Source organism: Maribacter sp. MS6, from assembly GCF_056839185.1.
Genome location: NZ_CM166389.1, coordinates 2306693 through 2364363 on the forward strand (window position 1 = coordinate 2306693; position 57671 = coordinate 2364363).

At 39.5% G+C, this 57671-nt stretch carries 40 protein-coding genes (2 of these 40 running past the window's edge); 22 read left to right on the plus strand and 18 right to left on the minus strand.

Going from position 1 to position 57671, the window contains the following annotated elements:
• From MS6x_RS10160 to MS6x_RS10170, 3 genes are all read right to left on the minus strand, one after another.
• Window positions 1–8693 carry the 5' portion of a T9SS type B sorting domain-containing protein gene (locus tag MS6x_RS10160; RefSeq protein ID WP_482607159.1) on the minus strand. It extends 5998 nt beyond the left edge of the window, so the window shows 8693 of its 14691 coding nt (coding positions 1–8693); its start codon is at window positions 8691–8693; its stop codon lies beyond the left edge, outside the window.
• Between the two features lie 1055 nt (window positions 8694–9748).
• Window positions 9749–11872 (minus strand): PorP/SprF family type IX secretion system membrane protein, encoded by a 2124-nt coding sequence (locus MS6x_RS10165; RefSeq protein WP_482601633.1) that lies wholly within the window; start codon window positions 11870–11872, stop codon window positions 9749–9751.
• A 7-nt stretch (window positions 11873–11879) separates the two neighbouring features.
• Complete coding sequence (locus MS6x_RS10170; protein WP_482601635.1) at window positions 11880–14126, minus strand: T9SS type B sorting domain-containing protein; 2247 nt, start codon at window positions 14124–14126, stop codon at window positions 11880–11882.
• Between the two features lie 223 nt (window positions 14127–14349).
• Between MS6x_RS10170 and MS6x_RS10175 the strand changes: the two genes are divergently transcribed.
• Entirely contained in the window at window positions 14350–16035 is a 1686-nt protein-coding gene (locus MS6x_RS10175; RefSeq protein WP_482601636.1) for a glutamine--tRNA ligase/YqeY domain fusion protein, read from the plus strand.
• An 85-nt stretch (window positions 16036–16120) separates the two neighbouring features.
• Here the strand turns inward: MS6x_RS10175 and MS6x_RS10180 are convergent, their stop codons facing one another.
• Entirely contained in the window at window positions 16121–17056 is a 936-nt protein-coding gene (locus tag MS6x_RS10180; RefSeq protein ID WP_482601638.1) for an SPFH domain-containing protein, read from the minus strand.
• A gap of 400 nt (window positions 17057–17456) precedes the next feature.
• Between MS6x_RS10180 and MS6x_RS10185 the strand changes: the two genes are divergently transcribed.
• The 7 genes from MS6x_RS10185 to MS6x_RS10215 all read left to right on the plus strand — a co-directional run bounded on the left by MS6x_RS10185 (window position 17457) and on the right by MS6x_RS10215 (window position 25526).
• Window positions 17457–17957 carry a hypothetical protein gene (locus MS6x_RS10185; protein WP_482601640.1) on the plus strand — a complete coding sequence of 167 codons (501 nt, stop codon included), beginning with the start codon at window positions 17457–17459 and terminating at the stop codon, window positions 17955–17957.
• A gap of 80 nt (window positions 17958–18037) precedes the next feature.
• Window positions 18038–18991 carry a tRNA dihydrouridine synthase gene (locus tag MS6x_RS10190; protein ID WP_482601642.1) on the plus strand — a complete coding sequence of 318 codons (954 nt, stop codon included), beginning with the start codon at window positions 18038–18040 and terminating at the stop codon, window positions 18989–18991.
• 279 nt (window positions 18992–19270) lie between these two features.
• Window positions 19271–20572 (plus strand): DUF6090 family protein, encoded by a 1302-nt coding sequence (locus MS6x_RS10195; protein ID WP_482601644.1) that lies wholly within the window; start codon window positions 19271–19273, stop codon window positions 20570–20572.
• 52 nt (window positions 20573–20624) lie between these two features.
• Window positions 20625–21587 (plus strand): 23S rRNA (adenine(1618)-N(6))-methyltransferase RlmF, encoded by a 963-nt coding sequence (gene rlmF, locus MS6x_RS10200; RefSeq protein WP_482601646.1) that lies wholly within the window; start codon window positions 20625–20627, stop codon window positions 21585–21587.
• A 43-nt stretch (window positions 21588–21630) separates the two neighbouring features.
• The gene (locus MS6x_RS10205; RefSeq protein ID WP_482601648.1) at window positions 21631–22821 is read left to right on the plus strand and encodes a DUF418 domain-containing protein; all 1191 of its coding nucleotides are present in this window, start codon (window positions 21631–21633) and stop codon (window positions 22819–22821) included.
• A gap of 6 nt (window positions 22822–22827) precedes the next feature.
• On the plus strand, window positions 22828–23892 hold the full coding sequence (locus MS6x_RS10210) for a family 20 glycosylhydrolase (protein ID WP_482601650.1): 1065 nt from the start codon (window positions 22828–22830) through the stop codon (window positions 23890–23892).
• 173 nt (window positions 23893–24065) lie between these two features.
• On the plus strand, window positions 24066–25526 hold the full coding sequence (locus MS6x_RS10215) for a vanadium-dependent haloperoxidase (RefSeq protein ID WP_482601652.1): 1461 nt from the start codon (window positions 24066–24068) through the stop codon (window positions 25524–25526).
• Window positions 25527–25538: 12 nt separating this feature from the next.
• Here MS6x_RS10215 and gltX read toward each other — a convergent pair whose 3' ends face one another.
• Entirely contained in the window at window positions 25539–27056 is a 1518-nt protein-coding gene (gltX, locus tag MS6x_RS10220) for a glutamate--tRNA ligase (protein ID WP_482601654.1), read from the minus strand.
• 91 nt (window positions 27057–27147) lie between these two features.
• Window positions 27148–28194, minus strand: a complete 1047-nt coding sequence (locus tag MS6x_RS10225) for an alkane 1-monooxygenase (RefSeq protein WP_482601656.1) — start codon at window positions 28192–28194, stop codon at window positions 27148–27150.
• A 74-nt stretch (window positions 28195–28268) separates the two neighbouring features.
• Here MS6x_RS10225 and MS6x_RS10230 point away from each other — a divergent pair, with 74 nt between their 5' ends.
• The 5 genes from MS6x_RS10230 to MS6x_RS10250 all read left to right on the plus strand — a co-directional run bounded on the left by MS6x_RS10230 (window position 28269) and on the right by MS6x_RS10250 (window position 35848).
• A complete protein-coding gene (locus tag MS6x_RS10230) occupies window positions 28269–31745 on the plus strand; it encodes a hypothetical protein (protein WP_482601657.1) in 3477 nt (1158 codons plus the stop codon).
• On the plus strand, window positions 31738–32157 hold the full coding sequence (gene ybeY, locus MS6x_RS10235) for an rRNA maturation RNase YbeY (RefSeq protein ID WP_482601659.1): 420 nt from the start codon (window positions 31738–31740) through the stop codon (window positions 32155–32157). The genes MS6x_RS10230 and ybeY overlap by 8 nt, the downstream gene beginning before the upstream one ends.
• Window positions 32158–32162: 5 nt before the next feature.
• Window positions 32163–34031 (plus strand): tRNA uridine-5-carboxymethylaminomethyl(34) synthesis enzyme MnmG, encoded by a 1869-nt coding sequence (gene mnmG / locus MS6x_RS10240; protein ID WP_482601661.1) that lies wholly within the window; start codon window positions 32163–32165, stop codon window positions 34029–34031.
• A gap of 228 nt (window positions 34032–34259) precedes the next feature.
• Window positions 34260–35087, plus strand: a complete 828-nt coding sequence (locus MS6x_RS10245) for a class I SAM-dependent methyltransferase (protein WP_482601662.1) — start codon at window positions 34260–34262, stop codon at window positions 35085–35087.
• Window positions 35088–35341: 254 nt separating this feature from the next.
• Window positions 35342–35848, plus strand: a complete 507-nt coding sequence (locus tag MS6x_RS10250; RefSeq protein ID WP_482601663.1) for an OmpH/Skp family outer membrane protein — start codon at window positions 35342–35344, stop codon at window positions 35846–35848.
• A gap of 46 nt (window positions 35849–35894) precedes the next feature.
• Here the strand turns inward: MS6x_RS10250 and MS6x_RS10255 are convergent, their stop codons facing one another.
• From MS6x_RS10255 to rnr, 3 genes are all read right to left on the minus strand, one after another.
• Window positions 35895–36572, minus strand: a complete 678-nt coding sequence (locus MS6x_RS10255; protein ID WP_482601665.1) for a LysE family translocator — start codon at window positions 36570–36572, stop codon at window positions 35895–35897.
• Between the two features lie 6 nt (window positions 36573–36578).
• Window positions 36579–37256: a head GIN domain-containing protein gene (locus MS6x_RS10260; RefSeq protein WP_482601667.1), complete on the minus strand. Its 678-nt coding sequence runs from the start codon at window positions 37254–37256 to the stop codon at window positions 36579–36581.
• Window positions 37257–37359: 103 nt separating this feature from the next.
• On the minus strand, window positions 37360–39543 hold the full coding sequence (rnr, locus tag MS6x_RS10265; protein WP_482601669.1) for a ribonuclease R: 2184 nt from the start codon (window positions 39541–39543) through the stop codon (window positions 37360–37362).
• 622 nt (window positions 39544–40165) lie between these two features.
• Between rnr and MS6x_RS10270 the strand changes: the two genes are divergently transcribed.
• From MS6x_RS10270 to MS6x_RS10285, 4 genes are read left to right on the plus strand one after another with little or no spacing between them, the layout of a single operon-like run.
• Entirely contained in the window at window positions 40166–40597 is a 432-nt protein-coding gene (locus tag MS6x_RS10270; protein ID WP_482601671.1) for an RpiB/LacA/LacB family sugar-phosphate isomerase, read from the plus strand.
• Between the two features lie 5 nt (window positions 40598–40602).
• Window positions 40603–41031 carry a Fur family transcriptional regulator gene (locus MS6x_RS10275; protein WP_482601673.1) on the plus strand — a complete coding sequence of 143 codons (429 nt, stop codon included), beginning with the start codon at window positions 40603–40605 and terminating at the stop codon, window positions 41029–41031.
• Between the two features lie 23 nt (window positions 41032–41054).
• Window positions 41055–41975, plus strand: coding sequence for a cation diffusion facilitator family transporter (locus tag MS6x_RS10280; protein ID WP_482601675.1), 921 nt, complete (start codon window positions 41055–41057; stop codon window positions 41973–41975).
• A gap of 2 nt (window positions 41976–41977) precedes the next feature.
• On the plus strand, window positions 41978–42424 hold the full coding sequence (locus MS6x_RS10285) for a GNAT family N-acetyltransferase (RefSeq protein ID WP_482601677.1): 447 nt from the start codon (window positions 41978–41980) through the stop codon (window positions 42422–42424).
• Window positions 42425–42486: 62 nt separating this feature from the next.
• Here MS6x_RS10285 and MS6x_RS10290 read toward each other — a convergent pair whose 3' ends face one another.
• The 3 genes from MS6x_RS10290 to dcm all read right to left on the minus strand — a co-directional run bounded on the left by MS6x_RS10290 (window position 42487) and on the right by dcm (window position 45033).
• A complete protein-coding gene (locus tag MS6x_RS10290) occupies window positions 42487–42861 on the minus strand; it encodes a hypothetical protein (protein WP_482601679.1) in 375 nt (124 codons plus the stop codon).
• Window positions 42862–43187: 326 nt separating this feature from the next.
• The gene (locus MS6x_RS10295) at window positions 43188–43835 is read right to left on the minus strand and encodes a hypothetical protein (RefSeq protein ID WP_482601681.1); all 648 of its coding nucleotides are present in this window, start codon (window positions 43833–43835) and stop codon (window positions 43188–43190) included.
• Window positions 43807–45033 carry a DNA (cytosine-5-)-methyltransferase gene (gene dcm / locus MS6x_RS10300; RefSeq protein WP_482601683.1) on the minus strand — a complete coding sequence of 409 codons (1227 nt, stop codon included), beginning with the start codon at window positions 45031–45033 and terminating at the stop codon, window positions 43807–43809. The genes MS6x_RS10295 and dcm overlap by 29 nt, the downstream gene beginning before the upstream one ends.
• Window positions 45034–45130: 97 nt before the next feature.
• On the opposite strand from dcm, the gene MS6x_RS10305 reads away from it, so the two are divergent.
• Window positions 45131–46315 (plus strand): NlpC/P60 family protein, encoded by a 1185-nt coding sequence (locus MS6x_RS10305; RefSeq protein WP_482601685.1) that lies wholly within the window; start codon window positions 45131–45133, stop codon window positions 46313–46315.
• An 80-nt stretch (window positions 46316–46395) separates the two neighbouring features.
• Here the strand turns inward: MS6x_RS10305 and MS6x_RS10310 are convergent, their stop codons facing one another.
• From MS6x_RS10310 to MS6x_RS10325, 4 genes are all read right to left on the minus strand, one after another.
• Window positions 46396–48552, minus strand: coding sequence for an outer membrane protein assembly factor BamB family protein (locus MS6x_RS10310; RefSeq protein ID WP_482601687.1), 2157 nt, complete (start codon window positions 48550–48552; stop codon window positions 46396–46398).
• Between the two features lie 124 nt (window positions 48553–48676).
• Window positions 48677–49543, minus strand: coding sequence for a fructosamine kinase family protein (locus MS6x_RS10315; RefSeq protein ID WP_482601689.1), 867 nt, complete (start codon window positions 49541–49543; stop codon window positions 48677–48679).
• A gap of 5 nt (window positions 49544–49548) precedes the next feature.
• Window positions 49549–50526: an MBL fold metallo-hydrolase gene (locus MS6x_RS10320; RefSeq protein WP_482601691.1), complete on the minus strand. Its 978-nt coding sequence runs from the start codon at window positions 50524–50526 to the stop codon at window positions 49549–49551.
• Window positions 50526–52031, minus strand: a complete 1506-nt coding sequence (locus MS6x_RS10325) for a S10 family peptidase (protein ID WP_482601693.1) — start codon at window positions 52029–52031, stop codon at window positions 50526–50528. The genes MS6x_RS10320 and MS6x_RS10325 overlap by 1 nt, the downstream gene beginning before the upstream one ends.
• A gap of 417 nt (window positions 52032–52448) precedes the next feature.
• Here MS6x_RS10325 and MS6x_RS10330 point away from each other — a divergent pair, with 417 nt between their 5' ends.
• Genes MS6x_RS10330 through MS6x_RS10340 form a run of 3 tightly spaced genes read left to right on the plus strand, consistent with a single transcriptional unit; the run spans window position 52449 to window position 55008 of the window.
• Window positions 52449–53783 carry a sugar porter family MFS transporter gene (locus MS6x_RS10330; RefSeq protein WP_482601695.1) on the plus strand — a complete coding sequence of 445 codons (1335 nt, stop codon included), beginning with the start codon at window positions 52449–52451 and terminating at the stop codon, window positions 53781–53783.
• Window positions 53784–53802: 19 nt separating this feature from the next.
• Complete coding sequence (locus MS6x_RS10335; RefSeq protein WP_482601696.1) at window positions 53803–54561, plus strand: glucose 1-dehydrogenase; 759 nt, start codon at window positions 53803–53805, stop codon at window positions 54559–54561.
• A gap of 3 nt (window positions 54562–54564) precedes the next feature.
• The gene (locus MS6x_RS10340) at window positions 54565–55008 is read left to right on the plus strand and encodes a hypothetical protein (protein WP_482601698.1); all 444 of its coding nucleotides are present in this window, start codon (window positions 54565–54567) and stop codon (window positions 55006–55008) included.
• 13 nt (window positions 55009–55021) lie between these two features.
• On the opposite strand, the gene MS6x_RS10345 is transcribed toward MS6x_RS10340, so the two are convergent.
• On the minus strand, window positions 55022–56650 hold the full coding sequence (locus MS6x_RS10345; protein ID WP_482601700.1) for a S41 family peptidase: 1629 nt from the start codon (window positions 56648–56650) through the stop codon (window positions 55022–55024).
• A gap of 107 nt (window positions 56651–56757) precedes the next feature.
• Window positions 56758–57144, minus strand: coding sequence for a ribonuclease P protein component (gene rnpA, locus MS6x_RS10350; RefSeq protein WP_482601702.1), 387 nt, complete (start codon window positions 57142–57144; stop codon window positions 56758–56760).
• 111 nt (window positions 57145–57255) lie between these two features.
• Between rnpA and MS6x_RS10355 the strand changes: the two genes are divergently transcribed.
• Window positions 57256–57671 carry the 5' end (the start) of a glutamate-cysteine ligase family protein gene (locus MS6x_RS10355; RefSeq protein ID WP_482601704.1) on the plus strand. The gene runs 1435 nt beyond the window's last position, so the window shows 416 of its 1851 coding nt (coding positions 1–416); it begins with the start codon at window positions 57256–57258; its stop codon lies off the right edge, out of view.

The window sequence follows — 57671 nt, forward strand, 5'->3', positions numbered from 1 at the left end:
GCGCCACCACCACCGGTGATGTTATTAACACTAATTAGACCGGGCAGATTACAGGAAATATTCCTCGTAGCAACTGCTGTAGCAGAAATTGGAGGTAATTCGGGAACATACACATTTTCGCTCGCACCCCTACAGGCATCGACATTTGAAGCATCCACTTGGATAACATCTATAAAATAATCACCTTCGGTAAGCGGAACTATTGTTGTAACCGCATTGTTGAACGGAACAATACCACCACTAGTTTCCACAGGTGTACCATTTCCTAGTTCATAGATTTCCCAACGCATTTGCGGCTGTGGTGCATCTGGAGTAATATTAAAGGTTAATACGCCCGTTGTAGCTCCGTTACATGTAGGTGTTACATCAACATTGATATCTATCGGTAAATTAGGGACTACATTATTAACATTAACACTACTTTCACGAATACATCCGGAGCCATCCCTTACATAAAACACATACGTTCTACCGGGAACCAATAATGGAAGTAAGGCGTTCTGTGGTGTGGTAGGATTTACATTAGCAAATGTATGTGACGTTCCAGCCGCAATGGCGGCTGTCCATATTCCAGGGTTTGCCGAAAATGTACTAAAGTTTGCCGGATCGTCTGTATACGTATATTCATAACCGGGCACAGGATTACCTTGGCTACCTTGTACGGTAACCTGTAAATCATTACAATTTAAGATGATAGGGTTGATGGTAATGTCAAGATCATCAAGAGGGAATGGTATGATATACCTATCAAAATCTATTTGACAAATAGTTCCGCTTGCCAAAGTAACTCTAATTGAAGGGAATACCTCGGTTCCAGACAAACTACCTCTAAGTTCGTTGGATGCTTGCCATGTGGCACCCCAATCATCACTATATTCTACCGTTCCTGTTGGTGTAACAACATTGTCAAACTCAAAACCATAATCTGCGGCCGTATTGCTTGGGTCATCGCAATTAGCAGGTAAAATAGGAACGATATCTGCTGTGATTTCCGTTGCATTAGCAATAGTTACCATAGCAGAAGTTATTGTACAACCGTTCTCATCGCTTATTACAACTTCGTAATCGCCTACACCTATACCATTAAAGGCCAGGGGCGTGGTTGAAATATTGTTGCTGGTGCTTCCATAATCTATTCCGTCCGCTGGGGAAAGGTCTACCAAGGTATAATCATAGGGAATGGTACCTCCGCCAACGTTAACATCAATAGAGCCAAGACCATTGAAACATTCTGGATCTGTTGGGACTGCGTTAACTGTCAGCGCTGGAACGGGCGTCAATATAATATCTTCCTGAAGGAAAGAACAGGTTGGTGCCGCGCCATTGTTATCTTGCACATATACATCATAACCGGCAGGGTTGGCGGTTGCCATGGCCTCGGTTATGGTCAACGTACTTGTTGTGGTATATAATCCGGTAGGACTGGTATTTGCAGGAACAATAGCATATAACAACGTTCCGTTTCCTCCAGATGCATTTACGGTTATAGAACCATCGCCACAAGCACTTAATGCAGTAACATCTACAGCTGCAATCAATTGTGGGTGTATGATTACTGTTTGTGTGTTGGACGCCAATGGACAACCGAATTGATCTCTTACCTCAACATCATAAGCGCCATTGGACAAACCTTGGAAGGTGTATGTGGTAGCGTTGGCCGGTACTGGAGCTCTCCAAGGCCCTCCGTCCAACCTAAACTGATATCCCCCATTTCCTCCTGTAACATTTACAACTATAGAACCATCGTTATTTCCTGAGTAACAAGCGGTTGGCGTTGCGTCAAATACAATAAGCTCTGGTCCTGTTACGGTAATGGCCGTATCGATAACATCTTCACAAGAATTGGTGTCCCTTACGCGAACCACATAGCTCTCTCCTACACTACTTGCAGGGACATTAGTGAAAATTGGAGAATTCTGAAAAGCTCTTTCGACTGAAATAATATTGACATAAGGCACTGTTAAATCCGTGTCATCGCTAATTTCCAACTGATATTGATAGGTGGGTGTGCCACCGGTTCCTGTGGCCGTAATGGTTGCGCCCGTATTATCACATGTGAATTGTGCAGTTATGGCAGCATTGACTGCAACTACAGCAGGTTCTGTTAAAACCTGACTCAGCGGAATGCTACATGATGTAGGATCGTTTACATCTTGAACTATAATATTGTGCGTTTGTGCATTAAGTCCCGTAATAGTCTGGGCAGCTGTAAACGGTCCAACAAAAGCCCCTCCGTTTATATTGTATTGAAATCCTCCTGCACCATAATTGGCCGCATCTATAGTAATACTGCCGGTACTATCACCGTTACAATCAAGGTTGTCAAATGCAGTGATTGATGCTTCAAAGGCGTTTCCGTCTTGTATGATAACCGTAGAATCTACAAAACAGTCTGGGCTATATTCTACCCGCAATGATTGTGTTCCAATAGCTATATTGTTAAAAGTATTTGCTCCTGCACCTGGGCCCTGGACAGTTCCATCTAGTGTATAGATAAATGAAGCGTCGAAAGGAGTAACGGTTACATTTCCGGTACCATCACAATTATAGACTACCGAGTAATCTACTATTGGTGCAATAGGTAACGGTGCAATGATTACATCGCTTACTACGATTTCACAACCTAATGCATTGGCATCCCTAACACGTATCGAATACGTTCCATCCGACAAATCCGTGAATGTATGGCCACCGGTAGTTGATGCGGTCCATGAACCACCATTAATGCTGTACTGGTAATCTCCTGAACCACCTGTTGTTGGAGTCACACTACCTACCGTAATCTGGCCTAACTGGGCACAGGTGTAGTCTTGGGTCTGTATGGCTTCCGCTACTAATTGGTCCGGTTGATCAACAACTACATCTATCGCAGGAGATACGCACAAGTTGGCATCCCTAACGACCACTGGATAAGTACCAGCAGTTAAATTTGGAAAATTTGTTCCGTTACTAAAACTTACACCATTATCAATACTATAGGTGAAAGGAGCTTGTCCGCCAGAATTTATTGCTATTGAAATAGCGCCGTTCGCACCTCCAAAACATGTGACATCTGTCGGTGTTGGAGTAAAGTTGATCGGTGCGTCTTGTGTTATGGTCAACGGAAAACTATCAGAACAATATCCGGTATTACCATCATTGTCCCGCACATACACATCATAATTTCCGGCTACAAAACCAAGAACTGGGTTTGTAGTATTGAAATCACCATCAACAGGCGTAGCTCCGCTAGCTACTACTGCGAACGTATAGTTACCATCACCGCCACTAGCCGTAACCGTAATATCCGAATCCGTATCACAGGCCGAAATATTAGGTGCCGTTGCGCTTACAGATAAAGCAGGGTCAATCACTACCGTTTGGGTAGCCAAAGTCAATGGGCAACCGTTTTGATCCCGCACATCAATATCATAAGATCCGCTAGATAGATTTTGAAAGGTATATGTTGTAGCATTTGCCGATGTAGGTGTCAACCATGGACCTGCATTGATTCTAAATTGATAGCCTTCATTTCCATCGGTAACATTTACTTGAATAGTGGCATTGTTGGTGCCGTCGTAACAAGTGGTTGGAATCGTTGTAAATACGACTGGATTTAATGGGGCTATTGTCACTGTAACGTCCGCTTCGCAATTATTGAGGTCTCTTGTTCTTATTACATAATTTCCTGCTGTAAGTCCAGAAAATGTCCTGTTATTACCGTTGTTTAGAAAGTCAAAGCCTCCTGTAACATTTCCTAAATCATCTTCTAACTGATACACATAGCTTGGTGAGCCTCCGCTGGAGGTGGCTCTAATGGTTGCGCCGGAAGTACAGGTAAGTGCGCTACTGATGTTCGCGGAAATGCCCAAAGTAGTGGGTTGCGTTATTACTCTTGATATTGAAGTGCCACAGGTAATTTCATCTGCTTTACGAATTAAAATCGTTTGGTTTCCTGCTCCAAAAACAGGAGCTGTGGTTACGGGAGAAGTAATTGATGTAATCCAAGAAGTCCCGCCATCTACCGAGTACTGAAATCCTGCAACAGTGTCAAAATTTTCAACCTCAAAAGTTATTGTGCCATCGCTTAACCCGTTACAGGAAACATTAGTGGAATTTTGAATAGAAGAAGTAAATACTTGTCCTGCAGCCACCGTTACCGGTGTTTCTACAAATAGTTCACATACTTCTGGAATCTGATAAATCTCAATATCATCCAATGCAAGGTCGTTGCCATTATTTCCTGAGATTTCCGAACGTATGACAAAGTCCAAGTTTGTATTCATTCCTGGATCAAAGTCGGTTGTAAACAATACCCAATCATCCGGTCCTGTATTCTTTGGAATTTCTCCGGTTCTAATGGACTGTATAACCGTACCTCCCGCATCAACTATTTCTATGGTCAAATCCGGATTTAAAATGGTTGCGGTAGATCGCACCACATTAAAGATGTTCAAAGAAATCCGTAAGGGTCTATTTGGAATAATATCCTGAATTGGTTTTGTATAAATAATCTGGCCTGGACTCGGAGTGCCCACATTAATGACCAAAAAACGCCCATTGGGATCGGAGGGGTCGGTGTGGTCGTTTGGACTTAACCAAGTTCCAAAAGGAGCCACAATCCTATTGGTTACGCTATATTGAAAGTCGTTAATATTGCTGTTGGCATCTCCGCCCGCTACTGTACTTGTAGTTTGGTCTTCATAGGCATAACCTCTAGTATCGGGACTAGGGATAGTTCCATTTCCTATACCAAAATCCTCAGAAAGAAGTAGGCTTGGACTTGGTGGGGTTTGTGACGTGTAATACGTGGTAACCGTATATGTTCCAGGAGCAACATTATTAAATACATTGCTTGTGGGGTCTGGTGCGTTAGGTACGCCGTCTAATTCATATCTATAATCGTATCCTGTAATACTTGGTGATGCCGTAATAGTACCCGTACCGTCACAATTATAATCTACCTCAGGAGTCAAGGCCACGTCCGGCGGAGCAGGAAGGCCTTCTACGGTGACGTTCATAGGAAAGGAACAAAAAGCATCCCTAACCAATACCGTATAATCTCCTGGTGTCAATAGCTCCGTAGATGAGCTTCCCCATGTACCACCGCCATCAAAACTATATTCGTATGGAGCCACACCACCAAGTACATTGGTAATACGGACTTCAGCACCGTTAGGGTCGCAACTGGCATCCCTTGATACTCCAGCAGAAGCACTTAATGGAAAAGGCTCTGTTAAGTTATAGGGAAGCGTAACGTCACAACCACTGCTGTCGAGAACTCTTATTTCATATGGCCCAGCGACCAGTCCAACAAAATTAGGTGTTAGCTGATAGGTTGCACCGTTATTGATGCTATATTGAAAAGGAGCTATGCCCCCCAATACATTTATAGTCAATTGACCATTGGCATCGCCACTACAAGCAGGTTGTACCTCGTCTACAGAATCGATAGTCAAAGAACCTACATCGTTTATCGTAACCGGGTTGGAAAGCGCATAACAATTGTTGGCATCCAGAAGTACAAAAATATAGGTGCCTTCTTCACCTGGAAAGTATTCGTCGATGCCATCGCCATCGCCATCCCTCCAGCCAAAAGAAAACGTGCTTTCGGTCTGATATGCGTTTGGATCTATATTATTCACGATTTGCTGTTCCGTAGCCGACCCTCCTGGATCATGCAGCAACACCCCGTCTTTGCTCCATATGGTATAGAGGAAATCTGGATTCCCTAATCCGCCGGTTCTAGTAAGTTCTATTGTACCGGCACTACAACCTATGTCTGCAGTGGTCAAAGCAGACAATATTGGGTCGGGAATTCTATCTACACGAACCGATTGTACATCCAAACAGTCATCATCTGAACGGGTGATAACAAAATAATCGCCTGCGTTCACATTAAAAGTGTAACTATTAACGGGCTGTGCGGTTTCCGAATCTATAAGTGTCCCACCTGGATGGGCAGGGTAATAATCTGGACTCCCTATACTAGGTGCAGGTGTGCCATCGTCCAATCTCAGCTCATAGCTGTAATTAGGAAAAACATCCAGAGCATCCACTTGAATAGTCCCTTGAGCATTACAATTAGCTTGTGTAGTGGTTATGTCTACTTGCATATCCCGATCAAGAATCCCTATTCCCGGAGTGCTGAAGATACAGGCTCCGTCAATAGGTAGCCCAGTATTAACATCTAACTGTGTGACCTCAACCCTGTACGCTCCATTAGAGGTAAAATTAAATATAGGCCCATTATTTGCACTGAAAGGAATTTCAATGGTGTTCGTCGCTATATCAACCAACTGAAAACCATATCCACTGCCAATATTGGTTACAGTTATATTTCCTTCGGTTTCACAAACCACGTCTCTAGTCGTGTATTGAATGTCAAGGGTGTTTTGAAAAACATTAAAGTAAAACCTGTTGAAGCAGCCATTTTGATAGGTAACAACCAGTCTATACATCCCTTCTGTATTGGCAGAAAAGGAATTTCCTGTAGCAACCTCGTTCCAGGTACAGGTAAGGTTTTTATTTGCACAATCGTCCCCTGAAGATGCACAACTCCCCTCATCCAACTGCTCCCATACAATACTTTGAGCATCGATAATGTTAACTTGAATAGGTTGCGAATCGTTAGTTCCACATAGGAAAATTTTGGGCAATAAATCGCCATCGACCGAACAGCTTACTATTTCGCCTTGTATGTCGTTTGTAGGGTCTGCATCAGAATTTGAATCATTGAAAAATGCTATAATAGGATTCTCTGTATTATCCCCAAAACGCTCTACGGTAATAATTTCCATAAATCCTTTACAAGGGTCTGCAATCTGTTTATCTACAATATACATTCCAGATGAAGTTACCACTGTAGTGCTTGGGTCATTATCTGGATTTCCGTCTAAGCCAGTAATATCTATATCACCAGAATCTATTTGGCCATTCTCATTTATATCTTGATACCAGACATAATTATCAAAACCATCTCCGGAATCTAGTACTACAAAATCCCCGCAAAGTTGGGCGGTTCTAGAAAAATTACAGTTAGCAAGGTCGTCTAAAAGAAAGTTTGTGGCTCCTGGGGTTACGAACCCACAATTATCAAAATCGGACACGCTGGGGTCATCCGTAATTATGGCATTATTTATAACCCCACTATAGGTAGAATAAGCTATATTTTGTATCAGGTCTGTACATGCATCGACAAAATCAAAACAATTCTCCGCTACTCGTACGGTCAAACGAATATTGCTTGTAGGGGTACCAATCGCTACCAAATTGTCCGGTATCGTAAATACGACTTCGTTTGTTGTTGTGTCTACCGTATGGGTTACTCCAGGTGCCCCTGCAACATCAACGTTTAAGAATGTTGTGTTTACGGGAAGAACATCCCTGATCGTGTATCCAGAAGCGGAATCGTTACCTAAATTTCTAAAAGAAAGAACGTAATCAATAGTTTGACCAAGATTTACGCCCGCACCTGTGATATCATTACCCGCTATATCCTCTACCCTTTTCTCCAGTACAATGTTCGGTTCTATTATCTCAACGGAAAAAGTGGCCAAGAATGGGCCATAACCATCACCGCTGGAAGTAAATCGAAGCGTGGCGCCACTTTCTGAATTAGGCAATACATTTTGGCTGGGATTATTTAAATTGAACAGGTCCAAATCTGTTCCCAACGTATTGGTTCCATAAGGTGTTCTTGTAGGCACTTCGGCACCGTTAGTGGTAATTGTTGAATTAAAAAAGTTATTGTTGGGATTCAAACCGGTTGCAAGGTTGGTAAATGTGGATCCCGAGTTCATATCGGCCCTAAGGAAAAAACGGTCGTTCCTTATACCTCTATCGCCTTCCAAAGCGCCTACCCCAATTCTAGCCCTTACTGGAAATGGAGCTGGCAAAGTCCTAAATCCATTCACATCCACGTCCACGTTGCCTACTGATCCGGAAAGGCCGGCATAGCCGTCAAAAGTAGAGATGAATTTACCCGATTCGTTCGGGTTTTCATAAATGATTACCATCACCCATCCGGCCGAACTAGAACCATTTCTTCTACCTCTTGTGGCCCTAATATTTGCTGCTGTATATTCCCCATTGGGATTGGCACTTGACCGAACAAGATTGGTTATATTCTTATAACATATTACGGGACCGTCCTTTGCAAAAGTAGTAGGATTTAAAGGCTGATAACCGTTCATTATAATGTCGTCTTCCTCTCCAAGTAGATCAGGATCATTATCAGCTACAAGGTCTACGTAGGAACCACCCGGAACCATAAACTTTATCTGGTTCCATTCCTCGCTTCGCGGTGTACCGGAAAACTGTTGGCCGCCATCGGTGCTTCGCTCGTTGGGATACGTACTGGCCCAATATAATCCTGCATACCTAATTTGAGAGCATGAAGGGTCGTTAAGGTTAAGTTCCGCGCTACTGGAGCTGAAGGTTGTGGGATCAGCATCAATATCAATATACTCCATCCATAAGGAGTTATTGTTCTGTGTGCCATTATAAGGGGTGTTCGCTTCTTCAGGATTTGACTGTGAGGCCCGGTTCAAGATGTTGTTGCCAACGAAAATAATATCGCCTCGAATCTCTATGTTACCACCTTCCAGCCTTGGAGTGAACGGCACATATTCCTGAGCGTTAGTAAATTGTATGCCAGCTATCAAAAAATAAAAAAGGAGTGCTAGCTTTGTAAGAATAGTCAGTTTGTTCATCTTTTCCAAGACTATAGGTTTTGGTAATCAGTTTTGCTTATTTTGGTGTTCGTTCTTAGAATATCAATAAATACATAGGAGCGGAGTCCACCAATTACAAATATTCATTTAAGTAATTCCTTGTAAAACTTAATGTTGTGGCAACCCGTTTTTATGTTGTGAAACGAGTATTTGATATAGTATGTTAAATAGAGGGTCCTTGGATTTAAGCCAAAAAATATGGGTGATGACCGTTGTGCATACTGAATCTAAAACGTAAATGAGCTTGTAATAAAACATTTTGTAAAACCCCGTTATGTTGCTTCATATGTAATTTCCCTAATATTCAAGGAACTCAGGAATGCCTCAAGATATTTTTTTATAAAGAATAGGTTTTAAGTAAATCTGTACCTAACTCCATTGTGCCCTTATTTTGTGCTGCTAATAAATAGGTGTCACTTTTGGCGAGTTTTACAACTTTTTTTTAAAACGAACGTTGCTCGAGAAGTTATGGGTGCGTATGCTATTTTACTTAAAAAGACATTTTCCAAAAGAAGTCGAGGCGTTTTCGTTACGCTCCATTTTACTATGAAGTATTGCTGAAATTAAAAAGCCATTTTACGCAGTTATTGATATTGCATAACGGATACTACTATTTTATAGGGAAGGAACTATAGAACAACATACGTGTTCCAAATATCGGAGGTTGGTCCTTGAGCTTGTTTTCTCTAAAAATAATATCGTCAATGAATCTAAAATTAAGAATACATGTAGAAGAACACGAGCAATGTATCGGAAACCAATTTAAATTTCGAGGTAAGCCTAATGACAATTAAACACCCCATAATTTCGGAGCTAGGATTAAAATTGTAGTATGTTCAGAGTTGGTGGATAAAATGGCTCCGGATTGATACGAGCATGAACAGACGTCTTTTTTTAATTCACCAATTTCAGACTACACATATTGATAGTTTTAAGGCGTAATTAGCTGCTTTCTATATCAGCTGAATTTATTTTAGGTAAAATTCACTTAGCGTAGTACTGTTGTTTTACTATTTAAATAGGGTTCTCTATACCTAAGCTATATGGCCAGAATTAACCCGCATAATCCACATCTTATCATTATAGGCATCATTAAGTTTAGAGTAATAAGAAATCAATGCATTACTCCAATCATCATGACGCTTTAGGTATACATACCGATAGTTATTTTTTGGATTAATAAAATAGCTGGCACTAAGCCCTATTGAGTTGAGCAAGGCCACGAAACGATTGGCATTCTGAGGAACGGCAAAGACATTGGCAATAAGGTAATATCCAGAACCAAGCCCATTAATTTCATAGGTGTCATTCTCCGACGTGTTTGCAACCACTTTATCCTTTACAATAACATTTTTTTGCAATACATCACTATCGTATTTAGAGGACTTCTTTTTTAGTTTGCTTACGTTGTCCGCATATGCCTCATTGGTATATTTATTATCAACGTTCATAATCCACGTAGGGCCATCGTATTTACCGTTTAGATTGCTTTCTGCGGCAGTTTTAGCTTCGGCAAAGGTGTCATACCTGTTCAAGTATACATATTTGAGTCCGTTGTTAGGGTTATCGACATAATTCGCATTGATGCCTTTATCGTTTAGTTTGTTCAAAAAATTATCCATATACTGCCCACCTTTGTACACATTGGCCACAACATAATAGCCGTCGGTCACATCGGGGAGGTCCTTAAATCGTCTACTTTTAATCTTGTCTTGAACGACTGCCGTTCTTTTCTGAGAATTTGAACTATTAACCCTATCGGATCTAGAAGCCACTTCATCGTTAGCACTATTAGGCGCGGTAGTCCTTACCGGTTTTATTGTTTGGGTTGCTACGGCATCCTTTGAGGATTCTTTACGTACGGGCTCTATATATCCCTTTCCGCCATCCATACTGGTATTCTCCTTAGATGGGTTTGCAGAAGCCATCTTTGAGGTAGTATCCCCTCCCTTAAACAGTGCTTCCGCCTTGCGCTCCAGCTCCGGATTATTTCCATTGGTTTCATTACGTACCATACGCATCACCATACTAAAACGACGTTCTAAATCTGACTGCCGAGAGGATTCAAGTGAATCTTGACGAAACATCAATTCTTGAATAATAGCATCGTTTTCTGCCAATCTGCGTTTTAACTCCGCTATCTCCTCATTACTGGCTAATGTATCAGTATCCAGTTCAAAATCGTTCTGCACGCTATCCATATCGTCCTCTTCAAACAACACCCTATCTTCTGTAAGGTTAGGTGTGAACGAATAGGCAAAAGATATTTCGTGGGTAAGTCCAAAATTGTCAAAATTACTAGATAGCCCTTTTTCCATGGTATACCCTAAAGATATACGCCTGTTAAGATTAAAGCCTGCGCCGGCAGCAGCTCCGTAAAAACTATCGTATCCAGCCTGCACCCAACCCAATTTAGGTAAGTCTAAGATTAAGCTTCCACCCAAGGTAAGGTCTTGCTCTCCAATTTTTCTAGCCCGTGCCAATGGCATAAGCCTACCTTCTTCAAAAATTCCAGAAGCATTTTTAAACTGATGAGTATATTGTAGGTGTCCGGAAAACGTCTTGTCTCTGAACTCCGTTACGGATTCACTTGTCTTTAAATTATAATCAAAAAGGTTTTCGGCAAAAACCCCTACATCAAAATTACCATAGGATAAATTTAATCCAGGTTGAATAGACAATAAGCTCTGGTCTTGTAACCCAGCCAATAAAGGGTCTATTTCTATTGTACTGGCTCTGCCCTCATCAAAGCCACTGTTATAATAGGACATGTTTGCCCCAAAAGTTAAATTGCTTTTATCATTTAACTTTACTCCATATGCATAATTGGCCAATACCCCAAAGTTACTTAAGAGACCTTGTCGTTGTGTATACAAACTTAATCCTAAACCTGTTCTGTCGCTTACACGACCACTATAGCTTAAAAAGTAGTTTTGGTTATTATCATCGAACTGTACCGATTGGTTTCTATGCAAAAGGTTAACATATGATTTATCTTCCCTTACCGTAGAAAAAGTAGGATTGATCAAGAACCTATTGTATTTTAAAAGGTTCTGCGCGGGCACATCGTAAGAGATAAAAGGATTCTCTTCCTGTGCGCTTACGTTGGCTAGCGCAAGAAATAATAATAACAGGTATAAAATATTTTTCTTTAGCATGGTAAGTTTATCGTATTACGGTAATGGTACCTTGTTTAAGTACCTCGTTGGCATTCCTTATCTTATAGTAGAATACCATATTTTGTTTTTGAAATGCCGTGGATGACTGTGGCCAGTTATTGTTGTAGTTAAACTCGTTTACTATTTCTGCTCCTTGTTCATTGTAGATGATAATGTTTACATCCGCTTTATTGGAGTACAGGTTGGGAATGATCCACTGGTCGTTAATGCCGTCTCCGTTCACCGTAATGACATTAGGCACTTTAAACGTATCCAAAATACTTACCGTGACCTGTCTTACAATCTCACAATTATCTATGCTTGCTACTAGTGTATAAGTGCCTGGCTCCGTAATCGTAACGCTATCAGACGTACTCATCTCTACATTCGACGCATCCATCCACCGGTAAGCCGTTGCTCCATTTGCTCTTATGGTTCTGGAGCTTCCTTCTGGTAATACTATATCACCGGCAGGGTCTAGCGTTATAAGATTTTCGTCCAGAGGAGCTATAGTAATCTCATTGGAAATCAAAGAACAACCATCTCTTTCTAACACCAATCGGTATGTTCCTGGTTCGGCAATGTTCAATACTTCATCACTAGCCGATACTGCTGCACCATCTCTTTGCCACTCATAGCTAGCAGAAGTCAAATCGGTGGTAGTGCTTAGCGTGACGGTATCGCTTGCGCTACAATATACTGTGCTGGTACTGGAAATCGCTATTGTTTCGTTGGTAAGCAACTGTAACGGCAAAATATTCGAACTCTCGTTATATCCTGCCAATGTTCCCGAAAGTACATAGTCCCCATTCTCTGTATTAGAAACAAGACTTATGGACTTCCCGCTTTGCCCGGCTGCATCTACTCCGTTCCACTGCCACTGGTAAGAAAATGAATCTTCCAAGTCTGCTGTTACATCTGTGCTTGTGCCATCGGCCGCAATTGCATTTATAGTTTGTAACTCCAAAACCATACTTGTGCTTACACAGCTGGTATAAGCAGAAGCGTAATCAATGATAAATTCAAAAGAAGCTGGCGATACGGCAAGCGTCGTTTCTGAATTCTTTGCAGAGCTAGCGCAAGCACCTCCGGATTGAGTTACTTCTGCATAATATGCTCCTTCTTGGGTAATGTTCAATGTGCTATTTGTTTCCCCTAAAATTTCAACTGAATTACGAAACCATTTATAGGTTGGTGCATTGGCCGTGGTACTTACGCTCAATGTCTGCGCTTGGGAGGGCAGTATCACCACATTCGTAGGATTGTCCACGATTACACTGTAATTATCGGCATTTGTTATACTCACAGCATCAGAACGTTCTGTACAAACGCCTGGAGCGGATATCTCAACCGCATAGTCCGCTTCAAAGCCAGCAGTTGCAGCATTTATTGTGTAACTAGTTCCTATGGCCCCAGGAATTACTACATCATTTTTATACCACTGGTAGCTCCAGCTTGGGTCCATAAGATTTATGGAGAGCGTTTCCGTATCCCCAGCACACAAGGCTGTCTGTGAGGGAGCGTTTACGGCAATACCAGAACCGCCGGCACCTATGGTTACATCCACAATATTGGAATCGGTATTACCGGAACCGGTACAGATGGGTCCGTAATCTATAAACACACTATACATTCCACTTTGGTTAATGTTCAAGGTAGGTCCGGTCTCCCCTGTTAAAAGGGTTCCGCTTCTATACCAAGAATATTGATACGTTTCCGGATTCGTAATATTATCTACTTGTAACGTTATTGCATTGGTGCTGCAAATACTTCCTGGAGGAACGCCGTCTCCTGTTTCACTAATGTTAAGGTTAGATGTAACATCCATATAATACATGCTATAGGCATCGGATTCCGCACCTATTCTCACCGGATCTGTACTTCGGACCCTCATTTTATATCCTTGACCTCTGGTGGTCAATGGAATTGAGAAACTTGTATCGAAATCTGTATTTGCATTTTGGTCCGTAACGGTTGCCAGTGTTTCAGGAGCTACAAAACTACCGTTAGCATCTGAAAGTTCTAGAATAAACTCGTTGCCAGCGTTGGTAGTGCCTGCCCAAGTAATGTTAACAAAGTACTCGTTGAAACCTCCATTACCGGCGCAAATGGCTGGCCAAGGTGAGTTACCTGCAAGATTGGGGTTGTCGGCCGGCTCAGGTGCGTTGATTACAATAGCTTGTGCGCTAATATGTACAACTGCAAAAAGCATAAAAAAGGCGGTTAAGATGTAGATTTTGGAATAATTTTTCATAATGATCTGTAGTTTTGGGCCCCTACTCGTATATGAACATCGAAGGCATATCTTCACAAACCTTCTATTCAACGACAAATATGTTCCTTTTAGCGTAGTCTGGGAATTTATTGTTGTAGTATCCCTTAAAACTGTTGTGAAAATCGTTTAATACAAGGTCAGCCTATTTTAAACCCTGTTCTTGTTGCATTTTTGCTACTTTTGTAACCTGAAAAAATAGCATATGAGCGAGACACCAAAATCGTTGAATTTTATTGAGCAAATCGTTGCCGAAGATCTTCAAAGTGGATATACCGAAAAGGAACTTCGATTCCGGTTTCCTCCGGAGCCAAATGGCTATTTGCATATAGGGCATGCCAGTTCCATCTGTCTCAATTTTGGGCTTGGTCTACGCCATAATGCACCGGTAAATTTGCGTTTTGACGATACGAACCCGGCAAAAGAAGAACAGGAGTTCGTAGACGCCATAAAACGAGATGTAGAATGGTTAGGGTTTTCATGGGATACCGAACGGTATGCCTCTGATTATTTTCAGCAACTCTATGATTGGGCGGTAGATTTAATCAAAGAGGGTAAGGCTTACGTAGATAATCAGTCTTCGGAAGAAATGGCTTTACAAAAAGGCACCCCTACAGAAGCTGGAACAAATAGTCCAAATAGAAATAGGTCCGTTGAAGAAAATCTTGCCCTTTTCGAAGCAATGAAGAATGGTGACTTTAAAGAAGGGACCCATGTGCTGCGTGCCAAGATAGATATGGCCTCTTCAAACATGCTGATGCGAGATCCCATTATGTACCGTGTCTTGCACAAGGCACACCACAGAACAAATACCGATTGGTGTATTTACCCAATGTATGACTGGACACACGGTGAGAGTGATTACATAGAGCAAGTATCGCATTCTTTTTGTACGCTTGAATTTGCGATGCACAGAGAATTATATAACTGGTTTTTAGACCAAGTATATGATTCCAATAAAATACGTCCAAAACAGCGAGAATTTGCTAGACGTAATTTAAGCCATACCGTTGTTAGTAAACGGAAGTTAGCACAACTCGTAGAACAGAACATAGTAAATGGCTGGGACGATCCGCGGATGCCTACGATATCCGGGCTCAGAAGAAGAGGCTACACTCCAGAGAGCATTCGAAATTTTGTGGACACTATAGGTATTGCAAAGCGAGATAATTTAATCGATGTGTCCTTACTTGAGTTTCACGTGCGGGAACATCTAAATAAATTGGCTCCAAGGGTTATGGGTGTTTTAGACCCCTTGAAAGTTGTGATTACCAACTATCCGGAAGGTGAAGAAGAGTGGTTAACGGCAGAAAATAGTCCTGAAGACGAAGCATTAGGCACCCGAGAAGTACCCTTTTCCAGAGAACTTTATATTGAAAAGGCCGATTTTAGAGAAGAAGCCAATAAAAAATTCTTCAGATTGAAGTTGGGTCACGAAGTTCGGCTGAAAAACGGATACATCATTAAAGCGGAAACATGTACGAAAGATAATGAAGGCAATATCATAGAGGTACAATGTACATACGATCCAAAAAGCAAAAGTGGCAGTGGTAGCGAAGAAAGCCTTAGAAAAGTAAAGGGCACCTTACACTGGGTATCCATAAAACATGCGATTGCTGCAGAAATTCGCCTTTATGACCGATTATTTACGGACGAAAGTCCGGATACTCATAAAGACAAGGATTTCATGGAGTTTATAAACCCAAATTCGCTAGAGGTTATCACTGGCTATGTTGAACCTAGTTTGGCATCAGCGAAACCAGAAGATCGTTTTCAATTCCAGCGCATGGGCTATTTTTGTGTAGATCCTGATAGTACGAACGAACACCTGGTATTCAACAGAACAGTAGGCCTTAGGGATTCCTGGGCCAAGATTCAAGAAAAAAATTGATACCTATTGGTCGATATATGTTGAGTGCATAAAAAAAGCCCGAAACACATCCTGTGTTTCGGGCTTTTTAAATGGTTCATTTTTGTTATTCCTTCTTTTTCAGTTTATCTAGTTTTGTCTGTTTCATAGATTCCCCGATCATGTTGCTTGCTGTAAAGGAGGCGACCATATTATTCAACATATCACTACCTGCTTGCGGCGAGTTAGGCAACAGTATCAGGTTCGTGTTGGTTTCCTCTCCTATAGATTGTAAGGTGTCATAATGCTGCGTAACAACAATTAGGGCAGAGGCCTCTTGGGAATTAATACCTACTTTGTTCAGCACCTCCACGGATTCTTCCAAACCACGGGCAATTTCACGACGCTGATCGGCAATACCCATTCCTTGCAAACGCTTGCTTTCCGCTTCGGCCTTTGCCTTTTCTACGATTAGAATACGTGCGGCATCACCTTCAAACTGCGCGGCGATCTTTTCTCGCTCAGATGCGTTAATTCGGTTCATGGCTTGTTTCACTTGTCCGTCTGGATCAATATCAGTTACCAAGGTTTTTATAATATCAAAACCATAGTCCGCCATTGCATCGTTAAGTTCGGCTTTTACCGCTAACGCAATATCATCTTTTTTAACAAAAACATCGTCTAACTTCATTTTGGGTACTTCGGCACGTACCACATCAAAAACATAGGACGTGATTTGATCGTGCGGATAATCCAATTGGTAAAAAGCATCGTACACCTTTTCCCGAATTACCCTGTACTGCACGGAAACCTTAAGCTTTACAAATACATCGTCCAAGGTTTTCGTTTCAATGATAACGTCCAGTTGTTGGATTTTTAAACTCAGGCGACCAGCAATTTTCTGCACAAAAGGAATCTTGAATTGAAGACCCGAATGTCTAATACTACTAAACTTACCGAAAGTTTCAATAATGGCTGCGGTCTTTTGCTTTACAATAAAAATACACGAAAAGAGCACAAGGACTAAAAATATTACAATTGGTATAAAAAAGAAATTTCCCATGGTTTAACTAATTTAAAGATTTATACCAAAATACGAAAGCTTACGCTAATGTTCCGTGTTTTATGAGTAATTGTTGTAGGATTTAGGGAAAAGGAAGTGAGAAAGCAAAAAGAGCGCTTTTGTTTATGCTTTTCAAATTGAATTTTAAATACTCCAAATAATACTTATTTTTTAGTACGCGGCTCGACAGGCATTTTATAAACCGGTTGCCAACAACGTTCTTTTCGTAAGGAACCCTTAAACACACTTATTGCAAAATACTTGTAAATTAGCATAACGGTTGTTGACCACGTGATAGATAGAATAATATTTTTAATTATATATGATGTTTTCGTATTTATGTTCAACTAACCGGTATCTAGCGGATTCAGGGTTTAATCAAACATAACACCAATGGGATATGAAACATAGTATTTTTGTCTTGAGTATCCTCCTACTCATTTCTTGCCAAACTCAGAAAACAGAATCGTCGGAAGCTATCGAGGAATCCCTTAAAGCGGTCGTTGTTGGAGAAACCAGCGCTTATATGGAAAAGGACTATCAAAAATGGGCGTCGTATTGGGACCATAGCGAAGATGTCTTGCGCTTAGATATTTCCGAAGCTGGGTTCGCCCAAACAAGAGGATGGGATAAGGGTGGGGTGAATTTAGAATCCTTTTTTAAGGAAAACCCAGAACCCATAACTTCTATGTTTGAAAACTCCAACTATCTTATTTTTCATGACGCCAAGTTGGCTTGGGTGGCATTTGACCAATCTTGGACGACTCCTATAGGGGAAAAAAGTGTTGCAAAAGCAGCGGTTACCTTGGTGAAAAAAGCTAGTGATTGGAAAATCATTTCCTACACAGCCATACAATACCAGGAGGAAAACAAAAAAGCAACCAAATTAGAGAGGGAATAATGATTTTTAATCCAAGGTGTCCTGCAACCTAGCTTAACAGTAGCATTTTCCGCTATCTTTGACTCCTTCAATAATTTACAATGTCCTACTTTTTACTTTCCTCTCCATTACAAGGTTTTACAGACGCTATATTCCGTAATGCCCAACAGAAATTCTTCGGTGGAATAGACACTTATTATGCGCCCTATATACGTTATAATAGAAAGATGGTGATAAAGGGTTCTTATCAGCGCGACCTAAACCCTGATGCAAATACAAACATCACCTTAATCCCGCAAGTAATGACAGCGGATGCAGATGAATTTATATATACCATAAAGTATATTCAATCCTTAGGGTATAGCGAGCTTAATTGGAATTTGGGCTGCCCCTATCCTATGGTAACGAATAGCGGTATGGGGTCAGGTCTTATTTGTAATACCGAAAAGATAGACCACATATTACACCGAGCACATAACGAAACCGATGTCACGATTTCCATGAAAATGCGCCTTGGATATGAAAATAGCGACGAAATATTACGTGCGATACCCATACTTGAAAAGTACCCGCTAAAAAATATAGCGATTCATGCGCGCCTTGGAAAGCAATTATACAAAGGAGGTGTTGACCTCGAGGGGTTTCAAAAATGTTTGGATATCGCAAAACATACCCTGTATTATAATGGCGACATTACCTCAGTAAGCGCGTTCAATAAAATGCGAGCGCAATTTCCTTCTGTTGAATATTTTATGATTGGCAGAGGTCTTATAGCGGACCCATTTTTACCAAGTATGATAAAAGCTGGCAGGGCAGAATATCCGGCTGACCGTTGGGAAATTTTTAGAGAATTTCACGATACACTTTACGCACAGTATGACGCTATACTTTCTGGACCAACACCTATAAAAATGAAAATGATTGGTTTTTGGGAGTTTTTTGCGCAGTCTACCCACAATCCACAAAAAGTGTACAAGGCCATTAAGAAGGCGGGGAACCCCTATAAATACAAGCAGGCGGTGGGTACTATTCTTGCTGCTCAAAAAAACATATAGGTCATTCAACCGTAAACGCATTTATTTTGCTAAAACCGTTCTTTGAGCTTATAGAAAAACTTTTTTAAATTGAAAATTTTGTGCGCGACTTGGAATGTGAATGGTATTATTTGTACATAAAACAGACCAAAAATGATCAATTTATAAGCAACTCCCAGCTTTTGCTTACTTTTAAGATGTTTCCCCAGTTTTCATTTATGCGATAGCGATATTCCTTTTGGGTTGGAACAGGCGGCCCAAGAAGCCTTCGTTTCTAATTCCTAACCATCGTTATTCCTTATGGCTAAAAACCAACCCGTGATAAAGTTTTTTAGAAAAATCAGGCGCAGGCTCCTTGAACAGCAACAGACTACAAAATATTTCAAGTACGCCCTGGGAGAAATAGTTCTGGTGGTCATTGGAATTCTAATTGCGCTTCAGATTAACAATTGGAACGAGGAAAAGATTCAAAAAGCTGAATTGAATGATGTTTTAATGAGCATAGCTAACGGAGTGAAATCAGATATTAGAGAGCTAAGCTTATTGTCAACGGCAAGGGCTAACGTAGTAACAAAAGTGGATTCTATTCAAAGCTATTATGTCCCTTCAGCTAAAACATCAATTGAGCTTGTAGAGGCTGCATACATAAACTTTACGTATCAAAATATTTTGAACACCATACAATTCAATTCCAATCTAAATGCATTCGAGTCATTAAAAAACTCAGCCTACTTTGGAAAGATACAGGGCACCGATTTGGCTTTATTACTAAGCACATACTTCACAAATGCCGAGAAAATAAAAACCAAAGAAACGGAATACAATCAAACCTGCAAAAAGTTAGAGCAAGATTGGAACTCTAACCTAAAAAACAATGGTGGAAGGATTTTCATAGAGCCCTGGATGGCTGGCGATTTTACTGTGGTAGCTGATAAATTCTTAGAAATTTTAAGGAACGATCGCTCCCTTGCTATTTTAGAATTGGCAGAGAATGAGGCGTTCTTCATAAAACCCTATGAAGAACAAATTTTAATGGGAGAAAAGCTCGTAGAAATGATACAAAATACAACGACCGTATTTGACCAAAAAACTAAGCTTGAATTAAGTAGCGTGTTATTTTCCTTTGGAGATGCAGATCTTGTAAGCCTTTTAACAAATGGCGAGGTGCCCACGGCATTTAGCCTAAATTATGCAGCCTCTGGCGTCTTCACCAATCATTTCTCAACGCAAAAGGATTACTTAACTATTATGTACCCTGAAAACCAATATGATTGGGGGTCTTGTTATTTTCTAGTAGACGCTTTATACGGCAGGGTTAACGAAATGGATTTCTCTACTTATTCAACCGTTTTTCTTGAAATGAAGGGTGAAGTTGGGGGTGAGGTTTTTGAGATAGCAATGAAAGACACAAACGACCCTCCTGATGGCAGCGAATCAAGAGTTAGCGTAGACCTAACAACGGACTGGAAACTCTTTGAAATTAAAACAAATCAGTTTAAAACAGCAAATATGAATAGAATTATGGTTCCGATGGCATTCGTCTTTGAAGGATCAGAAGGTAAAAAAATACACGTGCGATCTATCCAATTTAAAAAAGACTAGTTTTAATCCTCGAGGAGGTAAATAACGAAATTTCCTGAAACCAACCGAAATCATGTCTTCCAAATCACTAAAAGAAGAAAAATCCAGATTACACCTTCGTAATAAGAACCGAGAGCGTTATGACCTATCTGCATTAGTTGCCGTTGTGCCTGAATTAAAAAACTATGTGCGTCCTAATAAATTTGGCATGGAATCTATCGATTTTTCAAATCCAAAGGGGGTAAAGCTTTTAAACAAAGCACTCCTAAACCATTATTACGGAATTACAGTATGGGAGTTTCCGAATGACAACCTATGTCCGCCCATCCCGGGTAGAGCAGATTACATTCATTATGTAGCGGATTTACTGGCAGAAACCAATGCTGGTAATATCCCCACCGGACAAAACATCAGATGTTTAGATGTTGGTATTGGCGCTAGTTGTATATATCCAATTCTAGGTGTTGTGGAATATGGTTGGCGTTTTATAGGCTCTGATATTAACTCAAAATCGATTGCATCGGCACAGCTCATCATCAATTCAAATGAAGTTTTAAAAGACAAGGTTGACTGTAGATTACAAAAAGACCCAGCCCATATTTTTGAAGGGGTGCTCCACACAGAAGATAAAATTGATATCACCGTATGCAACCCTCCTTTTCATACTTCTATAGAGGAAGCACAAAAAGGAAGCAGAAGGAAAATAAAAAATCTGTCTGGGAAGAAAGTGAAAAACCCTGAACTCAATTTTTCGGGAGTTAGCAATGAGCTGGTGTATGACGGTGGAGAGTATCAATTTATTCAGAACATGATCAGAGAAAGTGCACAGTTCTCTAAACACTGCTTTTGGTTTTCAACCTTAGTTTCCGCAGCGTCGAATCTAAAGAGAATTTATAAAAGTTTAAAAAATGCCCAAACAACCGAATTCAAAACAATACCCATGGGAACTGGTAATAAATCTAGTCGTATAGTAGTCTGGACATTCCTTTCGAAAACAGAGCAATCGACTTGGCGAGCAACAAGGTGGTCGTCTTAATTTAATTATAATCGGTAATAAAAATCGTGTAACCCATAGAACTATGTTAATAGAAAACCACCGAATTTCTTCTATCGACATTATGAGAGGGCTTACCCTTTTTTTAATGCTATTTGTAAACGATTTGTATACCCCTGGCGTGCCAAAGTGGTTAGTTCACACCAGTATAGGGGAGGATGGGATGGGATTAGCCGATTGGGTTTTTCCTGGGTTTTTATTTATGGTGGGGCTTTCTATTCCTTTTGCATTTATGGCGAGAGAAAAACTGGGTCAGTCGAATATGAAGTTGTTTGCCCATATCCTCATTAGAGCCTTTAGTTTACTATTGATTGGAGTTTTTATCGTCAATGGAACCGACTATAATGAAGAGTTAACGGGAATTAATAAGAATTTGTGGCTTGTTTTAGTCTACGTTTCTGTTTTCCTAATTTGGAACAAGTACCCAAGAAAGTCCGCCTATGCTTTCCTTTTTAAAATATTAAAAGTCATTGGTGTTTTAGGCCTTGTGGTACTAGCCATACTATACCGTTCTGGAACGCTGGAAAACCCGGGATGGATGAGTACGAGTTGGTGGGGCATACTTGGATTAATTGGATGGGCCTATTTGGTGTCGGCACTTACCTATTTCTGGTTCAAAGATCGTATATGGGAAATTGTGGGCGTTTGGTTTGTGTTTATTGTCTTAAATATTCTAGCACAAACATCCTATACTGTTTTTCTAAACCCCCTGAATCCCATTCTAGGGGTCCTAGTAAGTGGAAATGTGCCTTCTATTGTGCTCTCTGGCCTGCTCATTGGGGTACTATTAAAGAAAAACAAAGCAGATTATAAGCGCTTTTTAAGCTTCAGTATACCTATTGGTTTGGGTGCTATCGCACTGGGTTTCATTTTAAGGAAGTGGTTCATAATTTCTAAGCTTATGGGCACGCCATCCTGGGTAATGCTGTGCAACGGTATAAGTATATTGGTGTTTGCCCTCTTGTTTTATATGCTCGACGTTAAAAAATGGCATCGTTGGAGTAGTCCGTTTCTTCCCGCAGGAAAAAATTCCTTAACCACCTATTTGGCCCCCGATATTTTGTATTATACTATTTGGGGGCTTAACCTGAACATACTGTTTTACAAGCAGGGCGAAATGCCTTGGCTTGCCGTTTCTGGGTCTTTGCTTTGGGCTTTTGCAATGATAGGTTTCGCCACCTTATTATCTAAATCACATGTTCGACTTAAACTATAAACCAAAATGAAAAAAACACTTCTTAGCATTGCCGCCATCTCTATCTGTTTTTTTTCCATTGCACAGCATGATGTTCTCCCTTTAAGAGGACTCGCCATTTCTGCACCAGATAATGGAAATGTAGACCGCTTCGTAAAATTTATAGATAAAGAGCTGGCACCAAGGGCCATTAATACATTAGTACTGCGCGTAGATTATAACTATCAGTATAGGTCTCACCCAGAATTGGCAAGGAAAAATGGACTTTCTCAAGATGAGGTAAACAAGCTAGTAGCCGCATGCCAAAAACATAATATTCGTATTGTACCACAAATAAATTTGCTAGGACATCAATCTTGGCACTCTGAATTGGAAATGTTGCTTCAAGTCTATCCTGAATTTGATGAAACGCCTAGCGTACAATTACCAGAAGCATATAAATGGCCTAACGAAGATGGGCTTTACTGCAAAAGTTATTGCCCCTTACACCCAAAAGTACATGATGTTGTTTTTGACTTGGTAGATGAAATTGTTGCTGCTTTTCAAGCGAAAGATTTCCATGCCGGAATGGATGAGGTTTTTTACATTGGAGAAGAAGAATGTCCTCGTTGTAGCGGCAGGGATAAGGCAGAACTGTTTGCAGGGGAACTCACTAAAATAAGAAACCACTTGGAAGAAACCAATACAAAATTATGGGTTTGGGGCGATCGTTTGCTCAATGGCAAATCTACGGGGCTTGGAATGTGGGAAGCCAGTATGAACAACACACACCGTGCTATTGACATGATTCCCAAGGATATTATGATTTGCGACTGGCACTACGAACGTGCAGAGCCCACTGCGGCTTATTTTGCTTTAAAAGGGTTTGATGTCGCCACTTCTTCCTGGCGCAATGGGGCTGTTGCCAAAGAACAAATGGCGCTTCTTAAAAACCTAAGAAAAAATTCAAATGAACAAACGGCTCAACATATTAAAGGCATGATGCATACCTCATGGAGTTCTGCAGCCTCATTTCTTGATCGGTTCTATGCTCCCATAGAAAGGGACAAGCTAGATGATGCCGCATGCTTTAAAATGCTATTTGGCGAATAATGATGACGCCCTTAGTTGACAAAATCAGTACCTAGGTCAAAGAAGTTCATCAAAAAAGAAATTTTAGATATACTGAAACCTACTCTTAAACCAATTCGTGGTTTTTTAAACTATTGAAATTTCATAAATTGCGCGCTAGAATACCATAGTTATCGTAATTAGAAAAAACGACCATGAAAAAAATCGTTCTTTTATTCCTTGGAGCAACCCTACTTCTTAATTGTAAGCAGCAAACAAAAAAAGTGGATTCAGGCTTATCTGAACCAATGGGGTCAGAAAACCTTGCCTACCAATGGGGTCAAATGGCATTAACAGCTACTGCCAATGATACGGAAAGGTTTCAGCCGAGACCCACTATAACATCGCGGTATTTGGGGTTAATCTCTGTTTCTGTTTTTGATGCGTGGGCTATGTATGATGAAAAAGCAACACCCGTCTATTTAGCTGGGGTCACCAAACGTCCTGCCAAAGAACACACCTTAAAAAACAAAGAAATAGCCATTAGCTTTGCTGCGTTTAGGGCGATGAGTGAATACTATTATTCCGACACCGAATTGTTTGCTAATTTCATGAAAGAACTAGGGTTTGACCCCAACAATAACAGTTTAGACCCAACAACACCGGAGGGAATTGGAAACTTAGCTGCCAAAGCAGTAATAGCAGCACGGAAAAATGACGGTGCAAATCAGTATGGAGAAGAAGAGGGCTCCAATGGGGAGGCTTATTTTAACTATGTGGGCTACGAACCGGTAAATTCTGCAGATTCCAATGTTGACATCAATAGATGGCAACCCAAATATTTCTCGGACGGGAAAGGCGGTACCTTTGCCCCAGCATGTCTTACGCCTTTTTGGGATAAAGTTACGCCGATTGCCCTAAAAACGGGTGCCCAGTTTAGACCCGGGCCACCACCCATGCTAGGTTCCAAGCAACTAGAAGAAGAAGTTAAGGAAGTGGTTGAAATGCAAGGCAACCTAACCGATTACCAAAAAGCGCTCGTAGAGTTTATGCGAGATGGGCCACAGTCCGTGCAGCAAGCGGGGCACTGGCTAAAATTCGCACAAGATGTTTCTAGGCGTGATAATCATACCTTAAATCAGGATGTAAAAATGTATTTCTATAATCAAGTAGTGGCCATGGATGCGTTTATAGCTTCTTGGGACTCCAAAATGTACTATGACTATGCAAGACCCTATGCTTTGGTACACGAGTACTATGAAGGGAAAACGATAACTGCATGGGGAGGCCCGGACAAAGGCATGATAGAAATGGACGGTTCGCAGTGGAGACCCTATTCTCCTGACACCTTTTTATGTCCGCCATTTCCAAGTTATACTTCTGGTCATAGCACTATTAGCGGTGGCTGTGCAGAGGCATTAAAATTATGGACCGGAAGTGAAATCTTTGGTTCGGAAGCGGAATTAGTTGCCGGAGCCATGACGGAACCTAATCAACTAGGCGATACCATTACCCTTAGCTTTCCAACTTTTACCGAAACAGCCGAAATGGCCGGTATTTCAAGGGTTTTAGGTGGGTATCATATTCAGGCCGATAACGTAGCGGGATTAAAGTTGGGTAGAGATGTGGCGCACGAAGTTTGGGGTTTTTATAAAAAGCACGTTGGAGAAGAGTAGGGGTTTTTGATTTTATTTACCTAAAGCAGCTATTGCTTTCTCTATTCGATCCAAGGTTTCTTCTTTGCCAATCATCGCCATAATGTCAAAAATATGAGGGCCCTTCATATCTCCAACAAGTACTAAACGTAAAGGAGGCATTACTTTTCCAAAAGAGAGTTCTGCATCCGTTATCCAAGATTTTACATTGATTTCAAGCGCTTTAGATGTGAAATCAGTCTGTGTTTTTAATACCTCTGATAATTGAGTCATAATAGTTGTTGTTCCCTTTTTCCATTGCTTCTTGGCGGCCTTTTCATTGTATGACGTCGGTGAAACAAAGAAATAATCGCTTAGCTCCCAAAAATCAGAAACGAACGTAGCTCTTTCCTTTATCAAACCAACTACTTGCTCTACATAATCAGTGCCCCTCTTGTTCTCATCTATGTTAGAACGCTTCTTTAATTCGATTAAAAATGAAGCGGCCAACTCGTCGTCGTTTTTAGACTGCATATACTGTTGGTTATACCACTTGGTCTTTTCTGGGTCAAAACGCGCTCCGGACCTGTTTACCCGCTCTAAGGAGAAGTTTTCTACTAGTTCCGTTAAACTAAATAGTTCCTGTTCTGTTCCTGGGTTCCACCCTAAAAGGGCTAAAAAGTTAACAACCGCTTCTGGAAAAAAACCTGTCTCTTTATATCCTATAGACTCATTCCAAGACAATGGAAATACAGGGAAGCCTCCTTTTTCGCCATCGCGCTTGCTCAATTTTCCTTTACCAACAGGTTTCATAATCAAAGGTAAGTGCGCAAATTTAGGTGCCTCCCAGCCAAAAGCATCATATAATTGCTGGTGAAGTGCCAAGGATGGAAGCCATTCTTCTCCCCGTATTACATGGGAAATTTCCATTAAATGGTCATCTACTATATTTGCTAAATGATAGGTGGGCATACCATCACTCTTGAACAAAACTTTATCGTCCAACACATTAGAGTCTATTTCCATATCTCCTCTAATAATATCTTTAAGGTGGACTTTCTCATCCGGAGGTGTCAAAAAACGAATCACATAATCTTCTCCGGAGGCCAAACGTTTTTCAACTTCCTCTGGCATTAGTGAAAGTGAATTGTCCAACTTCAGTCGGTTATGCCAATTATAGATAAACGTTTTGCCTTTTGCCTCATGGTCTTTTCTATGAAAATCGAGCTTTTCTGAAGTGTCAAAAGCGTAATATGCTTTTCCTTTTCCTATCAACTCATCAGCAAACGCCTTATATAAATGCTTACGTTCGCTTTGGCGGTAAGGTCCAAATTTTTCCTGAGGTTTTTCCGGGCTTTCATCAAAAGGAATCCCACACCACTCCAAAGCATCTACAATGTACCTTTCGGCGCCTTCAACATATCTGTTTTGATCGGTATCTTCTATTCTTAAAATAAAATCCCCGCCATGCCTCTTGGCAAATAAATAATTAAACAGGGCGGTGCGAACCCCACCAATATGTAGGGGTCCCGTTGGACTCGGTGCAAAACGAACACGAACTTTTTGACTCATAGCTAAAAATTAAAACACAAAGATAGCATATGCACTAGGAGTAGAAAAGTGTGTGTCTATCAGATAGTAATGAAGACTAGAAACAAATGTACTATGTAGTCAACACCATTTCCTTAGGAATGCGCGGGTTCATCAGCTTAAACCACAAAGGAGGAACAAAAGATAGGACCATGGACGTTGGATATCCATAGGGCATTTGTGGCGAAATATCATGATAGTCCAATACCTGATATTTTTTGGAAGATTTAAAATGATGATCGCTATGACGCGTTAACTCGTACAATACAATGCGTCCAATTACATGGTTACTGTTCCACGAATGTACTTCACGTACGCGTTCATATCTACCAGACGGTAATTTTTTTCGCATAAGACCATAGTGCTCAATATAATTGACGGTTTCCAGCATCAAAAACCCAACAACGCCAGAACAAAAAGCAATTAAAAGTCCTAGAGCACCAAAAATAGAAAACACCGCTATTAAATAGCCAATCTGTATTAGGGTATACCAGAACATATCATTCTTAAAGGACAAAAAAGACAGATTGTCTCGTTGTAACAATTGCTGTTGAAGCCGCCAAGCACTAGCATATTGTCTAAACGTAGAGCTAATCCAAAAAGAATATACGGACTGGTTATATCTTGCTGTGGCCGGATCTTCTGCAGTTGCAGCATGCGCATGATGTCCAAAATTGTGTTCAATGTAAAAATGCATATAATGAGAGGGCAGTAGTAGTGCTTTTGCAAACGTCCGTTGCAACATGTTGTCGCGGTGACCCAACTCATGCGCTACATTAATTCCGTTGGTCCCCAAAACAATTCCCATAGAAAGCACCAAGCCTACCAATTCGTAAGTTTGATAGGTATAGGTAGAAACATCATATAACAAATACCCTAGAAGACCAAAAACTAAGGGAAGATTAAAATACAGCATCCAATCAAAGAGCTTGCTTTTCTTTTTTTTCTCCCGTTCATCCCCTTCTAAATTACTGGTGTCATGAGGTAGGAGGAGCTCTAAAATTGGTATAATAACAAAAGCATAGAAGGGTGTAAAAAAACTCCATTGTTCTTTAAAATAGAAGCTAACGATAGCTGAAAGCGGCAATGTCAATGCGGCTAGGTACTTTAAATCTCTCATAACATCGCTTTTAACAGTATTTTCTAATTCAAAAAATTCAATATGAAGTATCTTGGTAATAAATATAGTTCAAATTGGGCACTTACAACAACATACTGGACAAACTTAACGCGTTCATTAACAAGCATTATACCCAAAAATTAATAAAGGGCGCACTTTTATTTCTAGCTTTTGGCTTACTTTTCTTTTTAACCGTTATGGGTGTTGAGTACTTCCTTTGGTTAAATTCTACAGGTAGATTAATACTCCTCCTGCTCTTTATATGCACCGAGCTTTTTTTGCTTTTTACCTACATTCTTACCCCGCTGTTTTATCTGTTCAAGGTAAAAAAGGGAATTACTCCCAAAGATGCAGCTATCTTGATCGGAACACATTTTCCAAACGTTGGTGACAAGCTTTACAACTTGTTAGATCTTGCAGATAATCCGGAAAAATCGGAATTACTACTAGCCAGTATAGACCAGCGTTCAGAACAATTAAGGCCTATTCCGTTTTCCAATGCCATCACTTATAAAGATGCAATACGTTACGGAAAATACACAATTATTCCTTTGGTTTTTGTCGGTATACTATGGGTCACCGGTAATTGGAATTCCTTTTTTGGATCCTATAAGCGTGTGGTGAACTATGACCTAGCCTATGAACCGCCCGCACCTTTTCAATTCGAGTTGCTATCAAACGACCTTACCGTTATGGAAAGTGAATCCTTTACCTTTAAAGTGGTCACTAAAGGGGCAGTTAAACCTGAAAATGTTTATCTCTTATTGGACGACAAACAAATTCTGCTACAAGAAAATAACGGAACTTATCAATACACACTTTCCCCACCGGTAAGCTCATCGGTATTTAGTTTTAACGCAAACGATGTGAACTCGCGCGCATACAACCTTGTTGCCTTAAAGGCTCCTGCTATTGTAGATTTCAACATCAAACTAGACTACCCAACATACTTGAAGAAACCCAACGAGACCTTGAAAAGTACAGGGAATGCCTTGATGCCAGAAGGGACCACGGTGACTTGGGAAATTATGGGTGCAGATACAGAAAACATAAGTTTAGTTACCTCCGATACCGCCCTATATTTTTCAAAAAACGCAAATGCATTTAATCTATCCAAGCGCGTGTATAAAAATCTAGAGTATCAACTTACCACTTCTAACAAAAACGTAACCGATTATGAAAAATTAGACTACACGTTTAAGGTTATTAAAGATGGATATCCAACGGTAAACGTTGTTCAGGTTGTGGACTCGTTAAATCCAAATGTTTCTTATTATTCAGGCGAAGCCGCAGACGATTATGGCGTTGCCAAAGTAGAGTTAGTGTATTACAACACTGAAGATGAGGCTTCTAAATCCAGCATATCCATAACAGAAGGAGAAAATAATTTTACTCAGTTCTATTACACGTTTCCTTCTGGGTTGGCGCTTGATGCAAGTAAAGACTATGCGTTCTACTTTTTAGTAACTGATAATGATGGTATACGGAAAGGTAAAAGCACAAAAAGTCAGGTGTTTAGGCAAGTTCTTTTTGATGATAAACAACTGAAAAACAAAGAGTTAGAGTCCCAACAGAATTTAATCGATAATCTAGATAAGACCTTGGAAAAGGCTAAGGAACAGAACGATGCGCTTCAAGAACTAAACACGCAACAGAAAGAAAAAAACAGTCTAAATTTTAACGATAAGAATCAGGTTAAGGATTTTCTTAAGAAACAGGAACGCCAAGAGGAGCTGATGCAAAAGTTTAGTAAAGAGCTAAAAGAAAACTTGAATAAAACCGACCAGGACGATAAATTAAACCAACTCTTACGGGAGCGGCTGGAGCGCCAAGAACTAGAAGCCCGTAAGAACGAAAAGCTATTAGAGGAGCTGAACAAAATTGCGGATAAAATAAACAAAGAGGAGCTCTCTAAAAAATTAGAAGATGTTGCAAAAAAACAAAAGAATTCTCAACGCAGTTTGGAGCAATTAGTGGAGCTTACCAAACGGTATTATATTACCGAAAAAGCAGCACAATTGGCCAAGGATTTGGAGAAGTTGGCAGAGCTACAAGAAATACTTTCAGAACTTAACATAAGTCAAGATTTTTCAGAAAAAGAGCAAGGAAAATTAAACAAAGACTTTGAAAATCTAGCCAAAGAATTACAGGAGTTGCAAAAAGATAACCAAGAGCTTAAAAAACCTGTTGATTTAAACCTTAGTGAAGAGAAAAAAGAAGGTGTAAAAGAGAACCAAGAAAAGGCCTTGGAAGAAATTAAAAAACACCAAGGTAATGAACAGTCCTCGGATTCGGAAAAGATGGAAAAAAATGCGTCAAACGCAAAGAAGAACCAAAAGTCTGCGGCGCAGAAAATGAAGGAAATGAGCGAAGCGCTGAGTGAGTCTTCCGCTGGCGGTGGCAGCAGTTCCTCTGTGGCAGAAGACGCGGAGATGCTGCGACAAATTTTAGACAACCTAGTTATTTTCTCCTTTAATCAAGAAAGCCTCTTTGACAAGCTTAGCGAGCAAGACCCAGACGATGTTTCGCAATATGGGGCTACTGTTCGTGATCAAAAAGAACTTAGGGGCTTGTTCGAGCATGTAGATGATAGTTTGTTTAGTCTATCTCTTAGGCAAGCTGAACTTTCTGAATTTGTAAACGAACAAATTAACGAGGTCTACTATAATATAGATAAATCCTTGGAGAGCATGGCAGAAGGGCAAATGTACCAAGGAGTCTCCTATCAAAAATACGTCCTAACCGCGTCCAATAGTTTGGCAGATTTTTTAGCGAAAATATTGGAGAACATGAACCAAAGCATGCAGCCTGGGCAAGGAGAGGGAGATGGTGAGCAAGGATTTCAATTACCCGACATTATTAAAGGACAGCAGTCTCTTGGCGAAAAAATGGGAAAGGAAGGGCAAGAGGGACAAGAGGGAAAGCAAGGCAAAGAGGGGCAATCTGGCCAACAAGGGGAAAACGGAAAAGAAGGAAAGGAAGGACAGAATGGCCAAGACGGTGAAAGTGTTGAAGGAACGAGTGAACAGAGTGGAAAAGGTAAAGAAGGAAAAAATGGCGAGAATGGTGAGGGGCAAGGTAAAGGGAACGGTGAGGGTGAAAACGGAAGGACCGGACAAGGAATGTCAGAATCTGAACTTCAGGAAATTTATGAAATTTATCAAGAACAACAACGCATACGGCAAGAGTTGGAAAAGCAATTGGAAAACATGCTTAACAATGGCGACCGTAAATTAGGAGAAAAGCTCATACGGCAGATGGAAGATTTTGAAAACGACCTTTTGGAAAATGGCATCACCCAACGCACCATCAACAAAGCGAACACGATACAGTATGAACTTTTAAAGCTGGAAAACGCTGCGTTAAAGCAAGGGAAAAAACAGGAGCGGGAGAGTGAAGCCAATGAAAAAGACTTTACAAATCCTATATCGACTAAGCCCTCATTATTAGAGAATTATCGAAATGAAGTCGAGATTTTAAATAAGCAAGCCTTACCTTTGCGGCAAAATTTTCAAAACAAGGTAAAAGCGTACTTTAAGAGCAATGACTGAATTTCATTACGAAACCGAATTTAAACTAAAAGACGAAAGAAAACACGGAGCCTGGATAGCCAATATATGTGTTTCGGAAGGGTACACCCTTGGTGATTTGAATTATATTTTTTGTGACGACGCTTATTTACTTAACATCAATCAGCGGTATTTGCAGCATGATGATTATACAGATATCATCACGTTTGATTATACGGTTGGAAAAATGCTTTCTGGAGATATTTATATTTCTGTAGAACGTGTTTTAGAAAATAGCGTAAGCTATAATGAATCTTTCCAAAAGGAACTGCTCCGCGTAATGAGCCATGGGTTGTTACATTTAATGCAATACAAAGACAAAAAGAAAGATCAGATTGTTGAGATGCGCGCTAAAGAAAACGAAAAAATAAAAATGTTCCACGTGGAACAATAACGCTTATGTTCGGAGAAAATTATGATGTTATAGTGGTAGGAGGGGGTCATGCAGGGGCAGAAGCTGCCGCTGCTGCCGCAAATATGGGTTCTAAAACCCTTTTGGTTACCATGAACCTGCAAACCATTGGCCAGATGTCCTGTAATCCTGCTATGGGGGGAATAGCCAAGGGACAGATAATACGAGAAATTGATGCCTTAGGTGGTTATAGCGGAATAGTGACCGACAAATCTGCCATTCAATTTAAAATGCTTAACAAATCAAAAGGGCCGGCAATGTGGAGCCCGAGAGCACAAAGCGATCGTATGCGCTTTGCAGAAGAATGGCGATTAATGCTAGAACGAACTCCTAATGTAGATTTTTATCAAGAAATGGTGTCTGGTCTCTTGGTGGAGCAGGACTGTATTGTAGGTGTCCGTACATCTTTAGGAATAGATATAAAAGCCAAAGCTGTAGTTTTAACTAACGGAACTTTTTTAAACGGTTTAATTCATATAGGGGAGAAACAATTTGGTGGCGGTCGGGCCGGCGAGAAGGCCGCTACAGGAATTACAGAGCAACTGGTGTCATTCGGCTTTAAAAGTGGTCGGATGAAAACAGGAACCCCGCCACGTGTTGATGGTAGGTCGTTGGACTACTCCAAAATGATAATTCAACCAGGGGATGCAAAACCAGAAAAATTCTCCTACACGAACACTACAGTTTTAGAAACTCAGCGTGATTGTCATATGACCCATACTAGCGCGTTAGTTCATGATTTACTAAGAGAGGGATTCGACCGTTCGCCAATGTTCAATGGTAGAATACAGAGTATTGGCCCTAGGTACTGTCCGTCTATTGAAGATAAAATACACCGATTTGCAGACAAGGACAGTCATCAAATGTTCATAGAGCCCGAAGGATGGAATACAGTGGAGGTATATGTCAACGGTTTTTCAACGTCTTTGCCTGAAGATATTCAATTTAAAGCACTCCGTTCTGTAGTGGGTTTTGAGGGGGTTAAATTCTTTAGGCCAGGCTACGCCATAGAGTACGATTACTTTCCGCCAACCCAATTAAAACATACCTTAGAAACAAAACTTATTCAAAACCTATATTTTGCAGGACAAATAAACGGTACTACAGGTTATGAAGAAGCGGCCTCACAAGGGCTTATGGCGGGGATAAACGCCCATCTTAAAATAACGGAAAAGGCTCCGTTTATTCTGAAACGTGATGAAGCCTATATTGGCGTGCTTATTGATGACCTTATCACCAAAGGTACAGAAGAGCCTTATAGAATGTTTACTTCAAGAGCAGAATATAGAACCTTACTACGCCAAGATAATGCCGACCTACGCTTAACTCCTATGGGGCATGCAATTGGACTTGCCTGCGATGATCGCTTAAAACGTATGGAAGAAAAGCGCTCTAAATCTCACGCCTTTGTCGACTTTTTCAAACAGACAAGCGTACTCCCAGATGATATCAATCCTATTTTAGAAAGTGTAGGTTCTGCCCTTGTGAGTCAGTCCGATAAAATGTTCAAATCCTTTTCTCGACCTAAGGTAACTATGGAACACATGCTTACCCTAGACTCCGTTTCATCTTATGTAGAAAGTCAAAATATAGACAGTGAAGTTTTAGAGCAGACAGAGGTACAAGTCAAATATTCAGGATATATTGCAAAGGAGCGCGTTAACGCAGATAAACTCCAGCGATTAGAAAACGTTAAGATTCCAGAAAACTTTGATTATTCCCAACTAAAATCCCTATCCTTTGAGGCACGAGAAAAAATGACTGCGATACAGCCAGTAACCATATCACAAGCTTCTAGGATTAGTGGTGTAACCCCAAGCGATATAAGTGTTCTATTGGTTTACCTTGGAAGATAAATAAAACATGTTCCACGTGGAACATGCAATCCTTTTCTTTTAGTGGAGACGTTATAATCAACTAAGTTTATAGTTAAATATAGCCTCTGCTATTAACTGTTCTTCATATTTCTAATAATACCTACCGCATACCCCATACAGCCCAGCCATAACTTCGTTACTAACATTTACAATTATTGTTTTATTCTTCTATCTTAGCATCCTTAAAAAGTGAGTTAACAACAAATCATGGAACCCTATCTTCATACGAAAGACTACTTCTATTCCAATGAAGCATTTAACCTTATTCATGATCCTACCTATGACATGTTAGTCACGCAACCAGTACCCACTAAACTGGAATCCTACTACCATAGTAGTAAATACATATCACACTCAGACACTCCTACATCCTTTATTGATCGTTTATACCTACTGGTTAAGAACTTTAGTTTACAACGTAAAATAAAGCTGCTAAATACACTACATCCAAGCAAAGGAACCCTATTAGATATTGGGGCGGGCACTGGAGATTTTTTAGTAGCCGCAAAACAATCCAACTGGAAAGTCACTGGTATTGAACCAAGCCAAACAGCACTAAATAAGGCCCGTTTAAAATCTATTGACCTCTATTCTAACATTACACAACTTCCCGACGGCACTTTCGATGTTATTACATTATGGCACGTACTAGAGCACCTACCAGAACTTGACAAACAAATCTCCTCTATATGTAACCTACTTAATTCCAATGGAACACTTATAGTAGCAGTACCTAACTTCAAATCCTATGACGCCAAATTTTATAAACAGCATTGGGCCGCGTATGACGTACCAAGACATCTTTGGCATTTTTCTAAAACATCCATTACCAAACTTTTTAAACCCTACAACTTAAAACTAGTGCGTACCAAACCAATGTGGTTCGATTCTTTTTATGTCTCCCTTTTATCCGAGAAATATAAAAATGGCAAGAACCACTATGTCTCCGGATTTTTTAGGGGATTAGCATCAAACCTTTCCGGTTTACGAACAAAAGAATATTCCTCACATATTTATATCCTCAAAAAGAGCTAATTACAACAATAAGCGCTTTTAATAGATTTAATCCTATTTAGTAATGTTATTGGTATATAAATATTTAAAAATTGTTTAGATCGCTCTATTATACCCTCTAAATTATCATTAAACCCTATGTTAAACAAAATTTACATCAATAATACTTATAGTCTCGTAAAAAATAAAAACTTCAATTGTTCATATAAAAAACAAAAATAAACCAGTACCTAATAAAAGCTTTGTTATTTTTGCGCTACTCTAAAATTAAGAACATGAAAAAAATTATCCTTGGACTGGTATTTCTTACTGTTATATCATGTCAACAAGAAAAGATAGGTTACGTAGACAACGTTAAATTGATGAACGAATATCAAGAAAAAATTGATGTTGAGGCCCAGTTTAAAATTAAGGCAGACGCGTTAACGAAAAAACGAGATAGCATATCTCAAGCTTTTCAATTAGAAGCACAGGCTTTCCAAGCCAAAGCGCAGAGCATGCCCCAACAAAAGGCACAGGAAGAATACGCTGCTTTCCAACAAAAAGGTCAAATTATTGGACAACAATTACAACAAGAAGACCAACAACTACAATCTGAAGGTCAGGTTCAGATGGATAGTGTTGTAAACCATGTTAAAAGAGAAGTCGAAGCCTACGGCAAGGCTAATGGTTATAGTTATATTCTTGGTGGTGGTGAAGGCGGAAGTGTCCTTTACGGCAAAGAAGCCAACAACCTTACCGATGAAGTCGTTAAGATGTTAAATGACAAATATAAAAATTAGAAGAAGCTTTTCATATTTTAAAAACCCAGCAATATTGCTGGGTTTTTTATTCCGTAATTCCCTCAATCTTTTCTATTCCCTTTTCAATAGTAAACTGATCTTTGGGTAAGAAGCCTTTAACGATCAATACAACACCGCAAATTACCAAAATAATTCCTACTCCCTTTTTGACCAAACGTATACGATCATAGGTTAATTTTCTTTTTAATTGCTTAGCTAGCAGTATTTTAAATAAATCGGTTATGAAATAAGATGCCAACATAGCGCCAAAAAACACTCTAATTCTTGAAGGTTGATTATCCAAGGATGGCCCTACAATAATGATTACTCCTAACCAAAAAATAAGTACGCCAATATTAATGAAATTTAATAGAAAGCCTTTTAACAGCAGTCCTAAATAATCGCCTTTGGTCGTTTTTATAGGAGTGTTTGCTCTTGTTTTAAGGCCTTTCTTAAAAAATGTAGTGATTCCGTAAACCAGCAGAATAGCACCACCAAATACATATAAACCAGGTTGATTGCTTAGGTTTTCAAGCAATTGATAACTACTAAAATAAGCAGCTAAAATAAAAAGTATATCTGCTATAATCACTCCAACATCAAAACTAAGTGCAGCCCTAAACCCCTTTAGCGCACTAGTTTCTAGCAAAACAAAAAATACAGGGCCAATCATAAAGCTTAATAAAAAGCCTAAGGGTATTGCCGCCTGTATATCCTCAAACATAATCGCTTACATTCTCTTTATATTCCCACCAAACACAGTTTTCTCATCAACCTTAGCTGGTTTACCATATAACAACACCTCGCCCCCAGCTTTAACATTTACCTTTACGTAATTACTCGCATAAACCTCTGCCCGGCTACCCGCATTAACATTGATAGTAGAAAATTCAGTTTTCATTTCTTTGCCTTGATAAATACCTCCGGTATTAATCTGAACATCTTGCACCTCTGCAGTACCCTTAGTTTCAATTACACCTCCGGAAACAGACTTAATTAGCATTTGCTCCACGTTTGCAGATATACTAATTTCACCACCTTCCTGTGCCTTTAGTTCTAGAATATCCTGATTTAAATATTCTTCACTAGTAATCCGCGCATCCTCATTGACATCTATAACCACCAATTTACTTTTGTAGTAAATACTGACAAAAGTACGGTAGCCACTAAAAATTTTACCAATTTGCATTCGTACTTTAAGTACCCCGTCATTATTCACAATAGCGACTTTATTGGTATTTTCCCCAGTGATGATCGCTTTATTCTCCGTAGACTTTATCAAACTAATGGATAGTCCATCAAATCCCTTAATTTCCTTGAAATCATCTAAGGTTATGGTTACCTCGTTTTCCTGAGCAACACCACATTGAATTCCAAAAAGAAAACAAAGAATTAAAAATTGTTTCATTTCGTATGTTTACTTGAAAAAATACCCCACTTACCTCATTATAAGTACAGTTCTTTTCATTTGGTTACATTAAAATTTAAATCAAATTCTATTCCAAAGACAACTATTCGTTTTTACCAATCAACGCAAAATCTAAGTGACGTTTAACTAAATCTGTATTCTTAACCATAACAATTACCTCATCTCCAAGTTGATAGGTTTTTTTTGTTCGTTCCCCTACGATGGCATACTCTTTCTCATCAAATATATAATAATCTCCTTTGATGTCGCTGATACGAACCATTCCTTCGCATTTATTCTCTATAATCTCCACATACACACCCCATTCTGTAACACCACTAATTACACCAACAAATTCCTTGTCATCGTGATCTTGCATGAATTTTATTTGCATATACTTGATAGAGTCTCGTTCTGCACTTGATGCTAAGTATTCCATGTCAGAAGAATGTTTACATTTCTGCTCATACACTTCTTCCTTAACACTGTTACCACCATCTAAATAATGCTGTAAGAGGCGATGTACCATAACATCTGGATATCTACGTATTGGTGAAGTAAAGTGACTATAATAATCAAATGCCAAACCATAGTGGCCAATATTGTTCACAGTATAAATTGCTTTACTCATACTTCTAATAGCCAGGGTATCAACAAGATTTTGCTCCTTTTTACCCTTTACATCCTCTAATAATTTATTTAGGGAAGCACTTATAGATTTTTTATCCTTAAAATCAAGTTTATGACCAAACCGTGATACAATGCCATTCAAGGCTATTAACTTATCCTCGTTTGGATCATCATGAATGCGATAGATAAAAGTCTTTTTTTGTTTTCCAATGAACTCGGCCACTTTTCTATTGGCCAACAACATAAACTCTTCAATTAACTTATTAGCATCCTTTCCTTCTTTAAAATAAACACTGACAGGTTCATTATTTTCATTTAAGTTAAAGCGAACCTCAACTTTATCAAAAGATAATGCACCTTGGTTCATTCGCTTTTCACGCATTATTTTTGCTAACCTATCCATTACAAGTATAGCTTCTACAACATTTTCATTTACCGTATAGGTATTACCTCTTATGCTTATATCTGCAGGGATAGTAGCACTACCCGTTTCTATAATATGTTGCGCTTCTTCATAAGCAAAACGTTCATTGGAATTTATAACCGTTCTCCCGTACCATTGCTCAACTATATTTGATTTTTTATCCAATTCAAAAATTGCAGAAAAGGTGTACTTTTCTTCGTTAGGTCGTAAAGAACATGCATTATTAGATAATACCTCAGGTAACATAGGTACTACCCTATCTACCAAGTATACCGAGGTTGCCCTTTCATATGCTTCATCATCCAATACCGTACCTTCTTTAAGATAATGAGATACATCGGCAATATGTATTCCTATTTCATAATTTCCGTTAGGTAACAGTTGAAAAGAAAGTGCATCATCAAAATCTTTAGCATCTCTTGGGTCTATCGTAAAGGTTAAAACCTCTCGCATATCCCTACGCTTATTAATCTCTTCCTCTTTTATGCTTGTATCTAAGGCATCGGCAAATCGTTCCACCTCTACCGGAAACTCATATGGCAGTCCATATTCGGCCAAAATGGAATGTATCTCGGTATTGTGTTCACCTGGTTTACCTAAAACTTCTGTTATTTTCCCAAAAGGAGAGCCAACATCATCTGGCCAATCGGTAATTTCTACGATTACTTTATCTCCATTTTGAGCTCCACCTAGTTTATCATTAGATACAAAAATATCAGTATACATTCTATAATCGGTCGCTCTTACAAAAGCAAAAGTTTTTTGCATGTCAACAATACCAACAAAAGCGGTTTTGTTTCTTTCGATAATCTTATGCACTTCCCCTTCTAATTTTTTTCCTTTTTTATTAGGGTATATATAGACTTCAACAATATCCTTATGAAATGCCTTGTTTATTTTATTATTTGAAACAAAAACGTCATCGTCAATTCCCTCAACAACAATGTATGCATTGCCTCTACCAGTTATATCCACTTTACCTTCATGGTATGTTTTGGTATCCTCTAGCACCTGATAGTTACCTCTATCTACCTCTCTAATTCGTCTTTTTTCCTTTAACTGTACTAAGCGCTTTATTAATGTATTCCTATCTTGGGTATCCGTAACACCTATCTTTGCCGCAATCTGTTTATAATTAAAGGATTTAGTTGGTTCTTTTTCTAAAACTGTAAAAATTCCTTTGGTAATTTCATTTGTTTTATGATTTCTTGCTTTTTTATTTCTTTTTGACATTAAAATTTTTATTTGTCGGAAAATTACGAATTATATTCCACTACCATTATTTCAAATCTTTAAGCTCACCTTATTATTTGCAAGCTTATCAACAGTAATATCATATTATTCATTTTTTTTTGAAATTAATTTAAATTATTGATGGTTATTATAGTTTGTTAATAGTAACTATAACTAAAGTTGAATTTACTTGGTTTTATGAGATATCAGCACTTGTTCACAGACTACCAATACCAAAATAGTTTGATAATCAGAAATTTAAAATAGTTATCAGTATTGGTTAATAACCCGTTTAAACATAGAATTACTGATAAGTTTATCCGTAAATTATGTTCACTAGTGTTGTTAATTTCTTTAGAAGTACTTGATTAGTTCTTAAAGGTTTTTTGGTTTTTGAAGTGGAAACATTGTAAGCAGAACAGAATAGAATTTAGCAAATATAAAATTCTTTAGTTATTAACACTTGTTCACATAGTTAACAGGAACTTGATAGGACTAATTAACAATCTTTAAAGTTGCATGTAAATATAATGTTGTGAATAGTCTATTTCTTGTGGTGAACTATTGGAAATCGTACATTTGATACCGGTTACCCCATCTGACTGAACTAAAACGTGTTAATATGAAAATAGCTATTGGTAATGATCACGCAGGCACAGAGTATAAACTAGCGATTATTGGTTTATTGAAATCTATGAACGTAGAATTAACCAATTATGGTACCGATGGGTCCGATAGTGTAGATTATCCAGATTTTGTACATCCTGTTGCAAAAGATGTGGAAGCAGGTAGGGTAGCCTTTGGTATCATTATATGTGGTAGTGGTAATGGCGCTTCTATGACAGCGAACAAACATCAAAAAGTACGTTCTGCATTATGTTGGACAAAGGAAATAGTAGAATTAGCTCGTTCTCATAACGATGCTAATATTTTAAGCCTCCCTGCACGTTTTATTTCACTACCACAAGCTTTGGAAATGGTTACTACTTTTTTAAATACTGAATTTGAAGGCGGAAGACACGAAAGGCGTATAGAAAAAATGGCTTGTAATTAGATGAAATGTACCAAGAATCAGAACACATATTGTTGGCCAGTGCAAATATAGCACCAACACCAAATAGAGTTTTAGTTCTTCGTTTATTTTTGGAACATAAGAATGCCTTTTCATTAAATGCGGTTGTAAATAGACTTTTTTTTACAGAAAAATCTACTGTTTTTAGAACACTACAATTACTAGAATCAAAAGGAATATTACACAGTGTAGTCACGGATGATGGAATTAAAAATTATGCATTATGTGCAGAAGACTGCGCTAAGGATAATCATGCCCATCTACACGCTCATTTAAAATGTATCAATTGTAAACTTCTTTACTGTGTTCCTATAACTTCTTTACCTGTGTTCAAAGCCACAAATAGTATACAGATAGATAATCTTTATATTTTGGCCAACGGGACTTGTAAAGAATGCAACCGGGTTGCATACTAATCTACCTATTTTTATAAAAAAATATGGAACACTCACATTCTGGTCATAACCACGGACATTCACATCCAGATTTAAAAGGTAGAAATCTAGTCATTTCCATTGTATTGAATATTGTTATTACCGTAGCGCAGGTAATAGGAGGCTTATTATCTGGAAGCCTTTCCCTTTTATCCGATGCTCTCCATAATTTTAGTGATGTTATTTCGCTTATGGTGAGTTATGTAGCTACGGTGCTTTCTAAAAAAGAAGCTTCGACCAATAAAACGTTTGGTTATAAGCGGGCAGAGATTATTGCGGCTTTTGTTAATGCTGCTTCTTTAATTGTTGTGGCCGTTATTTTGATAAAAGAGGCCATAGAACGTTTTATTAATCCGCAGGAAATAGAATCCACTCTTGTTATCTGGCTCTCCTTAATTGCTATAGCAGGTAATGGTTTCAGTGTATTGTTATTAAAAAAGGAAGCCAAAAGCAATATGAATATGAAATCTGCGTATCTGCATTTATTAACAGATATGATGGCTTCGGTTGCAGTTTTTGTTGGAGGATTGTTAATGCTTTATTTAAAATGGTATTGGGTAGATCCAACACTAACGCTGGCTATTGCTATTTACTTAATCTACATGGGATACGATCTTTTAAAAAACGCAACAAGAGTATTGATGTTGTTTACCCCTAATAGTATAGAGGTAAAGCACATTGTTGAATCTATAAAAAAGATGAAATTTATTAAAAATGTACATCACGTACATATTTGGCAATTGAACGAAGACGAGGTACATTTAGAGGCGCACATCGATTTCAAAGAAGATATACGGCTTTCACAGTTCGATATTATTTTGGAAGAAATAGAAGAAGAATTGTTCCATAGCCATGGAATAAACCACGTAAACATTCAACCGGAATTTGGTAAATGTGACAACAAACAGATAATTGTACAGGATTAGAGATGGATATAACTGTAAAAACTTTTGAAGAACTCAATACAACCGAACTTTACAACATTCTTCAATTGCGTTCAGCGGTTTTTGTTGTGGAACAGGATTGTGTATATCAAGATTTAGATGGTAAAGACCAAAAGGCATTACATGTAATTGGCACTAAAAACAAAAACGTATTTGCCTATACCCGAATTTTTAAATCAGGGGATTATTTTAAAGTAGCTAGCATTGGAAGGGTTGTCGTTGCCGAAGGCGAAAGACGTTATGGTTATGGAAAAGTGATTATGGATGCATCTATACAGGCAGTCAAACAAAGACTAGGAGAAACAGTTATTAAAATTTCTGCGCAGACCTATCTTACATCTTTTTACAATAGCTTAGGATTTAAAGAAACAGGAGAGGGATATTTGGAAGATGGCATACCCCATATCGCTATGATTCTAAAAGAGACATAAACAATTACATTAGTTTGCTTTATTAAGTTGTTTTAAGGGTAGGCGCTTAGTTAAAAACACGTCTAAATCTTAATGGGTGTTTTGTTGCTTAGATTAATGTCTTCCAACATCATATCGGTAAACTTATAATGACCTCTGGTAGTTATAATCCTGAAACGATTAGATCGCATTCTGCTTAAGGTGTCCAAGAACAACCATTTTGACTTGAGCAAACTGGGTTTTTCTGATTTTAAACTGATTTCAAAAAAATATTTTCTACCGTTTTTCATCGCTACGATATCCGGAGTTATTTTAGAATCGGCTCCTTTTCTAGTGAAAGATTTTGGGGTTTCGTATCCTTCCATATCCGCTTTTATGTTTTCAAATCCAGTAGCTTCTAAATGATGAATTGATTTTTCTAAAAACTCTGTATTTTCCGTTTTGTCTACTTGTACCATAGCGAATAATATAATAATAAAAAACTAAAAAATCAAATATTAGTGCTGATTTACAATAACTTAACTTTTGTAATCCTATAAAATTTACGTTTTAGAGTTCATACATACCTTATTCACGCACCAATTATTGCAACAAGTCCGTTCTATAAATATAATTAGGAAACAGAACAACACATTAAACCATATAGTCGGTTTAAGCAGCTTATCTTTTTAAATTATATAGCTGTAATTCCGTCCAAAAGCTTCATAATACCTATAGCTAGCAAAATAGGGCATGGAAATCAGATTTACTTGTAATAAACAGACTATCTGGTTTATAAGGACATTTAAGCAAGACGCTTCGCCAAGCCGTTTTGCAGTAAAAAACTCAATCGCAGAACTAGATTAATTGGTTGTTCTGCCTTATTGTTTGATGATAGATAAAGATAGCCCTCTGTTCTATCGTCAAGTTCATTTAGTTTTAGTTTTCCGTGTCCTGTTTCATGGTTATTAACTATACTTTTTAGGTGTAGCTCTGTAACTCCTTTCCTGTTTAAATAGGTAATTAGTTTTGCTCGGTTGACCAAGGTTATTTTGCAGCTAGTAAATGCATTGGGTGCATCAGCATAAATTCCGGTGATAAGCGAATAAAATTCCGTTTGCTTGGATGGGTCATAAAACCATCCTTTTTTTAAGACATTTGTTTTCATGTATGACAACTCAAAAGCAAATGTTGGCAAGTCTTCGTTGATGTAATCTAATTGGGCTTTTTCGTCTATCGCATAGCTAAGACCTTTTTCTTTATGGGTAAAGAGGAGGTCAATACCCTCAAACTGTCGCTTCCGGTCATGTACTCTTTTAAAATTATAGTGTTTTAGGTTTTTAGCGTAATACTGGTCTAAAAGCATCGCAAGCTTCTGCTCCTTTTTTAAATCGGTTTTAAAATTGCTTTTTAAAGACAAGGGATTAAGAATTAATTCTTTTAAACAGGGCATTTCCAATTTGCTCTACCACGCCAACAACTAAGGCATTTCCCATAAAAAAGGCACGCTTAGTAGCAGTGATACCCTCTAATTTAGTGTGGTTGTCAGGAAACATGTTTAGCCTTTCCAATTCTACCGGTGTTAAACGTCGTAAACGTTTGTTATAGTGAACAACATGTTTAAAACGGGAAGGTGATTTACCGCCCTCCCCTGTTATAATGGTTCTGGAGGCGTTGTCCAAGGCGTCTGGAAAAATCATTCCCCCTTCACTATAGTTGTACGTGAATCCACTTTTAGCAGTCCGCACTTCTTTTTTAGCTCCCTTTAAATAGTCCCACTTGGGGTAATCATTGGGAGAAATATAGAATTCTTCCTGCACCCCCCCTGTTTCAAGAATATCTCCTAAAACCGTACGTTTTCCGTCAAAGGCCGCGCTTGTTTTTTCTGTATATACCGTACCGTTAATAAATACGCCACTATTTTGAAATGGGGACAGCTTTTGTCCCACATTAAAGGATTTTGAAAGTTCCACTAAATCATCGGTGATGAAAAACGTATTTACATTGGAGGAAACAGTCTGGACCGGAAAAGCGGCTGCCAATGTTCCTTTCTTATGAATCCAATCTTCTTTCTCGGATTTCTTTAAGGCTTTATAGGCTTGGGTGGTATTATGATAGCCAATAAAAAAAACACGTCTTCTTCGTTGCGGCATTCCGTAATCTGCCGCGTTGATAACACGCCATTCAACGGCATAACCTAGTTCATCCAAGCTTTTTAGCATTATCGCAAAATCTCGTCCACGTTGGTTGGAGGGTGATTTTAACAAGCGGTCTACATTTTCCAAAAACAAATACTTTGGCGGGTTCTTATGTTCCGATAATATACGATGAATACTCCACCATAACACCCCTTTTTTTCCTATTAGGCCTTTGGAGTTTTGCAACGTGGTTGCCACGGAATAATCTTGACAAGGAAATCCGCCAACTAGTATATCGGCATCGGGAATATGGGTGGTTGGCACTTGCGAAATATCTTCGTTACTGTGATTATCACTTCCAAATCGCGCCTCGTAGACCATTGAAGCATGTTGTGCTTTTGTACTGGGCTCCCATTGGTTGCTCCATATGACCTCATAGTTTTTAGCTTGCTCCAGTCCCAATCTAAACCCGCCTACACCGGCAAAAAGTTCAATAACCCTTAGTTTCTTCATCAACTGCTAAAGTAAGAAAATTTTTAGGCGGAGCTCAAGCCTAACATTCAATACCTAGGGGGATTATGTATTTTTACTCAAAATAAAAATCAAGGATATGAAATTTGGATATACACTGTTGGTTTTGATACTATGCATGGGTTGCAAGAACGAAATTATTTCAGAAAACCTAGCTCAAAAACACATAGATGCATTGCAGAAAGAAATTGCTCCGGATAAAAGAGTGGCAGTTTTTCAAATTGAAGCACGACAAAAAGCAGACACCTACACCTTAAAAGGGGAGACCGACCAACGTAAAGGCCTACAAGCATTGCGCGATTCCCTAACTAGTAACAATATTTCGTTTATAGATAGTGTTACGGTGTTACCAACGTCGGAGCTAGGGGATAAAACTTGGGGTATAATCAAAATATCCGTAGCCAATCTTAGAAGCAATCCCAAACACAGTGCGGAGCTGGCCACGCAAGCAACCTTGGGTACTAATGTAAAGGTATTAAAAAAGGAAGGCGATTGGTATTACATACAAACACCGGACAAGTATTTGGCATGGGTAGACGCCGGAGGTATTGAATTGTTTACGAATCAAGAGATTAAAAACTGGGAATCTAACCCTAAGATTATCTACACTAAAACGTATGGCCATGCATATTTTGGACCAGACAGGAAGGAAATTGTATCCGACTTAGTAGCGGGAAACGTTTTAGAGGTACTTAAATATGCCGATAAATTTTATATTGTTCGATTTCCCGATGGAAGGCAAGCCTATGTAGGCCATGAGGAATCGTCAACTTATGAGGACTGGTTGGCTGGCCTTAATAGTAGTACCAATTCCTTGGTGGAAACTTCCAAACGTTTTATGGGCGTGCCTTATTTATGGGGCGGCACCTCAACAAAAGGAATGGACTGCAGCGGGTTTACAAAAACGATTTATTTTTTAAACGGAATGATTATTCCAAGAGATGCGTCACAGCAAGTACATACAGGAAAACCAATCGACGATACCGGAAATTTTGAATTGTTAGAACCTGGTGATTTACTTTTTTTTGGGAGCGAAGCAACAGATTCTAAGAAAGAGAAAGTAGTACATGTAGGAATGTGGATCGGTAATAATGAATTTATTCATGCTTCAGACATGGTCAGGGTTAGTAGTGTAGATACAGAAGCTACCAATTATGACGAATACAATGTGAACCGATACTTAAGAACCAAACGCATATTAAAAGAACAGGATAAGGATTTGATTGATTTGAGGCAAGTTCCTATGTTCAAGCAAGATATTTAGAAAACATCATATTATGCGCAGACCAATGATTGAATAAAAAGTTAATTAGATAGCTTTTAATTTATAAAAGTAGCGATGATTTATGGAGCTTCCAACGCAAAAGCAATAATCACGTTTCCCTTTTCAGTTCCTAATTTTTCCCCTCCGCACGCGATGGCAACATATTGTTTGCTATTAACTTCGTACATGGCAGGAGTGGCGAAAGCAGCGGCAGGCAGTTTGTATTCCCATAGGATGTCTCCCGTATGCTTGTTAAAAACGCGAAAAAAGCCATCGCGCGTGGCTCCAATGAACAACAATCCATTTTCTGTTACTACTGGGCCACCGTAGTTTTCTGTGCCAGTTCCTTTTCCTTTTTCGCCCAATTCCGGGGTATCTCCCAAAGCAATGGACCAAATGTAATCGCCCGTGTTCAAATCTATGGCGTGCATAGTGCCCCAAGGTGGCGCAATGGCCGGCAGTCCTTTGTTGTCCAAGAACTTGGTGTAGCCGGTATGTCTGTATTTGGTTGTGCCAGATACTGCATTCGATGAGCTTGTAATTTCGTTTTTCCCTGAATTGTCTATGATTGTATTTGAGGACTCCTCCTCCAATAAAAAGTGTAACAGGGCGTTTAGTTCATCTTCTTTGATTTGGGGAAAGCCAGTCATCATACCTTTTCCTTTTGTAATGATAGTTGCTACATCCTCTTTGTCTTGGCGAAGCTTCAAACCTATCAAAGAAGGAAAACCACTGGCCCCCAATCCCTTTCTGTCGGCCTGATGGCAAGCCACACAATACTTTTGGTAGGTGGCCGCACCTAGAGGGGTATTGTCGGGTATAGTGTTTTCCTCACCAAGCTGTAAAACCCAGGGCATTTCGTTGGAGTTTATATAAATAATACCATCGTTTGGGTCGGTTGCCGCCCCACCCCATTCTGCGGCCCCATCATAACCAGGAAGCAATAAGGTTGGCGTAAGCGCAGGTGGTGCGTATTGTCTTTTGTCGGCTGATTTGAAATAGGCCAACAATGAATCGCGGTTTTCTGCAAACGGACTTATATCTTCTTCTATTAGATTTTGTGACATCCGTGCAAAGGGTTTGGGTTTCACAGGTATGGGCTGGGAGGGCCAAGCCTTTTCGCCAGGAACACTAGAGGACGGAAAAGGCACTTCTTCAATATCGAATAAAGGTTCGCCCGTTATCCTATCAAAAACATACACATACCCTTGTTTTGTTATTTGTGCTACGGCGGGTATTTTTTTACCGTCCCGCTCCACCAGCAAGAGATTTGGTGGTGCTGGTGGATCACGGTCCCAAAGATCATGATGTGTAAATTGGAAATGCCATTTGTATTCGCCCGTATCCGCATTCAGAGCCAATAGACTATTTGCATATAAATTGCTTCCTAAACGATTTCCTCCATAAAAATCTGGCGCAGCAGAACCTGTAGGCACATAAATAACACCAGCCTCTTCATCCACCGCCATTCCTGCCCAATTATTGGCAGCACCTACAATGGGACTTTTATAAGCGGTAGAATCCACCCAAGTTTCGTGCCCTTTTTCTCCAGGATGGGGAATAGTATGGAACACCCATTCCAACCCTCCGGTAAGTACGTTAAAAGCCATAATATCTCCAGGGGCGGCGTCTTCCCCCTCGGACAAACGAAGCGGCATTATAATGAGGTCTTTGTAAATACTGCCCGGCGTATTGGAACTAACGAACTTATCCTTGGCAGCGTCTGGCATGCCAGACCGCAGGTCTATTTTTCCTTTATCGCCAAAAGAAGTTATAGGAGTACCATTAAGGGCGTGCAGCGCATATAAATTGGAACCTGCAACGTAAAGGATACGTTTGTCCGCTCCTTTTTCCCAATAGGTGACACCCCTACTAGAAGCCCCCGCGATTTGTAAGGAATCTCCAAAAGCCCAAAGCTCTTCTCCTGTTACGGCATTCAAGGCAACCGCCCGCAAAGCTGCGGTTACACCATATAAAATGGAATCTACTACCAATGGGTTCATTTGCATTTGACCCCAATCGGAAGCTTCATAGGTCCAAACAGGTTTTAGGTTTTTTACGTTTTCCTTGGTTATTTGTGATAGGGTAGAATAGTGGCTTCTGCCAGAATCACCTAAATACGAAGACCATGTAGTATAGTCTTTTCTATGAAACAGTTCTTTTTGGTTGTCAGCACATGATAGGATTGCTAGGCCACTGATTATAATGACAAGGCTAAGGGACATATATTTTTTCAAGGCTGATATTTTTCGAAGTGAATTTTTTAAAATTAGTAAAAAAGATAAGGATTAGATAACTCTTGTTGTGTTTTGCATGTGCAGACCTTTATATTGTTAAAACCCTGGTATAGTTTTTATGCATCTAGGCAAAATACTTTTGGAGAATCGCATTGCATTTATCGCGATATGACACCCCAAATAAATTTAAATGTACAAGAAGAAAGTACAATTGATAAATATCGTTTCGTTCCATTTCACCCCCTATCTTTTTAAAATGTTCTGCATAGGCCCGATAAAAAGAAGTGTTGAATCCTCCAAAAAGTCTGGTCATGGCCATATCCACTTCATGATGGCCATAATATACCGCGGGGTCGATTAAATAAGGAGCGCCATTCTGGTCAATGAGGTAATTCCCATTCCATAAATCGCCATGGAGTAGGCATGGTTTTATTTCTGGGAAATGGTGTTCACAGGTTTTTGATAATATTGTTTCCGATGGAATTTGGGCCGACGAAAGCAGTCCTGAATCCTGTGCCATTTTCAATTGGGGCAACAGCCGTTCAGAAGCAAAGAATTCGGTCCAATCAGCATGTGTTTTATTTGATTGCGGAAGACTTCCGATAAAATTATCCGCTTCCCATCCAAAGGGTTCCCTAGTAGAAAGTTTGTGAAGTGCCGCCAGTTGACGCCCTAACAGCGCCATGTCTTTTGGCGATGGTCTTTTTGCAGCTATGTATTCCATCAACAAAAAGCTTCCTGTTTCCCATTTTTCACATACGAAAACTTTGGGTGTGGCAATGCTTTTCGTTTTAGCGATAGCGTTCAGCCCTGCTTTTTCCGCTTGGAACATAGCAAAGGTAGAGGGACTCAAATTTACCTTACAAAAAAACTGCTCGCTTTCGGTCGTCAGCAAATAAGCCTTTGAAATATCACCTCCTGAAACCGGCTGAACCTGTTCGATTTTGATACATAGTAAATATTCTATATGGTTTTTTAGGTCATTATCCATGAATATTATAGCTCAAAGTGCTGCCCCTTTCGCGCTATTTGAAACCCGTTTGCTATGACAGCCGCCGACTGTTCACTTTCTTTGTCCAATAAGGGATTGGTATGATTAAAATGTATAAAATGAACCTTGTTTTTTTGCTCCGGAGGCAACTTTTCAAATAAGGCGATGCTTTCGATTACGAATGGATGTGGAATCTCGGAAATGTCACGATTGTTAATTTCCGCACCATCGTAGAAAGTAGCATCCAAAAAAGCATAATCTACTTTTTTGATTTCGGAAACGACAGCTGTTTCCCATTTCTCCCACTTATCAATATCTGGAATAAACAGCGCACTTTTGTTAGGCCCGATAATTTTATAACCCACTGTCTCCGAATATTCATCTCTGTGCGGCACCGTAAACGGAATCACCCTTAAATTTGAAGTAAGCTGGGTTTCTTGCTTATTTTGCAAGGGTTTTAGAACGATGTTCTGATTGGAAACAAGTTGGCTCCAAGGGCCATTACTCTTTAAAAAGCCCTCCATTTTTAGCATGGTAAACACAGGAACCTTAGCAGCATTAGTTGCCTCCTTGCCCAAATACATCAATCCGGTATAATGGCCAATGTGGGCATGCGTTAGGAAAATGCCATCGGGAATATCGGTGTTCGTAAATTCGGAATGGTTGCGTAAATCGCGAAGTTGCACAGCAATATCTGGAGTGGCTTCAAAGAGAAATGATTTCTGAGCTTTTGAATCGATTACTCCTAAAGAAACCACGTTCCGAGAGGTGTCTTGATTTTTGAACAAGTTGGCACAACATGCCTTTTGGCAACCGATATGTGGTGAACCTGCATCTTGCACCGTTCCCAAAATAAAGATAGACACACCATTTTTACCCATAGTAGCGGTTGGTGTATTTTGTTCATCCGCTTGTTGTCCAAATGATGAAATCATCATGCCAATGGTAAAATAGGAAAACAAGAGATGTTTTAAATAGCGCATTACTCCACTGTTAAAAATTTCCGGATATCCTTGGAAAGCTTAATTAAGTCCGGTTCATGGGCGTACATCATGTGTCCCGCTTCGTAATAGGTCATTTCAACTTTATCCGTTACAATACCATTGCGAGCAAAGGTATATTCAGCATCAAAAAAAGGTGTAATTAAATCATAATATCCGCTAGCTACCAAGACTTTCATAGCAGGATTCCGACGCATGGTTTCACCTAAATGGGGTGCGGTATTTACAGGCATTGGTTCCCAATATTGCCCGTCGGGAACTGTTCTCCAGCGCCAGTTGCTCCCTCCGCCGGAAGTGATATAGGGCCTGTCCATTTTTACTTTTAGTTCCGATGCAAAGTAATGGTTCAAAGAAGCGGTATAGGCAGAACTGATTTGATAGCTCGCTGCATCACCCAAATTTGGACGTTCAGAAAATTTATCGCCCTCATCGCCCATAAATCTACCATCTAAGCGACCAATGGCCAAGCCCTGGTCTTCCAATAATTTCTTTTGAAACCTGCCCATAAGGATTCTAAGGTTAGATTGTAGGATGTATTTAGTGTCGAGCCCCGTAAAGTAAGCCAGTTTCTCCGCGATGGTTTGCTTTTCGGCTTCGCTCAAAAGGTTTCCTTTATACAAGGCTGGTGTATAGATATCGTAAGTGAATTTTCTACTTTCTTCTACAAAGGCTTCCAAGGTCTTTCCTTGCCCTGCTTTTTTGTGGTACCACGCCGTAGCTGCCATACTGGGTAAATAGGTGATATAAGAGGTCATGTTGTGGTGTGAAGAGGTAGAACCTGCATAATCAAGTGCTTGCGAAATCAAAATCATACCGTTAAGTGCCATATTCTGACCGGAACCTTCCAAGGCCTTGCCCAAGGCAGCAGCTCGGGTAGTTCCGTAGCTTTCACCAGCTAAGTATTTTGGAGAAAACCAACGTTCGTTTTCCGTAACCCAAGTGCGAATAAATTGCGCAAAGGAATCTACATCCTCCTTAAGTCCATAAAAATCGCTCTCTTTCCCCTTCCCTACCATACGGCTATAACCTGTGCCTACGGGATCTATAAAGACTAAATCGGTAAGGTCTAACAAACCGTGTTGGTTGTCAACTAAATTGTAGGGAGCGGCGCCATCGTCCTGTTTGGCATCGGAATCTGTACGCACCAATTTAGGACCAAAAAAACCTAAATGCAACCACATAGATGCCGAGCCTGGCCCACCATTAAATACAAAGGTTACAGGTCTCGTTCCTACTTCGCCCATTGGAGTTTTGGTATATGCCACGGACCAAAACGTAGCAATAGAATCACCTTTATCGTTGGTTAGAAAGGTTTCTTTTGCCGTTGCCGTGTAGTTGATGGTCTTTCCACCAAAAACGCCTTGATGTTTGGTTACAAATGATTGTGCTTTGGAAATTGGATTAATTTCCTCCTTTTTATCTTCTTTTTGTGCCTGTGTAATAGCGCCATTTAAAATTAGCACGGCTAGGAAAACTATTTTTTTCATAAAACAATTGATTAACAAATACATGTGGAAGGTAATTATTAAATTAAAAATAACCGTACTTTGAGTGCGGAATAGTAAGCAACCAAAGTTCAATGTCAGAATATTCAGCGAACACGGCGAAGCGTTTTTTTCTTCGGATGTATTCCGGAGGCACCATAATGTTCTTGTTGATTGCCACCATGAAATGTATATAAGCATTACAACACCTCCTGTTTAGAAATGGTAAATAAATCTAATGCAATTGGAAAACAAGGCTAAAAACAACAATTATAAAAGGTCTCTTTTTGTGAGAGACAACCATGTTGTAAGAATGGTTTTTGTTTTACAACAGCACTAGAAAGGTTGGTTTATTTTTGATTAGGTAGAATATATTGTATATTTCCTAGTCTTCAAATAAAACCAACCAACATCTAGCTTATGAATTCAAAAAAAATACTCTTGTGGTCTATTACTGTTGCCTTCGGGGGTTTCATTTTTGGTTTTGACACAGCTGTTATATCTGGTGCGGAGCAAACCATACAAAAACTCTGGGGCTTAAGTGATACAATGATTGGCCAAACAGTTGCAATGGCTTTATACGGCACGGTTATAGGGGCTCTATTTGGTGGATTTCCAGCGGATAGGTTTGGACGAAAAAGAACCCTTTTTTGGATTTCTATCCTATACTTTGTTTCTGCTGTTGGATCAGCAATGTCCCCAGAGGTTTACACCTTAATGTTTTTTAGGTTTATTGGCGGCTTGGGCGTAGGAGCATCGTCGGTTGTGGCTCCAATGTATATATCTGAAATTTCACCAGCAAACAAAAGAGGTCAGTTAACCGCTCTCTTCCAATTCAACATTGTTGTTGGGATTATGATTGCTTATTTGTCAAATTACTTTATTGGTGGTGCTGGTGGCGACAATTGGCGTTGGATGCTTGGTGTTGAGGCTTTTCCCGCCCTAGCATTTGTTATAATGATATTATTTGTTCCTAGAAGCCCAAGGTGGTTGATTGTTAAAAGGGGCTTAGTAGAAGAGGCAAAAGCTGTTTTAGAGATAATAGACCCTTTAACTGCACAAGAGCAGCTAAAGTCTATTCAATTGCACCAAGATAGCAATGACCATGTTGGCTTAAAAAAATTCTTTTCCGGCAAATTCAACAGGCCTATCCTATTGGCTTTTCTTATTGCGTTTTTTAATCAATTATCGGGTATTAATGCGATTATATATTATTCTCCAAGAATTTTTGCAGAGACAGGAATGGAAGAGAGTTCCGCATTACTGTCTTCCGTAGGTGTTGGCGTAGTAAACCTAGTAAGCACTGTGATTGGGATGGTCTTGATCGATAGAATGGGCCGTAAATTTCTAATGTATATATGTTCAATAGGGTATATCGTAACTTTAGGCCTAATATCTATCGCTTTTTATACAGGTATAGGCACTGGTACGATGTTGGTACCTATTTTAATTTTTATGTTTATAGCTTCACATGCCGTAGGTCAAGGTGCGGTAATTTGGGTGTTTATCTCCGAGATTTTCCCCAATAGCGTAAGGTCGTATGGCAACTCTTTAGGAAGTGGAACACATTGGGTGTTCGCAGCGCTAATTGCAGCTACATTTCCATATATAGCTAGCACTTTGGGCGGAGGCACCACGTTTGCCATATTTGCATTCATTATGGTCTTTCAATTACTATTTGTATGGAAAATGATGCCGGAAACGAAAAATAAATCTTTGGAAGCGATAGAAGAAATGCTAATAGATTCAAAATAAAAATAATACAAGCGTAGCTATGAGAGATAGATTTTTAGACAAAGTTGTTTTAATTACGGGCAGTAGTTCTGGCATAGGAAAAGGTGCGGCCCTTCGTTTTGCCGCAGAGGGTGCAAAGATTGTTTTAGCATCTAGATCTGTTGGACCAAACGAGGAATTATTGAAAGAGATTCAAGCGAATGGAGGGGAAGCCATTTTTGTAAAAGCGGATATCACAGATACAGATCATATTAAGAATTTAATAGCAAAAACGATAGAAACTTATGGTCGTCTGGACATTGCAGTAAACAATGCAGGAATAGAAGGAACGCCCGACATAAAAGTTGCCGATTATGAAGAGAAGGTGTGGGATGATGTTATTGCTATCAATCTAAAAGGTGTTTGGCTTTCCATGAAATACGAAATACCCGAGATGTTAAAAACAGGAGGAGGAGCCATTGTAAACATTTCTTCATTGGCAGGTCTTCAAGCAGGGGGTGCCGGTATTGCTTACCACGCTTCAAAGTTTGGAGTTGTTGGTATGACAAAAGCCGCAGCCCTTGATTATGCAAAGGATAACATAAGGGTTAATACTGTGTGTCCTGCAGTTATTGAGACACCAATGGCAGATAGGGCGTTTGATACCGCTGATAAAAGACAGTCGGCAATTGAGATGCATCCGGTAGGTAGATTGGGAACCGTTGAAGAAGTAGTGAATACAATATGCTGGCTTGCTTCTAATGAAGCTTCCTTTGTAACAGGTTCTGCCATTGCTGTTGATGGAGGCGCAAGTCTGTAATTTATGAAAAATATTGAAGGAAAAATTATTCCCGGTCACGGGGTTGCCTCTGGAAAAGGGAAAGACCCAAGATATCCAAAAGGGACACTAAGACTCCAGGCTCCTTACTTTAAAGAAAGGGGTTTGGATTTGGAGGGCTATTATTTAGGTACGTTAAATGTGGATATAGCACCTAAAAGTTTTAAGATAGGGGAGGCCAAGTATTTTTTTGAAGGAATAGCATGGTCCGACCATATACCCCCTGAAAATTTTTATTTTTTTGAAGCCACTTTGATTTACAACAATAGGCGGTACGATGGGTTAATTTATATGCCGGACCCAAAGACCAAGGTAGACCATGAGCAATTAGCTACGGTGCTGGAGTTGATATTGCCGCCAATAGATGGCATAAGTACAAATGACCTTGTTTATTTGGAAATTGATGAGAAAAGTCTTCAAATAGTTTAGAGCCTTTTCAAACTTACTTTAGTATTCCATTGTATTTACCGGTATTCCCTAAAAGTTCCGTTGCCGCCATTATTGCATCATCATGGTTTAGATAGTAGGCGTAAAGCCCTTTTCGGTAGAAATAGCGCTTAACGATTTCATCTTCCAGATTTTTTTGAATTTGATCCTGGTACTTGTCCAAAGCCGCCAACTTGCCCTTTTCAATATGAGCCAACAGCGTCTTGTAGCTTTCGTTCACTTCTGAACCCAGGAAATCGTTTTCGTCTCCGGAAAGCGCTTTTTTAATAGCTTCTTCAGCCTTTGTCTCAAAAGTAAAATCACTCGCTTTGACGAAATTTTTAAAATTGTTGAAATCATTATTTGAAAACTTAAAGCTATCAACGGAAGCTAGTTCGTTGTTGTAGTGGTAATTGGTTGCATAATCAAATATGACATTATTCTGTAGCAGGGACTTCGTAAGATCGTTGGTCTTTGAGGCTGCTACTTCAATATCGGGCAATACGCCACCACCATCTTTCACCTTGCGGCCGTTACGAGTGGTAAAGTCGTTGAATTGTGTGTTACGAACCGCTTTCCCTTGATCGTCCCTGTTCCAATAGTCAAGTGATTGTATGCAGCGCCCCGACGCGGTATAATATCTGGAAATCGTTACTTTTAATTGGGTACCATAAGTGAGTTTTAAAGGACGCTGCACGAGTCCTTTTCCAAAACTACGCGCGCCCATAATTACCGCACGGTCCAAGTCCTGTAAGCTGCCCGAAACAATTTCACTTGCCGAAGCGCTTCTCCCGTTAACCAGCACCACTAGGGGAATTTCTGTGTCTATGGCTTTGTTTTTCGTTTTATACTCTCTGTTGAATTTTTTTACTTTTGATTTTGTTGTAACTATAAGCTCTCCCTCTGGCACGAAAAGGTTGGTTACGTTGATTGCCTCCGATAAGAGTCCACCCGGATTGTCCCTAAGGTCCAATATAATCTTTTCCGCACCCTTTCCTTTAAGGTCTAATAAGGCCGATTTGGTCTGTTCAGATGCTTTTGCGTTGAATTTAGAGAGCACAATGTAGCCGGTTTTGTCGTCTATCATATTGTGAAAAGGAACGGCATCTACCTCTATCCCTTTCCGTTCTATGGTAGTGCTGCTTATCTTACCTTGACGCTTATAGGTGATAAAGACAGATGTATTATTGGCTCCTTTTAATAGCTCACTGGCGTTGTCTTCAAAATCTGCCACTTTAATATCACCAATTTGAATAATTTCGTCTCCCGCCTTAAGACCGGCATCATCTGCTGGATAGCCCTCATAGGGTTCAACGATAAGCAACCTATCTTTATAAGAACGCACAAGGGCTCCTATTCCAGAATATTCGCCTGCATTGTTTATGCGATAAGCTTCTACATCCTGTTCATTTAGAAACTTGGTGTAGGGATCTAAACCTTCCAACATGTTCTTTATTGCAGTATCCATCAACTCCGCAGGATTTGTTTCATCCACATAGTTCATGTTTAATTCCTTAAAAAGGGTGGTAAAGATTTCTATCTGCTTGGCAATTTCAAAAAAGTCGCTTTTAAAACTACTGCCTACAACAAGAAATGTGATTGCTATGATAGGCACTAAAACTCTCTTTTTAATTGTTCTTTTCATGCGTCTTTTTATTTTATGAACTATGAATCAATACAGTAATGGCAGATCCTGTCCTTTTTACTTGTTCCGAACGGGTATTTTAACAACACGTTCTATCAAGAGTGTCCCTACTTTTTACGTTCGTTAAATTTACACAACAAAAGGGTCATTTTTTGCTGCACAACATCAAAAGGCAACGTTTCCTTGCCAATGTATAAAAATAGAAACGCAAAGGTGTCCTTCGTATTGTTGTCAACAAGACCTTTGTTTAGCCTATAGGACTCCCGTAGCAGTCGTTTGATGTGATTTCTTTTCACGGCACTTTTAAAGTTCTTTTTGGGTACGGCTACACCGGCCCGTATGAAGGCTTTTTGGTCAGTGTTTTTAAGGTAGATTAATTTGATAGGATATTGGGAGATACTGTTCCCATCAACAAAAAGTTGTTTGATCAACTTTTTACTCTTTAGTTTTTCTTTTTTTGGAAAAGTGAACGGCATAGCGTGGTAAAAATACATCAAAATCAACGTATCGGCTTCATGATATTTGTCATTGTTCTTAATTCTTGAAATTTTTAATTTGGTAGCTAAGCACTATCGAAGGTCAATCAGCACAACACGGCAGGTATCATGGGAGAACTTAAAGTAGAAAAACTAGCAGGAAGTAAAGCGAAGGCACACTATATCAAGCATCTTTTAAGCGACATTGAGGCTTTGGAAACAATGCTAGAAAAAGGCATGTTCGCAAACGATGTTATTCGCATTGGTGCGGAACAAGAGTTTTGTTTGGTAGACCTCAACTGGGAACCTTCAAATAAAGCAATGGAAGTGCTAAAAACGATTGACGATGACCATTTTACGACAGAGATTGCAAAATACAATCTGGAAGCCAATCTAGACCCGCTAGTTTTAACGGGCACCTGTTTTTCGGAATTGCACTCACAACTGAGAGAGCTTATGGCAAATGCCACCGCAACAGCGGATAAAGAAGGGTTAAAAATTATTCTTACCGGCATCTTGCCAACGATAGATTTAAGGCACCTTAA

Bases quoted from the DNA above. Each gene is read 5' to 3' on its own strand.
- MS6x_RS10290 (WP_482601679.1), bottom strand. From the start codon at position 42,861: ATGGTACAAGTAGACAAAACGGAAAATACAGAGTTTTTAGAAAAATCA.
- MS6x_RS10335 (WP_482601696.1), top strand. From the start codon at position 53,803: ATGAGAGATAGATTTTTAGACAAAGTTGTTTTAATTACGGGCAGTAGT.
- MS6x_RS10225 (WP_482601656.1), bottom strand. From the start codon at position 28,194: ATGAGAGATTTAAAGTACCTAGCCGCATTGACATTGCCGCTTTCAGCT.
- rnr (WP_482601669.1), bottom strand. From the start codon at position 39,543: ATGTCAAAAAGAAATAAAAAAGCAAGAAATCATAAAACAAATGAAATT.
- MS6x_RS10210 (WP_482601650.1), top strand. From the start codon at position 22,828: ATGAAAAAAACACTTCTTAGCATTGCCGCCATCTCTATCTGTTTTTTT.
- MS6x_RS10260 (WP_482601667.1), bottom strand. From the start codon at position 37,256: ATGAAACAATTTTTAATTCTTTGTTTTCTTTTTGGAATTCAATGTGGT.
- MS6x_RS10250 (WP_482601663.1), top strand. From the start codon at position 35,342: ATGAAAAAAATTATCCTTGGACTGGTATTTCTTACTGTTATATCATGT.
- MS6x_RS10245 (WP_482601662.1), top strand. From the start codon at position 34,260: ATGGAACCCTATCTTCATACGAAAGACTACTTCTATTCCAATGAAGCA.
- MS6x_RS10325 (WP_482601693.1), bottom strand. From the start codon at position 52,031: ATGAAAAAAATAGTTTTCCTAGCCGTGCTAATTTTAAATGGCGCTATT.
- MS6x_RS10305 (WP_482601685.1), top strand. From the start codon at position 45,131: ATGAAATTTGGATATACACTGTTGGTTTTGATACTATGCATGGGTTGC.
- MS6x_RS10270 (WP_482601671.1), top strand. From the start codon at position 40,166: ATGAAAATAGCTATTGGTAATGATCACGCAGGCACAGAGTATAAACTA.
- MS6x_RS10320 (WP_482601691.1), bottom strand. From the start codon at position 50,526: ATGCGCTATTTAAAACATCTCTTGTTTTCCTATTTTACCATTGGCATG.
- MS6x_RS10340 (WP_482601698.1), top strand. From the start codon at position 54,565: ATGAAAAATATTGAAGGAAAAATTATTCCCGGTCACGGGGTTGCCTCT.
- MS6x_RS10255 (WP_482601665.1), bottom strand. From the start codon at position 36,572: ATGTTTGAGGATATACAGGCGGCAATACCCTTAGGCTTTTTATTAAGC.
- MS6x_RS10170 (WP_482601635.1), bottom strand. From the start codon at position 14,126: ATGAAAAATTATTCCAAAATCTACATCTTAACCGCCTTTTTTATGCTT.
- MS6x_RS10195 (WP_482601644.1), top strand. From the start codon at position 19,271: ATGGCTAAAAACCAACCCGTGATAAAGTTTTTTAGAAAAATCAGGCGC.
- MS6x_RS10330 (WP_482601695.1), top strand. From the start codon at position 52,449: ATGAATTCAAAAAAAATACTCTTGTGGTCTATTACTGTTGCCTTCGGG.
- ybeY (WP_482601659.1), top strand. From the start codon at position 31,738: ATGACTGAATTTCATTACGAAACCGAATTTAAACTAAAAGACGAAAGA.
- MS6x_RS10275 (WP_482601673.1), top strand. From the start codon at position 40,603: ATGTACCAAGAATCAGAACACATATTGTTGGCCAGTGCAAATATAGCA.
- MS6x_RS10165 (WP_482601633.1), bottom strand. From the start codon at position 11,872: ATGCTAAAGAAAAATATTTTATACCTGTTATTATTATTTCTTGCGCTA.
- mnmG (WP_482601661.1), top strand. From the start codon at position 32,163: ATGTTCGGAGAAAATTATGATGTTATAGTGGTAGGAGGGGGTCATGCA.
- rnpA (WP_482601702.1), bottom strand. From the start codon at position 57,144: ATGTATTTTTACCACGCTATGCCGTTCACTTTTCCAAAAAAAGAAAAA.
- MS6x_RS10315 (WP_482601689.1), bottom strand. From the start codon at position 49,543: ATGGATAATGACCTAAAAAACCATATAGAATATTTACTATGTATCAAA.
- MS6x_RS10280 (WP_482601675.1), top strand. From the start codon at position 41,055: ATGGAACACTCACATTCTGGTCATAACCACGGACATTCACATCCAGAT.
- gltX (WP_482601654.1), bottom strand. From the start codon at position 27,056: ATGAGTCAAAAAGTTCGTGTTCGTTTTGCACCGAGTCCAACGGGACCC.
- MS6x_RS10175 (WP_482601636.1), top strand. From the start codon at position 14,350: ATGAGCGAGACACCAAAATCGTTGAATTTTATTGAGCAAATCGTTGCC.
- MS6x_RS10295 (WP_482601681.1), bottom strand. From the start codon at position 43,835: ATGCCCTGTTTAAAAGAATTAATTCTTAATCCCTTGTCTTTAAAAAGC.
- MS6x_RS10285 (WP_482601677.1), top strand. From the start codon at position 41,978: ATGGATATAACTGTAAAAACTTTTGAAGAACTCAATACAACCGAACTT.
- MS6x_RS10215 (WP_482601652.1), top strand. From the start codon at position 24,066: ATGAAAAAAATCGTTCTTTTATTCCTTGGAGCAACCCTACTTCTTAAT.
- rlmF (WP_482601646.1), top strand. From the start codon at position 20,625: ATGTCTTCCAAATCACTAAAAGAAGAAAAATCCAGATTACACCTTCGT.
- MS6x_RS10205 (WP_482601648.1), top strand. From the start codon at position 21,631: ATGTTAATAGAAAACCACCGAATTTCTTCTATCGACATTATGAGAGGG.
- MS6x_RS10185 (WP_482601640.1), top strand. From the start codon at position 17,457: ATGAAACATAGTATTTTTGTCTTGAGTATCCTCCTACTCATTTCTTGC.
- MS6x_RS10180 (WP_482601638.1), bottom strand. From the start codon at position 17,056: ATGGGAAATTTCTTTTTTATACCAATTGTAATATTTTTAGTCCTTGTG.
- MS6x_RS10190 (WP_482601642.1), top strand. From the start codon at position 18,038: ATGTCCTACTTTTTACTTTCCTCTCCATTACAAGGTTTTACAGACGCT.
- dcm (WP_482601683.1), bottom strand. From the start codon at position 45,033: ATGAAGAAACTAAGGGTTATTGAACTTTTTGCCGGTGTAGGCGGGTTT.
- MS6x_RS10345 (WP_482601700.1), bottom strand. From the start codon at position 56,650: ATGAAAAGAACAATTAAAAAGAGAGTTTTAGTGCCTATCATAGCAATC.